The sequence below is a fragment of the Pseudovibrio sp. WM33 genome, from assembly GCF_001623165.1.
Classification (GTDB): domain Bacteria; phylum Pseudomonadota; class Alphaproteobacteria; order Rhizobiales; family Stappiaceae; genus Pseudovibrio.
Genome location: NZ_LMCK01000027.1, coordinates 7506 through 64899 on the forward strand (window position 1 = coordinate 7506; position 57394 = coordinate 64899).

Here is a 57394-nt window from a genome sequence, read left to right on the forward strand (position 1 = left end):
GATACAAACCCGTTATCATCACGATGACGGGTTTTTTGTTGTCTAAATTTTGAAACACGGCAACTCCGGTTACCGCATCCTAGCCTTCATCTTTAAATGACTTGTCGCCATAGATGAAGCGGGGGCCGCGGCCGTAGCTGGAGGCGGCGTCTCCGGCGTTGTAGAGCTCGCATTTGTCCAGAGACAGGCAGCCGCATCCCATACAGCCTTCCAACTGCGCTCTCAGGTTCTCCATGCGTGCAATGCGCTCATTCAGATGTATCTTGAACTGCTGACTCAAGCGTTGCCAGTCGGCTTTGTTTGGAGCACGGCCTGGCGGAAGTGTGCCAAGCTGGGCTGAAATTTCCTTGATGGTGAAGCCAAACTCCTGCGCGACTAATGCAAAGGATAAACGACGGATGTCGGCCCGCATAAAACGGCGCTGACCACCAGAGTTGCGACTGGCGGTAACAATCCCTTTGGTCTCATAGAAACGAATGGCGGAAGTGGTGAGGCCGGTGCGGTCGGCTAACTCACCGATTGTCATGACATCTGAGTGCTGCATAAAATTCTCAAAAATAGTGCTTGACTTAAACTTAACTTGAACTCCTAAACAGGGTGTCATCAGAAGTCAAAAGAAAGGCTATTGCGATGACAAAGAGTTTTTTAGAGCACGTCAACATTACCGTTTCTGACCCAATTGCAACTGCAAGCCGTCTTTCAGATTGGTTTGACTGGCATGTTCGTTGGCAGGGTGCTGCGCGTGCCGGGGGAACTACGGTTCATGTTGGAACGGATGATAGCTATATTGCTGTTTACTCCTTTGGAAACACCAATGCCACGAAAGAAGACACGTACGCCACTCATGGCAGTCTGAACCATGTAGGTGTGGTTGTTGGCGACCTGGATGCCGTTGAGAAGAAAGTTTTGGCGGGTGGGTACAAGACCCGTAATCCTGGTGATTATGAGCCTGGCCGTCGGTTTTACTTTGACGATGATGATGGCATTGAATTTGAGGTGGTCAGCTACGCATAACTGCTCGAACCCCGGTGCAAGAAGACCAAAGCTTCCATGAATGCTTTGGTCTTTCTTTATTTTACCAGTGCTCCAATCCCAGTAGCTTCTTACCAAGTTCCGTCAGGTCGGCTGTCTTGGCATTCTTCTTTTCCCAGTCTCTTGGATCGCCAGGGAAAGATGCTCTTTGAGGTGGTTCCAGATCGCGCCATTGGTGGATGCGGTCCTGCCGGAGGTCTTCATTGGACTGCTCAGACGGGAACATGGAGACATATTGAGCGATGCGCACTTTGTCTTCTGAGTTATTCGGGCGGATGCCATGGGCGAGGAGGGCGTTGAAGATCATCAAATCGCCCGGCTCCATTTCAATGTTTTCGATCTCAAAACCAGAGTAGTCAGGGTGTTTTGGATCACGGTTTTCTGGTTGAGTTTTGACCCAGTCCTCGAACTCTTCAAAGAGCTTTGGAATGCATTGGAAGCCGCCGGTTTCTTCATCTTGTTTGACCAATGAGAGAACGCCCTGAACGCTGATTGGTTGAGGGTGCAGGGATGTGTCTACGTCCCAATGGATGAAGCCGGGTTTACCGTCGCGGTTTTTCCTGGGTGGGTTGAGGTTTGCGCGGTCAATGCTGACCCAGAGGTCCTCTCGGTCCCAGATGTCTACGAAAGCATCGTAGACGCGTTGTTGCATGCGGTTATCCCACAGGTACTGGTGATTATAGATTTCCAGCATACCCGCGTTGTTCAGTTCTTGCATTTTGTGAGCGCGGCGTTGTGGGGTGTACCAAGTTGACGGATCATTGGGGTCTTTCTCATCGAACTCCCATAGTAGATCAACCAGTCTCTTTACATTTTCCTGCGGAACGGCCTGACGCACAATGACGTAGCCGCGGGTGATCCAGTGTTGCCAGTCTTCTTCTGACAAGACCCGAAGTGGCAGGGTCTTCTTGATGTCTTTTAGCTGGGTGTCGGTTGCGGTCGAGCCCCAGTGATTGTCTGCAAGCAGTTCAGCGTCCATTTGGTCCTCCCAGATCCTTCAATGAACTTGTAAGTTTAGCCACTCCGACAAGTGAGAGTTGTTCTAAACTAGCAGATACTGATACTATTCTGGCGTCTTGTTGGTTCAGAGGGTGAAATGCGATCATATCTGGAGAAGGTGCCGGAGTCTGAAGACGGTTCATTCAAGGTAATGAACCGTCGCCTTCATGAGGGCATTCCATTCTCCTGGCATCACCATCCTGAGTATGAGTTGACCCTGACATTGAACTCCGAAGGGCAGCGGTATGTGGGCGATCATGTGGGAGAGTATGGTCATGGGGACCTTGTTCTGCTTGGGCCTAACCTCCCGCATACATGGGCTTCGCAGAGCCGACCTGATGAGGGTAAGCCGCATGTTGCATTGGTTATCTGGTTTGAGCCGGAGTGGATTGAGCGGATTACCAGCGAAATGTCTGAGCTGGCCGGAGTGAAGAAGCTGTTTCGGCGGGCGTTGGCAGGGCTTAGCTTTAGTGATGCCGCGCGGCGGCGCGTGGTGCCCAGGATCAAGAATTTCTTTGAGGAAGATCCACTGGAGCGCTTGTTTATCATCCTCAGGGTTTTAGCTGATCTCTCAGAGGATGAATATGCCATGCAGCTGGCACATGATCCTGTGGTGCTCTCCAGTGCAGATGGTGGCAATGAACGTATCGACAGGGTGTTGACGCTTATCCACTCCGAGTATGCGCGTGTATTGTCGCTGGAAGAGTTAGCCGAGACTGCTGCGCTGAGTGTTTCCGGGGTGCATCGGTTGTTTCAGCGCCATACGGGGCAGACGATCTCGGAGTATCTGAAACGCATTCGAATTGGTGATGCGTGTGCGCAGCTTTCCGGCGGCGATGCACCGGTCTCAATGATTGCTCATAATGTAGGGTACTCGGCACTGGCCAACTTCAACAGGCAGTTTCGCGCGGTGAAAGGTATGACCCCGCGCGAATACCGTACTAGATTCAGAGGGTAGCTGCGCCGTTACATCACCGCACCGATCTGCCATGGGACGAACTCATAGTCGCCTAGCCCCTGGGCTTCTGACTTGCTGTGTTCGCCTGAGGCCACTTTGATCATCAGCTCGAAAAGCTCTGTGCCGACTTCTTCGATGGATCTGCCATCGGAGATGATGGAGCCTGCGTTGAAGTCCATGTCCTCTGGCATATGCTCAAAGAGTGGTGTGTTGCTGGCGACCTTGATTGTAGGCGATGGTTTGCTGCCGAACGCGGAGCCGCGACCCGTGGTGAAGACGATCAGGTTGCAGCCGCTGGCGATCTGGCCTGTGACAGAGGCTGGGTCGTAGCCGGGGCTATCCATGAAGACGAAGCCGTTGGTTTCGATTGGCTCGCCGTATTTGTAAACACCTTCTAGTGCTGTGGTACCACCTTTGGCGACTGCGCCGAGGGATTTCTCGAGGATGGTTGTCAGGCCGCCGCGTTTGTTGCCCGGAGAAGGGTTGTTGTCCATGGTGCCGTTGTTGCGGGCGGTGTAGTCCTCCCACCAGCGGACGCGTTCCACCAGTTTCTCAGCGATCTTCTGGTTGGCGGCGCGGCTGGTGAGCAGGTGTTCAGCGCCGTAGATCTCGGAGGTTTCTGAAAGGACCGAGGTGCCGCCGTATTTGACAAGCAGGTCTGTGGCGTAGCCGAGGGCAGGGTTGGCGGTGACCCCGGACCAGCCATCTGATCCGCCACATTGCAAGCCGACCATGAGTTTGGAGAGTGGTGCCGGTTGACGAGAGGCTTTGTTGACTTCCGGCAGCATGGCTTTGACTTTTTCAATGCCTGCTTCGATGGTTTTGCGCAGGCCGCCCATACCCTGAATGTTCATGAACTGAAATGTTGGTGATTGCTTCAAACCGTAGGCATCCAGCAGGAAGTCGATCTGGTTAACCTCGCAGCCTAAGCCAACCAGCAGAACGCCGCCGACATTTGGGTTTTTGGCGTAACCCCAGAGGACGCGTTGGAGGTTGGCAAAGCCTTCGTTGTCGCCTGCCATGCCGCAGCCTGTGCCGTGAGCGAAGGAGGCGACACCGTCTACATTTTCAAACTGCAACAGGTCTTCATCACTGAAAGCATCTGCGATGCGGTGAGCTGCGGTGGCGGAGCAGTTTACGCTGGTGAGGACTGCGATGTAGTTGCGGGTGCCGACACTGCCATCTTCGCGGTGATAGCCGAGGAAGGTACGCTCTTCCGGGTGCTCGGCATATTGCGTTGGTTTGTAGTCCTTGCAGAAGCTGTGGTGCACGCCGGGGTCAGAGAACTCCATGTTGTGCGAGTGCACATGGGCGCCTGCCTGAATGTCCGTTGTTGCGAAGCCGATGGTCTGACCGAACTTGATCAGCGCTTGTCCCTGCTTGATGTCGTGTTCGGCGATTTTGTGACCTGCGGAGATATTGTCGAGGACCTGAAGATTGCCTGCCTGATCACCCGGCTGCAAAGCTCTTGTGGCGATGATGACGTTGTCCGCTGGCTGAAGTTTGACGCTGGCTGGAATGGGTGCCGACATTTCAGAGAGTTTCCATTGTTTTGGTGAGATAGAACTTTGCAGCGGTGCCACCAAAGATGGCCTCCCAGTCTGCCTGTGGCAGGTCAGCAGTGAGCTGCTCCACCATATCCACCCAGTTTTGATAGGTATTTGCGAGGAGAAGGACTGGCCAGTCGCTGCCAAACATGACGCGCTCCGGTCCAAAGCATTTCAGAATGTGAAAGGCGTAGGGCGCTATGTCTTCGATCTCTGCGTTCTCGGAGGCCTCAGTCAGGAGACCTGAGAGTTTGCAGCAGACCTTGGAGGTGCGTGCGATGTCGCCGACGTGTTGGGACCACGTCTCGATGGCCTTGTTGCGGATATCCGGCTTTGCACCATGGTCGATGACGGCGCGCAGGTCCGGATAGCGGCTGAGGAAGGTTTTTAGATGCGGCAGGTGCCGGGGCTGGACCAGCAGGTCGAGTGTCAGGTTGTTGTCGATGAGAGCCTGAATGGCGGGGCGCAGATTGTCCTGCAGCATCCACTCGTCGTCTTCAATGTCCTGTATCATCGGACGAATGCCGACGAGTTTTGGGTTTTGGGAGAGTTCACTGATGATGTCTGGCGCGTTCGCTGCTTCCATGTCTACCCAGCCAACAACGCCGAGGATCCAGTCGTGTTCTGCGGCCAGCTCCAGCATGAAGTGGGTTTCTTCGACTGTGTCTGCAGCCTGAACGAGGATGGTTCCGTCCATCTTGGCTTGGGTCAGCAGGGGTTGGATGTCACTGGTGAGGAAGTCGCGGTACAGGACGTTCAGCTTTGGCGTGAGCCAGCTGTAGTCGCCGCGGGAAAGCTTCCAGAAATGGTGGTGGGCATCGATCCTAAGCATGCTTCACCTCTTGTTCGAAGAAGAGATTGCCAGACGGGACCGGGGCTTCAGCGGGAAGAAGGTCTCGTTCTTTCAGTCGTGCCCAGAAGGCGTCGGGAATGTCGGCAGCGATCCATTTGAGGATGTCTTCCAGCTCGCTGCGATTGCGCATTCCGGGAATGACGCTGGCTATCGCAGGGTGTGCGAGTGGGAAGTGCAGTGCTGCTGCAGCCAGATCAACGGAGAACTCCTGACAGCATTCCTTCAGGGCTGTTACATGGGCCAAAATTTCAGGCGGTGCGCTTGCGTAGTTCCAGGTGTTGCCGCCAACAAGGATGCCTGAGTTAAACGGGCCGCCGAGAATGATGGAGGTTTGAGCCTTTGTGCAGGCAGGCAGCAAATCCTTGAGAGGGGCTTGCTCCAGCAAGGTGTAACGGCCTGCGAGGAGGAAGGCGTCCCAGTGGGCCTGCTGCATCAGCTCCATGCAAATGGCGGTCTCGTTCACGCCAAGGCCCATTGCTGAAATAGCACCTGAGGACTTGAGCTCTTGAAGAGCCCTGATACCGCCTTGCAGCTTTTTCATATGGCGGCGGTTTTCTTCCAGGCCATGGGTCGCAGTGCCGATATCATGCACCAACAGGATATCAAGTCGGTCGAGACCGGTGCGATGTAGACTGGCCTCGTAGGAGCGCATGATGCCGTCATATGAGTAGTCATAGACCGGATGGAAGGGCAGTGGGTCTGGCCAGCCGAACTGGGCCGGATTGTCTGCCATGCCCGGTTTCAACAAGCGGCCAACCTTGGTGGAGAGGATGTAGTCGTGCTTGCGCACGGCATCTCCAATGACACGCTCTGAACGGCCAAAGCCATAGTAAGGGGCGGTGTCAATGTAGGTGAGACCAACCTCTTTGGCGCGATCCAATGTGCTCATAGACTCCTTGCGAGGAGCTGTTGCGAACAGCCCACCAAATGCTGCGCCGCCGATTCCCAATGTCGGCAGTTGCAGATCTGTTCCCCCCAATTGTCGATGAGCCAGCTTCCCTCCCAAGCCCATAGCAATTTCCTTATGTTGGCACTGTGCCGTAAATGCTGGTGATGTCCTTCGCTACCTGAGCGTAGGCTTGTTGAACGTCTTCAATTCCCGGTGCTTTGAAATCGTCAATGCGCTCCATGAATGGACAGCTGAGTGCTGCGACCGCGTTTCCATCTGGTCCCAGAATTGGGAAGGCCAGATTTGTAACGCCGACGGTGCTGGCAGATGGCATGCGTACGAAACCTTGTTCCTGTACTTCATCCAGAATGGCACGGAATGCATCGAGGCTCATCTCCGGTTCTCCGAGTGCACGCTCATGCTGGTTGTACATGAGCTCTCGGATCTCCGGCTTCTGGAAGGCAGCGATTGCCCGTCCGGTGCCTGTGTTCCAGAGGCCGATGACCGAGCCGGTTTTGAGGACGAAACTCCAGTTGCCCGGCGCTTCCACGCTGGCGACAACAACGATCTCTCCCTGATGCTCCATGCCGATGTGGCTGGACTGGTGAACGTCCTTGGCCGTTTTGCGCATCATGGGCACCGCCGCTTCCAACAACCGTGTGACGGGTGGGTGGCGATGCGACATGGAATACATTTTCAGGCTGAGCTGAAAGCGGTCGCCCTCTATGGAGCGCGATACATACTCGCGGCGCACCAGTGTGGTGAGCATGCGGTAGATCTCATTGGGGGACCGGTCGAGTGCTTTTGCGATCTCTGCCTGAGACAGGCCGGATGCGTACTGGGACAGCAGTTCCAGAATATCCAGTCCCTTCTCCAAAGCAGGGGCGCGGTATTTTTCAGCTTTGTCTTGCGATGTCTGTGTGTCTGCCATGATCAGCTCTGTTTGATGTGAGCATATTTTTTGACGCAAAATTCGACCTTGTCAATTTCTAATTTACATTTGAAAGAAGTTTTTATATTTAAGTTATGCCATTATGTGATTTGGCGAACTGACGGATTTCTGCGGTCTTTGGGAGAGGGCCAACGGGCCACTTGCCTTTTGTTTTGACGATAAGCGGTGCTTCCTCTCTAATAATCCGAGTTTCAGGTCCGTTTGGCCGAGCCTAAATTTTGAGAGATTCAGTCCGGGGGAGGACACATGGGACGATTGACTGGCAAGACAGCCCTTATCACCGCTGCAGGGCAGGGAATTGGCCGTTCTACGGTGGAAGCCTATGCTGCTGAAGGCGCAAAGGTTTTTGCAACAGACATTAACGAAGCTGCGCTTACAGAGTTGAATGCGATTGAGGGTGTGACCGGCCTGAGGCTGGATGTGACCAATGCAGATGATGTGCGTGACACTCTTGAAGTAACGGGGCCGTTGGACATTCTGTTCAACTGTGCGGGCTTCGTACACAGCGGTACGATTCTCGACTGTGATGAAGATGCGTGGGACTTCTCTTTCAATCTGAATGTGAAGGCGATGTACCGCCTTTGCCGTGCTGCGATTCCTGGCATGCTGGAAAATGGTGGTGGTTCCATCATCAACATGTCGTCTGTGGCGTCGTCGTTGAAGGGCGTGCCGAACCGGTTTGTTTATTGCTCCTCCAAAGCAGCAGTGATTGGCCTGACCAAGGCAATTGCCGCGGATTTTGTGACCAAAGGTGTTCGCTGCAATGCGATTTGTCCGGGAACGGTCGACAGTCCGTCCCTGCATGACCGGCTGAAGGCCACAGGCAATTACGAGCAGGCAATGAAAGATTTTATTGCGCGTCAACCTATGGGACGCATTGGCAAGCCAGAAGAGATTGCTGCGCTGGCTGTTTACCTTGGTAGTGATGATAGCGCGTTTACAACAGGTCAGACGCACGCCATTGATGGCGGTTGGTCAGTATAAGAAAATGGGTAGGATATGAAGCTTCTTAGATATGGTGAGCTGAACGTTGAAAAACCGGGTGTTCTGGATGCGGATGGCAACATTCGTGACCTTTCTGGTGTGGTTGGTGACATTGCTGGAGATACACTCAGCGCCGAAGGTCTTGCAAAAATTGCGGCGCTGGACCTGACCAGCCTGCCAGTGGTGGAAGGTAATCCGCGCATTGGTGCCTGTGTCGGCAATGTAGGCAAGTTCATCTGTATTGGCCTTAACTATTCCGACCATGCTGCTGAAGCGGGCATGGAAGTGCCAAAAGAGCCTGTGACCTTCTTCAAGGCGACCTCAGCTATTTGTGGCCCGAACGATGACATTGAAATTCCGCGTGGGTCTGTGAAAACAGACTGGGAAGTGGAGCTGGGTGTGGTGATTGGCAAACACACCAAGTATGTGAGCGAAAAAGGCGCGCTGGATCATGTGGCCGGATATTGCGTGGTCAATGATCTGTCTGAGCGTGATTTCCAGCTGCACCGCAGTGGCCAGTGGGTGAAGGGTAAGTCTGCTGACACCTTTGGTCCAATTGGTCCGTGGCTTGTGACCCGTGATGAGGTGGAAGACCCGCAGAACCTTTCCATGTATCTGGAAGTGAACGGCCATCGCTATCAGAACGGTTCTACCAAAACCATGGTGTTTGATGTGGCGAAGGTAATTTCGCATCTGTCGCAGTTCATGAGCTTACAGCCTGGTGATGTGATCTCCACTGGCACGCCTCCGGGTGTTGGCATGGGGCAGAAGCCAGAGACCTACCTGAAGCCGGGCGACAAGATGGAGCTGGGTATTGAAGGTCTTGGTGTTCAAAAACAGGTTACTTACGCTGCTGATTGAGGAGCGTGAGCTTGCTAAGCTCTGATGCCTTCACTAAGCTTTAAAGAACTCTCCGCTGCTGATCGTGGTGGAGAGTTTTTTCATGCGTTTTCGGGGGAGAGAATGACTATGACCAATGTTTCAGAGCCAATCACATATTGCAGTTATGAAAGCCCGGTTGGGTCTTTGCTGATTGGTGGAGAAGCTGGTGGGTTGGAATTTCTTCATTTTCCTGAAAGTGCACGCAGGCGGTTTGTTGAAGACGGCTGGGTGGAGGATGCCAAGCCGTATGCGGATTTGATTGCGCAGCTTGAAGCTTATTTTGCTGGTGAGCTCAAAGAATTCTCCCTCAATTGGAAGCTGATTGGTACTGACTTTCAGAAGAGCGTTTGGGAGCAATTGGCTGCAATCCCGTTTGGTGAAACGCGCAGCTATGGCGACGTTGCGAAAGCGCTTCGCAATCCGGGTGCAAGCCGTGCTGTGGGGCTGGCGAACAATGCGAATCCATTGCCGATTGTTATTCCATGCCATCGGGTGATTGGGGCGAATGGTGCTCTGGTTGGTTTTGGCGGCGGACTGAATACGAAGATCTGGCTGCTGGATCATGAGGGTATTCCGCATGGAACCAGTGCCAACAAAGACCAGATGGCATTTTCCTTTTAAATGAAAAGGGCGCCCGATTGAACGCCCTCTTTTCGGCGATACGCTGTAGGTCAGGATGGTGTTGTTTCTGCTTCATCAAACTGGATACGGACGATCATGTCTGTTCCGGATTCTCCACCCCATGCTTCGCCTTTACGTCCTGCCATCTGGCGAACGTCGGCGTCTGCTTTGTTGCTTGGGAAGCTGCTAAACTCTTCTGTATCCGGGTCAAAGTGGACGATTGCATCAGCATCGAAGTCTGTAAGCCAGTCCTTATCGTGCTCATCAACATAGACTGAGTAGGGCAGTGGGTCATTGCCGGGGAGACGCCATGCGCGCCATGTGTCTGCCTTTGGGTCGTACTCACTGACCTGACCTGAGAGCCATTCGCTGACCCAGAGTTTGCCTTCTGAGTTGGACCAGACGCGGCGGGCGCCTTGCTCTTTTGTCGGAGGTGTCACGATGCGGGCGCTTCCGTTGGTTCTGTCGATGTTGGCGATATGGCTGCCAGCGAGGGAGGCGTACCAGATGTCACCTTGCGGGGTGACAGTGATGCCATAAGGGCCGGGGCCTTGAGGGCTTGGCCAGACTTCGATTTCTTGGCTGACGGGATCAACACGGCCATAAACGCCGTTTTGTCCGGTGAACCAGTAGATGCCGTCGTGATCGAAGATGCCTGTGTTGAGGTTTGCGTCTGCGAATTCGGCAGGCAGTGGAATGAGGGTGACGGCGTCTGTTGCCGGATCAACGCGGGCGATGGCGTTTTGTCCGCCTTCGGTGACCCACATAGCGTTATCCGGGCCAAGTACCACGCCGTGTGGGGCTGCGTTTTCGCCCAGTGAAACCGGGTGGAGTTCTCCATTGTCAGGATCAAGACGTGTGAGCGTGCCATCTGCCTGTCCGCAATACCAGACCATGCCATCGGAATCGAAGCCAACGTCTCTGGAGCGCGCGCCGGGGCGGGCGTCAAAGTAGGTGACCTTTGCGTTTTTGATGGTGTCTGTTGTTTCCGCTACAGCGAAGACAGGTCCAGCAACGATGCCCATGTAATAGGCGCTGGGAATTGTTAGGGCAGATGCTCCGAGAAACTCTCGTCTGTTCATCCTACCTCTCCCTTATGCCGTCTCCTTAGTGGAGACAATCGATTTGCCTTAGTGCAAGGGAAAGGCGTGTCTATGGCGAAATACCTACACACCCTCAAGCATTTTGAGTGAGGTTAAGGAACGGTCAGCGAAGCGGAGAAAATTATTCGGGTCGTCGTGCTCCAGAATGTAGATCTTGGTACGGCTCTTTTCCTGCAGGGCGGTTAGAATATGTGCCCATGGGACGGTGCCGAAGCCGACATCTGCCCAGCCATCTTCATCCGCGCCTTCGCCTTCGGGGGCTATGTCCTTGATGTGGACCGCTGTAATGCGGGTGCCGTGGGCTTCGATCCAGTCGAGAGGTTCCAGGCCTGCCTTGATGATCCATGCTGCATCGACCTCCCATTCCACGGTTGGGGCCTCCGAGATGATCAACTCCATGGGAATGGTGTCATCGGGGAGAGGTTTGAATTCGAAATCATGGTTGTGCCAGCCAAAGTGGAAGCCTTTGTGCTTGAGTGTGTTGGCCATGTGCTCCAAACGGTGCGCGAAGATCGTCCATTCTCTCTTGGTTGTTGGGCGTTGTTCTGGTGTGAGGTAGGGAGCGAAGATGGTGTGCATGCCGAGGAGGACTGCGATCTTGATGCACTGATCGAGGTTCTCTTCCAGATCTTTGAGGTTGAAGTGGCCGGAGGGCATGTCGAGGTCATATTGATCGAGGAGGTCTCGCACTGTCTGAGCAGCTTCCAGTGTGGGATAGAGCTCCTCAAAGCCTTCTACCTGTGTATAGCCGAGGAGGGCTGTTTCCTGAAACACCTCTTTCCAGGGTTGGAAGTTTCGTGCGCTGTAAAGCTGTAGGCAAAAGTCCATGATACAGTTCCCGCTCCCAGAGCGACCAAAGTTAGCTGCCCAGGTTTTATTGCTCTGCACGACAATAGAGTTGCATCTACCTGGAGGGCAAGAGGACTTGCGAAAGAGGGCAAGGAGAGGGGAGCCTCTCCGAAAGCGGTTGTCAGAATCGATGTTTGAGCAAGGTGGTTTCATGAATTGACCACACCCGGTGGAGAACATCTGAATAGGGAATTTAGGTTCGAATTATTTCGCCGCGAAAATATTAGCTAGCTCATTAAATCAGAGTTTGCGTCAACAGCGCAGTCTTTTCAACGTGTTATTGGTTCAGGCTGACAGATGCAAGAATGACAGATCTTCAACATTTCTGCCGCACTGGGTGCGTTCTCATCCTAATGGATAACAGCTAAGAGTTTCGTTTTGTCAATTTTCGAATTGACGCTTAAGTGGTTTCGCTTATATTTCGAAATTACGCGAATATGCGCGTAATCGACTGTAAACGAAAATTGACGTGTTGGTTAGGACGTAGTTTAATTTTGATCTCTAATGGCACTTTGTAGGGACGGAGCTGCGTAAGAAAGCAGAACTTGAAGGTGTTCGAGGAGGCTCGTGAAAAATTGACAGATGCGTAGCGTTGCTAAAACGGCGCAGTTCTTTAAAAGGCTGGGACCTTTACTAAGAGATTCAGCTCGACCACCGAGTTGTTTTTTGGAATTACAGTCAGGAATATGAAGGTACCGCAGTGCAAGCAGCGCGTATCGCAGGAAGCAGTCGGGTCGCTTTCTGTTCCGGGAGGGCAACATGCTTGAATTAAGGGGCGTCAGCAAGACTGTTGACGGTATGGACCATATTCGCGACGTGTCTTTGCGTCTTGAAAGTGGTTCATTGAACGTATTGTTGGGACCAACACTGTCAGGCAAGACAACGCTTATGCGTTTGATGGCAGGGCTGGACACGCCAACTGCAGGGCAAGTGCTCGTAAATGGACAGGATGTGACCGGTGTTTCCGTGCGCAAGCGCGACGTCGCGATGGTCTATCAGCAGTTCATCAACTACCCGGCTCTCACGGTTTATGAAAACATCGCCAGCCCGCTGCGCGTTGCGGGAGTAAAAGGGGCTGATGTTGACAAGCAAGTGCGCAAAGCTGCGGACTTGATGAAGCTCACACCTTATCTGGACAGAACACCGCTGAACCTTTCTGGTGGTCAGCAGCAGCGTACTGCGATTGCGCGTGCGCTGGTCAAAGGGGCGCATCTGGTGCTGATGGATGAGCCATTGGCGAATCTGGATTACAAACTGCGCGAAGAATTGCGCGACGAGCTGCCGAAGATCTTCTCTGAAAGCGGTGCTGTGTTTGTTTATGCGACAACAGAACCGACAGAAGCTTTGTTGCTGGGCGGGCGTACAGCCACCTTGCATGAGGGGCAGGTTTCGCAGTTTGGTGATACCATTGACGTTTACCGCAATCCTCAGGACATCGTTACCGCGCAGACTTTCTCTGATCCGCCGTTGAACCTGCTGGGCCTGACGAAGAGCGGGGGTGAGTTCCGCACGTCAAATGGCACGGTTATTCCGGCATCAGAAGAAGAGAAGCGTCTTCCTGATGGACATTACAAAGCAGGTTTCCGGCCACATCACCTTTACCTGCAGCGCCCAAGTGAAGATGCTGTTTGTCTTCCTGCGGTTGTTGATGTTTCCGAGATTACCGGTTCTGAGAGCTACATTCATCTGACATGCCTGAACCACCGCTGGGTGGCGCTGGAACATGGCATTCATAACGTAGACGTGGATGCCAAGATCGACGTGTTTGTGGATGCCAAGAACTTCATGATTTTTGATGATGAGGGCCGCTCTGTTGCGTCTCTCATGCATGAACCGGCTTAAGGAGGCGAGCATGGCACGTATTGATCTCGACCACATTCGCCACTCTTATTTGCCGAACCCAACAAGCCCGAGCGATTACGCTTTGAAGGAAGTTAATCTGACCTTTGAAGATGGCGGTGCTTATGCGCTTCTTGGGTCTTCCGGCTGTGGCAAGACAACACTTTTGAACATCATCTCCGGTTTGCTGACACCCTCTGAAGGTGATCTGCTGTTTGATGGTAAGCCGGTGACGGAGCTTTCTACCGAAGCGCGTAACATTGCGCAGGTGTTCCAGTTTCCGGTCGTTTACGACACCATGTCTGTTTACGACAATCTGGCGTTTCCGCTTCGCAACCGCGGTGTTCCGGCAGCTGAAGTTGATCAGAAGGTCAACGAGATTCTACGGATCATTGATCTGGAGAGCAAGGCAAAGCGCAAGGCGCAGGGCCTGACGGCGGATGAGAAGCAGAAGATCTCGCTGGGCCGCGGTCTGGTGCGCTCTGATACCAACGCGATCCTGTTTGACGAACCGCTTACCGTAATTGATCCGCACATGAAGTGGGTTCTGCGCTCGCAGTTGAAGCATCTGCACAAGCAGTTTGGTTTCACCATGGTTTATGTGACCCACGACCAGACCGAGGCTTTGACCTTCGCGGATAAGGTTGTGGTGATGTATGGCGGCGAAGTTGTGCAGATTGGAACGCCGGATGAGCTGTTCCGCAAACCTCAGCACACCTTTGTTGGCTACTTCATCGGGTCTCCGGGCATGAACATTCTGCCGTGCGAGGTGGATGGAACCATGGCGCGTGTTGGTGGACACAGTGTACCGCTGCCATGTGGTCTCGACCCGAAGAAAGTCGCTCAGAAAACCGAGGTTGGTATCCGTCCTGAGTTTGTGAAACTCGGCGGTGCCGGAGAAGGTTTGCCGTTGAAAGTCAACGCTGTTGAAGACATCGGCCGCTACCGCATTCTGCGTGGTGAGATGGAAGGTGTTGCGCTGAACGCCATTGTTGGCGAAGGCATGAGCATTCCGGAAAGTCCGACAGCTCTCTTCGATCCAACACAGACGAACCTTTATGCCGACAGCTGGCTCGTAAGCGAGGGGGCCTGATCCATGGAAAAGACCGTAAACAACAAAGCCTGGTTCATGGTTTTACCGGTTCTTTTGCTGGTGGCCTTTACCGCTGTTATTCCATTGATGACTGTTGTGAACTATGCGTTTCAGGATAGCTTTGGAAACAATCAGTTTTTCTGGGTTGGGATTGAATGGTTTCAGGAACTGCTCAGCTCCGAGCGCTTTCATGATGCCTTGGTCCGCAACCTGATTTTCTCCTTCTCCATTCTTGCAATTGAGATCCCGCTGGGTATCGGTATTGCGCTTTGTATGCCTAAAAAAGGCTGGGGCGTTCCGGTTTGTCTGGTGTTGATGGCGCTGCCATTGCTGGTGCCGTGGAACGTGGTTGGTACCATCTGGCAAGTGTTTGGCCGTGCGGACATTGGTCTGCTGGGTTATTTCCTCAACTCTCTTGGCATCAACTACAACTACACACAGGACCCTGTTGCTGCATGGGCCACCGTGATTGTTATGGATGTGTGGCACTGGACCAGCCTTGTTGTGCTGCTGTGCTATGCGGGGCTTGTTTCTATTCCTGAGGCTTATTATCAGGCCGCGCGTATTGATGGGGCGTCCCGCTGGGCGGTGTTCCGTTACATCCAGCTGCCAAAGATGCACAGTGTCTTGCTGATTGCGGTTCTGCTGCGCTTTATGGACAGCTTCATGATTTACACCGAGCCGTTTGTTGTTACAGGTGGCGGACCGGGTAACTCCACGACCTTCCTGAGTATCGACCTTGTGAAGATGGCGATTGGTCAGTTTGACCTTGGGCCAGCTGCTGCAATGTCACTCGTCTACTTCCTCATCATCCTGCTGTTCTCATGGGTGTTCTACACCGCGATGAACAACATTGGGACTGAGAAGAAACATTACGCAGGCGAGGAGTAAGCACCATGTCGACAACAACTGGAACTGCAGTCATTGATGGTGGTGTTGCTGCTGGTGGACAGGCTCCACGCAGCCGGACCCGCGCAAAGGCACAGAGAACCGGAAGCCGCTATGCTTTCCTCGTTCCAACTTTGTACATCACGTTTTTGATGCTGCCGATCTACTGGCTTTTCAACATGAGCCTGAAGACCAACCAGGAAATTCTGAGCAAGTTTACCTTGTGGCCGGATGAGCCGACGCTCGCCAACTACATGGTGATCTTCACGGACCCAAGCTGGTACAACGGTTACATCAACTCCATCACCTATGTGGCGCTTAATACGGTTATCTCCGTGGCGGTTGCGTTGCCAGCGGCCTATGCGTTTTCGCGTTATAAGTTTCTGGGTGACAAGCATCTGTTCTTCTGGCTGCTGACAAACCGTATGGCTCCGCCAGCGGTGTTTGCGCTGCCTTTCTTCCAGCTCTATTCCGCCTTCGGTCTGATTGACACGCACCTTGCAGTGGCTCTGGCGCACTGTCTGTTCAACGTGCCGCTGGCTGTGTGGATTTTGGAAGGCTTTATGTCTGGTGTTCCAAAAGAGATTGACGAGACTGCTTATATCGATGGCTATTCCTTCCCGAAATTCTTCGGCAAGATCTTCATGCCTTTGATTGCAAGCGGTATCGGTGTGGCAGCGTTCTTCTGCTTTATGTTCTCTTGGGTGGAATTGCTGATTGCCCGTACGCTCACCACAACTGCAGCTAAACCGATTGCGGCCACGATGACCCGTACGGTTTCAGCTTCCGGCATGGATTGGGGTGTACTTGCGGCGGCGGGGATTCTGACAATTATTCCGGGTGCGCTGGTGATCTATTTCGTACGTAACTACATCGCTAAGGGCTTTGCCCTGGGCCGCGTTTAACAGGGAGGCGATTATGGATTTTTCTTGGATGGCCTGGACGTCGCCGACTGCGATTTTCTTCATCACCATTGGCCTGCTGATCTCCAGCATGGCGGTTTGGGAATGGTTTGTGCCGGGGGGGACACCCCGGCATGGGATTTTGAAATTTGAGACGACACGCGGCGACCGCTTGTTTGTTTCGCTGCTGGGCAGTGCGTTTATCTGCCTGTTTTGGCTTGGGTTTGTTAGCGCAAACCTTTGGTGGGCTCTGTTGGTCTGTGTGGCATACGCGTTTTGCGTGTTCCGCTGGGTTTAGGATTGAGCTTTTTTCTCCGCACTGATGTTTAGGGGAACTTTCAGTGCAATAAAATATAGTCGGGAGGAATATATATGAGACGTCAGCTTTTAGCGTCCGTTGGCTTTGCAGCCATGATTTGCGCATCCAGCTCTGCTTTTGCAGACATGGAAGCCGCGAAGAAGTGGGTGAGCGACGAATTCCAGCCTTCTACTCTTTCTCAGGAAGAGCAGATGAAGGAAATGGACTGGTTCATCAAAGCAGCTGAGCCTTTCAAAGGTATGGAAATCAAAGTGGTTTCCGAAACCATTGCGACCCACGAATACGAAGCGAAGGTTCTTGCAAAAGCATTTACCGAAATCACCGGCATTAAAGTTACTCACGACCTGATCGGTGAAGGTGATGTTGTTGAGAAGCTTCAGACCCAGATGCAGTCTGGCGAGAACATCTATGATGCTTACGTCAACGACTCCGACCTGATCGGTACGCACGCTCGCTACAAGCAGGTTCGTAACCTGACTGACTGGATGGCTGGCGAAGGTAAAGCGGTTACGCTGCCAACTCTGGATGTTGAAGACTTCATCGGTCGCTCATTCACAACTGGCCCAGATGGCAAGTTGTATCAGCTTCCAACACAGCAGTTCGCGAACCTTTACTGGTTCCGCTATGACTGGTTCACAAACCCAGACATCAAAGCTCAGTTTAAAGCGAAATACGGCTATGAGTTGGGTGTTCCGGTTAACTGGTCCGCTTATGAGGACATCGCTGAGTTCTTCACCAACGACGTGAAAGAAATCAACGGCGAAAAAGTCTATGGCCACATGGACTACGGTAAGAAAGATCCATCCCTGGGTTGGCGCTTTACCGATGCGTGGCTCTCCATGGCAGGTGCTGGCGACAAGGGTATTCCAAACGGTCTGCCAGTTGACGAGTGGGGCATTCGCGTAAACGGTTGTTCCCCAGCTGGTTCTTCCGTTGAGCGCGGTGGTGCAACCGATGGTCCTGCCGCGGTTTACTCCATCACCAAATACATCGAGTGGCTGAAGAAGTACGCTCCGGCTGAAGCACCAGGCATGGTGTTCTCTGAAGCTGGTCCGGTTCCGGCACAGGGTTCTGTTGCTCAGCAGATCTTCTGGTACACCGCATTCACCGCAGACATGGTGAAAGAGGGTATTCCAGTTGTGAACGCAGACGGCACTCCTAAGTGGCGTATGGCTCCTTCTCCGAAGGGTGCTTACTGGGAAGAGGGCATGAAGCTGGGTTATCAGGACGCTGGTTCCTGGACTCTCATGAAGTCTACCCCGGAAGATCGTGCGAAAGCTGCATGGCTCTACGCTCAGTTCACCGTTGCGAAGACAACTTCTTTGAAGAAGTCTCACGTTGGTCTGACCTTCGTGCGTGACAGTGACGTTCGCGATGCGTCCTTCACAGAGCGTGCACCTAATCTGGGTGGTCTGGTAGAATTCTACCGTTCTCCAGCTCGTGTACAGTGGACCCCAACCGGTACCAACGTTCCTGATTATCCAAAGCTGGCTCAGCTGTGGTGGCAGAACATTGGTGATGCATCCTCAGGCGCGAAAACTCCTCAGGAAGCTATGACTGCTCTTGCTGCTGCTCAGGACAAAGTTCTGAAGCGTCTTGAGCGTGCTGGTGTTCAGGGCGAGTGTGGTCCTAAGCTCAACGAAGTTATGGATCGTGATTTCTGGCTGAACCAGCCAGGCGCACCGAAAGCCAAACTGGCTAACGAAAAACCAACTCCGGTTACCGTTGACTACGACGAGCTGATCAAGAGCTGGGCAGACGCTTCCAAGTAAGCGTCGTTTTCGGGCGTATCTTTGTCCGAAAACCGGTATCCACTTTTCGGGGATACACTTCCAAGACTAAACGAGAAACCCGGTGTCGTAAGGCGCCGGGTTTTTTGTTTTGGGAATGAACATTCTACATATTGGATCACTGATCGAATTGGTATCTTCTTATTGAGAGGGATTCGGTTCTTATCTTTTTAACCAGTTGTAACAGAAAGCAGCTTTTGCATTTTTTTAATTGTTTATGCTAAGCTTTGCGCATGACGAAAAGTAATATTATCAAACGCTCGACCGTAAGTGGACGGATTTCTGTCTCTCCGCTTGGCAAAAAAAAAGCATCAAGGTTTGCGCTTGTTGAAGGTATGACTTTGACTAAGAAATGGGAGAGGACGATTGCCCTTCATGAAAGCGAAGGCTTGAAGGGGGATGCTTTGCGTTCAGCTATTTCTCGCAGTTTTAGCAAGAAATCAAGGTGATGAGCCGTTATAATGCAATAGAAGATCCGCTATGCTATCCAGGTACACATGTTCTTAAAAATAAACTAGATTTGACCGACCAAAGTGAGCTGGATCAGTTCGAGCAGCTTATGTTCCTGACACGCTCTGAGGAACCTTTACCAGCTGGTGAATTGGACTATGAGTACTACAAGGCAATCCATCATCATTTTTTCCAAGACGTTTATGACTGGGCAGGGAAGCCGAGAGAAATTCGGACAGGAAAAGGCGATAGCTGGTTTTGCTATCCTGAGTTTATTGAGCAGGAAATGGTCAAGATTTTTGCTCAACTGGCATCTGAAAATCACCTCACGCTGATTGAGGACCCGATAACATTTGCGAAGCGTGCAGCTTATTATGTTGCAGAAATAAATGCCGTTCATCCCTTTCTAGAGGGAAATGGACGTTGTCAGCTAACCTTACTGAGCATTCTCTTTGAAATTTCAGGTTTTCCGATGGACGTGGAGCAAATTCAAGCTGATCAGTTCATGGCAGCTATGGTTGCTAGTTTTTACGGCAACAATGGACCGCTTATCCAAGCAATTATGGCATTGATGGCGTAGATATATTCTTCTCGCTTCCTGGGAGACACCATACCAGTTTCGTTTTTTAGCGATGTGCTGCGTTTGAATGCTTCCCCCTTAAAATCCAAGCGAGACATGCTGAAAAGGTATGCCGAGATGTCGCTATGAAGGGGGATTGTATTATCTGGAGTACTTGTTTCGTCTTCTGGTTTCGGCATGGTAGGTAGATCTCGCGATGTCTTGGTCAGATTGAAGGGGCTGCTGCTGTGAAGTGTCTAAGGATTTACGCAACGCCGGATGGGGAGTCGCATTTTGGTGAGGTTGAGATACCGACGCAGAAAGTGTCGGTGCATCCCGAAGCAACTCCGTTTGATGTGAGTGCCAGTTATCCGGCTTCGCGCGTCCGTTTCTCTCACATTCCAGCAGGTATGAGACAGGTGGAATGGCATAATGTGCCTGATCGGGTTTTGACTGTGAGGCTTGATGGGTCCGTTGAGTATGAAACCAGTGACGGGGAAGTTCGAACAGTCGGCGCTGGGGAGTTCGTGCTGATTGAGGATACGCATGGCAAGGGTCACCTTTCGCGGCATTCACCTGAGGCTCAGACTGTGCTTTGGATCTCCTTGCCGAATGGGTTGGACGAGCCGTTGTAGATGGTGAGGGTAACCAAGCCTCTCTCTTGTAATTCCGCATATTAGAATTGTATTTTACAACTGGAATTCCTGCCGTGCCCTGCTAAACTACGTGGAATTGCGAGTGATAGTGCGGCGCGGGAGTGCGCTTTGCCTCAGGGAGTTTCGAGTGTCTTCTTCATTTAAGTCATCAGGTCAGGTTTCCTATGAATTGCGCGGTGATGTTGCGGTTATGACCGTGAGCAATGCGCCGGTGAATGCGTTGTCTCTGGCGATCCGGCAGGATCTGGTTAAGCGTATCACGCAGTTTGAAGAAGACGATGCAGCGAAGGCTGCGGTGATTGTTGGCGCTGGCAAGGTGTTCATTGCGGGAGCGGACATTCGTGAGTTTAAGCGCCCGGCCACTGAGCCGCATCTGCCTGATGTGATTGATGGCATTGAAGCCTGCTCGAAGCCTGTGATTGCGGCCATTCATGGTGTTGCACTGGGCGGCGGGCTTGAGGTTGCGCTGGGCTGTCATTTCCGCGTTGGGGTGAAGGGTGCCAAGGTTGGTTTGCCGGAAGTGCATCTGGGTATCATTCCGGGCGCTGGCGGCACGCAGCGCTTGCCGCGTTTGGCGGGCTATGAGGCAGCGCTGGATATGATCCCGAGTGGTGCGCAGCTTGGTGCTGATGCTGCCAAAGCAGCTGGCATTCTGGATGAGGTGAGCGAAGAGATTGATGCGGTTGCAGCAGGCCTCGCGTTTGCGCGGTCTGTGATTGATAACGGAACACTGCTGCGTCGTTGCTCTGAGCTGGTTGCGCCTGCTGTTGATCCGCAGGTGTTTGTTGATGCCAAGGCTGCGGTTGCCAAGCGGGCTCGTGGTCAGAAATCACCGGTGGTGTGTGTTGAGGCCATTGAGGTTGCCAGCCAGACCAGTTTTGCAGATGGTATGGCGAAAGAGCGTGAGATGTTTATGGAGCTGAAGAACTCTGCTCAACACCGCGCTTTGTCACATGCGTTCTTTGCAGATCGAGCCCTTGGTAAGCTTCCTGAAATTGAAGGCATTGCTCCACGCGAGTTGAAGTCTATCGGTGTGATCGGCGGTGGTACTATGGGCGCTGGCATTGCGACCGGTGCGCTGATGAACGGGCTTTCCGTTACCCTGATTGAGCGTGATGATGATGCTCTTGGCCGCGCGAAAGCGACGATTGCCAAGAATACTGGTGGTGCTGTTAAAAAGGGCAAGCTTTCAGCAGAGCAGGAACAGCGGATCTTTGCTGAAGCCCTGTCTTTGAGCACGGATTATGCCTCGCTCTCTGACGTGGATCTGGTTGTTGAGGCGGTGTTTGAAGACATCACTGTGAAGAAGCAGGTGTTCCAGAAGCTGGATGAAGTTTGTAAGGAGGGTGCTGTTCTGGCGACCAACACATCTTATCTGGATGTGAACGCCATTGCTGCAGTGACCAAGCGCCCGCAGGATGTGATTGGGCTGCATTTCTTCTCTCCAGCGCACATCATGAAGCTGCTGGAAGTGGTGGTTGCGGATGAGACGGCTCCAGATGTGATTGCGACTGGTTTCCAGCTTGGCAAGATCATGCGTAAGGTTGCTGTTCGCGCTGGCGTTTGTGATGGCTTCATCGGCAACCGCATTCTTGCGACTTATCGCGCAGCTGCTGATGCCGTTGTGGTGGACGGATCATCGCCGTTTGAGGTGGACGAGGTGATGCTGGAGTTCGGCTTCCCGATGGGGCCGTATGCGGTGGCTGATCTGGCTGGTCTGGATATCGGCTGGGCGACCCGCAAGCGGAAGGCGTCAACCCGCGATCCACGTGAACGCTATTTCACATTTGCAGACCGCATGTGTGAGCAAGGCTGGTTTGGGCAGAAAACCAGCAAGGGCTATTACGTTTATGAGGAAGGTGCGCGGAAAGGCACGCCAAACCCGGCTGTTCTTGAGATTTTGACAGAGGAACGCAAAGAAAAACATATCAACGCACAAAACCTTTCAAAAGAGCAGATCCTTGATCGGTACATGGCAGCCATGGTGAATGAGGCTGCAAAGGTGGTTGAGGAAGGCATTGCCTTGCGGCCGCTGGACGTGGATATGACGCTGATCTACGGCTATGGCTTCCCGCGTTGGCGTGGTGGCCCGATGCAGTATGCGGATGAGATTGGGCTTGAGGAAATCCTCAATAATATCAAGGTGTATGCGCAGGAAGATGCTTACTTCTGGCAGCCTGCGAAGCTGCTTGAGGAGCTGGTTGCCTCTGGCAAAACATTTGCTGACCTGAATGCTGAGCGGGGGAATAACCCGGCAGCGAAAAAGCACGAGAACGCTTGATTCTCTTCAGTTGCATCGCCATCTTCTAGTGGTGTACCCTTTGGGTAGCTCTAAAACAGCGCACATAGCAACGGTGCTGTTTTGGATGTTTATTTGCGTATCCTGAACCGAAAACCGGCGCCGGTTTTGGAAGATATGCCCGTTGGAGATGGTGATGCTGAATTTTCTGGAATATATAACCGGGCGGGTGATTGCGATTTTGTTCGCGATGGCTTTACTGGCATTTATCCTCCTCATTATCGGATTTGCCTCCGGCCTGATGCTGGCCGTTATTGCCATCACTATCCCCATTGTGATCCTGAAGATCCTGTTCGGCAAGAACAAGCCCAAGATCACCTATCACTATGAGCGCAAGGATTAAGAGATCGGGAAGTTTTTGACCTCGTTCTCGCCCCAGGTTTCCATTGCCTGAAGGACCGGCTGCAGGGATCTGCCCTTTTCTGAAAGGGAGTATTCCACATGCGGCGGTACAACTTCCATAACTTTACGGTCGACAATTCCATCCTCTTCCAGAGAACGGAGTTGTGCTGTCAATAAGCGTTGAGAAACACCGGGCAGTCTGCGTTTCAGCTCGTTGATTTAGCTTTTGAATTTTCATTAAGGAATACGCTTGTGAAGCTGCAAGAAGGAACAATAAATCTTCCCGGTGATCGCGCCCTTGCATGGAGTGAATGGGGTGATGCTGATGGGCGGCCTGTGATTTTGTGTCAAGGTGCAGGAATGGCCTTTGCCATTCCGTTTGGAGAGCAAACCGCAAAGGATCTGGGGCTGCGTGTTCTCTCAGTTGATCGTCCGGGATTGGGTAAGTCCGGGCTAGATCCTGAGAAAAGCTTTGAAAGCTGGGCAGAGGATATCAAAAAACTGCTTGATTTTGTGGAGGCTGATCAGGCGTTTGCGATTGGCTTTTCGCAGGGGGCGCCTTTTGCATTGGCACTGGCAGCTTCTAGTCTTGTTGATGGGGTTGCGATTGTGTCCGGTCAGGATGAGCTAGCTTCTCCCGGTATGTTTGCCAAGCTTCCTGAAGAGTTGAAAGGCATGGTTTCTTTGGCTTGCGATGCTCCGGACCGTCTTGAGGCTGACATTGCAGGCATGGCGACAGCAGACTGGCTGTGGCAGATGATTGAGGGGATGAGCGGGGAAGAGGACCGCGCGTTTTATGCCTCAGCATCGTTTGCTCCTCTTTATCGTGATGCGCTCGCCTCGGGCTTCGCTCAGGGAGCAGCCGGCTATGCCCGTGATACGCGGTTTGCGATGGGGCGCTGGTCATTCAACGTTGAGAACATCAAGCAGGACGTGCAGTTATGGTATGGCCTCAAGGATACGAGCCCGGTGCATTCGCCTGACTTTGGCAGCACCCTTGCCACGCGCCTGAGCTGTTCTGAGCTGCATCAGATTGCAGAGGAGGGGAGTGCGATCCTCTGGACACATGCTGACGCTATCCTGAGCAGGCTGGCAAAATGTAAAGGCTAAGCAATAAGCCCGGCCAAGAGTTCTGCTGGGCTTTATGCACTTAGGCTGATCGCTTCTGGAAAGCTGTAGGTTCAGACCGGAATAAATATCTGCCGCACATCAGAGCTTCTGGCCACTGGTGCATCGTCTGTGTGGAGTGTCTGGTATCTATGGGCATCTTCTGAGTAGGCTTTTCCCGCGCCGTGGTAACCGGCAACTTCCGGGCTTTCAAAGCCTGCACTCTTGAGTTCATTCGCTAAGGACTGCGCAAAAGGGAAAACTTTGGTCCCGTCGAGTTCTGGATCCTCTGGTGCATCTATGAAGCCAGGTTCGGAGGAAAGTTTCAGTTCTTCCGGATCAAATGACTCTGGCGCGGTTGCATCTGCGCTGTAGCAGCTTTCGACGCGTATATCGGTGAATGATTTATCCAGACCGCCTTTTGAGAGTTGCTCAGCCAGCCCTTTTGAGGAAACTGTTTCATAGCCTTCCTCACTGGCGCTTCGTTTGCTGGAGATTTCGTTAGAGCTGTTAGCGCCGTGGCCGAGTACGTAGATTTTGTTCTCACCGTTTTTCAGCGTGCCCAGAATGCCGGTTTTCTCATTGCTGATAATGTTTGCCTGCTGCAGAACATCTGCTTCAAAGGAATAGTTTTGTGCCAGCTTCAGCATGTCTGTGTAGGCATCTGATGATACAAAGTCCAGAAGCTCAAATCCCTCAAGGTTCAGCTCCGAGATGACTGCATTTGCCTTTTCGCGAATGTCACTGGCTTGTGCCTGGTTCTTTTCTACCAGCTGCAGCTTGAGCGTTTCCAGTTCGGTTTTAGCAGCATCATTTGCCACGATAATATGGCGTGGTTCCTTGCCAGCGGTGTTGCGGGCTTGATTGGTGCCTGCTGCGAAAACTAAGACATCCTCAGATGCGAAGGGTGCCTAGTAGAAGCCTGTTTTGTGTTCCGGTTCTGCCTTTAAGGCGGAATCATTCGAGCTCGAGGATTGTGTGCTTTTAGTATTAACTTGCGTGAGGCTTGCGTTGTTTTCAATTTGAACAGTTGTTTGTGTTGTATTTACATTAGATATGGGCATAAGGCCACCGTGTTTATTTAGAATCAATATTAACTGGGGGTTGTATTGTTGTGATTTTGTTTGGTTGATGGTTGTATTGTTTGATACAGCACGTATAGATTGTTTGTAGGTAGTAATATCTACTGGTTCTGAGTTGCTTCGTAGGGTCGTCGGCTTTGCGCTGTTGCCTTGAGACAGCACGAAGCCCGGCAGATTGCTCGACCGGGCTTTGTTGTCTCTTAAATCTCAATCGGCTAGTTCAGCTGAGTTGCATCACCCATGGAGAAGAAGAGGGTTTCGCCGTTTGCATCGTCCACGCCATCATTGTCGGTGGAGATGAGGATGCGACCATCTTTGGTGATTGCCAGACCTTCAACCTTGTCCGGTGTCCGGCCGTTGGTTGCGGACATGGCTGGGAGAAGATCGAGAGTAACCTTCTTGGTCAGCACTGGCAGCTCAACGCCATGCGGGGCAGGGGTGACACCTTCCAGAGAGATCAAAGTAACCTGCTTGATGGCTGCTTCCTTGCCGCCTTTGTTGTCGCGCTCTAGAACCGCGAATTTGCCGTGGCCCAGAGATGTGATTTCGGAAAGGCCGACCCAACCACCAGCTGCACTGCGCGGTGCGTCCAGCGGGTAGTGTACGAAACCCCAACTTTCATCAGCAGGATTGTAGATGCCGATCTTGGTCATGCCCTTTGGATCGTCGTTCCACTCACGCTGTACAGCAACTGCAACGAGGTTTTTGCCGTTCATCTCGAACTCGGTCACACCTTCCAGAGAGAAGCGTTTTGCTTGAGTGATGAGACTCTCTGGTAGTTTGATCTCTTTTTCGATGACACCATTTGCAGATGCCTGAAGCAGGAGGTGCTCCATTTCCTTCTTTGCGTTGCCTTCAGATGCCAACCAGAAACCGCCGTCTTTGCGCAGGGCGATGCCTTCGAGGTCGTACCTCTTGGCGGTGCCGCCGGTCAGATCCATATGGCCTGTGATTTCAACTGGCTGTTTGGAAACGTCCAGTGTGAAGATACGGGCGTTGTCGTAGAAGCTGTCGGAGACGGCATAGAGTTTGTTGGCGTCGGTTTTGTCTGCCACCATGCCAGAGATTGCGCCCCAGCCGATTGGTGCGTTGGTTTCCGGATCGATGTTGGAGATCAGCTGCGGGTATTCTGCATAGGTCGCGCCAAACTCATAGAGGCCGACATGGGCACGGACTTTGTCCTTTACGTTGTCCTTCTCGTTAGCAACAACGAAGAGGTTCCGGGAAGAGATTGCCAGCAGGCCTTCTGGGCCGATGTGCGTTGGCAGGAACTGGATGAACTCAGGTTCGGTGCCGGTGTCGCGGTACACTGCTACGAAGTTTCCGCGCTCGGAGTTTACGAAGATCAGGGTCTCGCCGCCGAACTTACCAACGGTTACGCCCTCTGGCTCAGTGCCCTTCTTGTGCGCACGCTTGGCCGGGTAATGCCCGTGCGACATGCCCAGATGTTCCATCTGGTTGCCACTGTCAAACTCGATGGCGCCGTCCTTGTTCCAGATGGTGAACCCACGAGACCCGCCTTTGTAATCCCCCTCATTTGCCGTCACAAAGCGATTATCATCAATCCAGGCCACAGCATCTGGTTCACGGGGAATATCTATCTTTGATCCAGACGCATCAGAGGCGCGAGCTTTCCTGACCGGCACGTTTTGTGCTGTCGCGGTACCAGCAGAGAAGTGATTGGTGATCTTGCCAGAAGCGAGGTCAACGATTGCGAGGTGGTTGTTTTCCTGAAGTGTAACAACGGCTTGGTTGTTGCCGTTGATGGAAACAAACTCTGGTTCCGGATCATCTCCGCCTTCAGCTGCAAGGCCTGTCATTTCCACGATACGCACGGCATCGCAGTTTTTCGGCATGCCGTTTTGGTCCAGATCGAAGATTGTGAGGAAACCTGCGGGCATCTGCGGCAAAGCGCCATCGTTCAGGTCTTCGTCACGCTCATTTTCAATGGCGATTGCGAGAAACTTGCCGTCTTTGGACACAGCAACGGAGTCTGGCTGGCCTTTGACATCGCACTTCGCAACAATCTGTTTTGTTGCTGTGTCGATGACAGTGACATAGCCAGACGGTTCGGTGTAGCTCTTAGAGGTATTGACGCCTGCGAACGTGTAATTGCCTGAAATTGCAACAGAAGTCGGCTCGCCACCTAGCGCTGTGCGGCCTGCTGGCTTTGGCTGTGCAGGATTGGTTGCATCAAGAAAGACGATTGCTTCCTGTGGTCCATCGGTGAACGCAAGGGTCTTGCCGTCTTCAGATGCAGCAATGATTTCAGCCACGGTTTCGGATTTGCGGTCTACGCCTTCCGCCAGAGTTTCATAAACTGGCATGGTCGCGATGCGTTTAAAGAACTTTGCTTCAGATGCATTTGCAGCAGAAAGGCCAGCTGCCCACATAGCAACGGAAATGCCGCCCAAGAGTGAAGTGCGAAGAACGCGCATGAAAAATCCCCTGTCAGAATAGTTTTGCGGTTAAGTGCTTTCTGGTTAGGGGCACCGCATGGCAGGCCTATGAATGTTTGTTGAAGCTTTGATGACTAGATGCGAAAGCCCTTAAGGCGTTGTTGGTTCTATGCCGTCGATGGCGTCTATGAAGGGTTGTTTGGGTTTTTGTGTGAAGCTTTTGTCGTGCATTTGGGCGGATTTTATGCGGTCTAAACGGAAGGTGCGGACGGCATCGCGAAGGTGGTCCCAGGCCATGATGTACCAAACAGGGTAGCTCAGGAAGAGGTAGTGCGGCTCGATGGTTCGGTGGGATAGCTTGCCGTTCTGATCGCTGTACGCGATGTCGATGTACTTGCTCATCAAGAAGGCTTCGTTGACCGGACTTATTGCTTCGCTGTCAAATTCCTCAAAAGATCCAAAGACATAAAGGGAGGCTGTTTCGCCAATCCAGATGCGGGACTTCAATGTATCGACGCGAGAGCGCAGCTCTGGAGAGAAGGAGGCTATCAACTTACGGCGGATCGGCTTCAGGCTGGCGAGCAGGAGAGGGGAGCGCATGTTTTCTGCGATGGCGAGGCTGATAAGGAGGTCTATCGCCTCTTTGTATTCCAACTTGAGCCGACCGATACCCCAGCGGGATTGAAGTCGGATGCCGCCTCCGCGACCTTTATCCGCCTCAATGGGCAAACCACGCTCGCGGAGCAGTTCCAGATCCCGGAACAGAGTTCTCTGAGAGATCCCGAGTTCATTTGCCAGATCATGCGTTGTCGGGCACTCATCAGATTTGAGCAGCGCTTCAATCTGCTCAAGCCTATCAAGGCGTTTTAGGGCTGTTGCTCTGGTTGCTCGGCTTCTTTCATTGCTCATAAAAGAAATATGACGTTAAATGACATATATGCCCATACAAGCAGGTCATCCGAATTTTTAAGGAAAATAATGATGACCAACCAAGTGATTGAGTTTGCGCCTTTTCATCTTGCTGAGGGCAAGAGTGAAAGTGATCTTGTTGCTGCTTCTGAGCGGTTTCAGACTGAGTTTTTGAATGAGCACAAAGGATTTGTGCGCCGTTCTTTGGTGAAGCATGAGGATGGTGCCTATGCTGATATTGTTGTTTGGGCAGACAGCAGTGCCAGTGAGAAAGCTTTTGCTGCTGCTGGCCAACATGAAGCCGGGCAGGCGTATTTTTCTTTGATTGATATGAGCCGTGAGCATCAGCCGCGCAAAGCTGGTGCAATGGAATTCTTTATTCTGGTGGGTACTTATGGCTGAGCCTTTTAAAGAGGTCTTCAATCAAGCATCAATTGAACGGATGGCCTCTGCTTTGGCAGAGGTTCATCCCTCATTTATTGCTTCTCGTTTCACAGTTGAAGCCATGGATGGATTGAGTGAGTTGGAGCTGAAAGAGCGCTCGCTCCATCTGGCGCGTTGCTTGCGTCGTTATCTTCCTGAGGATTATAGCGAAGCGCTGCGGGTTATGATGGCGACGCTCTCCGCTCCATTGGCTATGGAGGATGAGCCAGTCTGGGAGAATGATGGAAGCGGGCTTTCCGGCTTCGTCACAATGCCATTCTCCGATTATGTGTTGCTTTATGGCCTAGAGAAATTTGAGCTCTCTATGGCTGCTATGAAAGAGATGACGCGTCGCTTTTCAGCTGAGTTTGCTATTCGTCCGTTTATTGAACGCTATGAAGAGGAGGTGATGACGCTTCTTGCAGAGTGGGCTGAGGATGAATGTGCGCATGTGCGGCGGCTTGTTTCTGAAGGAACACGACCAAGGTTGCCATGGGGACAGCGATTAAAGGGCTTTATCGAGACCCCTGATAAGTGCCTGCCATTGTTAGAGAAGCTTAAAGATGATGAGACTGAGTATGTGCGCCGGTCTGTTGCCAATCATCTGAACGACATTTCCAAGGATCACCCTGATTTAACTGCTGAGGTTTGCGGGCGCTGGCTCGAGCAATCAACCGAGCGCAGATTGCGGCTGGTAAGGCATGCGTTGCGAAGCAATGTGAAGGCGGCTCATCTGCCGAGCCTCGCTGTGCTGGGGTATGATGCAGAGCATACGCGTGTGGTGCGCAGTGCCTTGGATACTGATCAGGTGGTCTATGGATCAGGGCTGACCTTTTCTGCGGAGATAAGCAATGCCTCTGAGAAGGCAGTTCCGTTTGTGCTCGACTTTGTCATCTACCATCGCAAAGCGAATGGGGCACTGGCCCCAAAGGTGTTCAAATGGCGGAGAGGCGAGTTGAGCGCTGGGCAGACGCTTCGTGCTTCAGGCAAACATAGCATTCGGCCAATCACAACACGTCGGTATTATGAGGGAGAACATCGGCTGGCAGTGTTGCTGAACGGAGTTGAGACGCCGATTGGCTCCTTTGAATTGGTTGGTGTTGAAGAGGTGGTTGCTTAACTGCCGAATGAGCAGGCCTTGACACAGTGTGATAATAGATTATCTAAAATGACAATTTATTATTTGTGTGTTGAGGGCATCATGCGTTTAGAAGGACATCTTGGACTTTCTACCCTTGTGAAGACATTTCCCTATCGGATTTGTCTTACATGGGCGGGTGTTCTTGCAGAGAATTTCTTGATGGCACTGATCCCGTTGCTCATCGGGTTTGCCATTGATGGCCTGCTTCAAGGGGCATTCGACCATGTCATTGTAATGGGTGGTGTTCTTGTTGGGCTGACGGTGATCGCGGTAGCGCGCCGGATTTACGATACCCGCGCCTATGGCACAATCCGACTCCACTTGGGGGCGGAGCTGGATCAGAGGCACCAGACTAAGCCGGTTTCGAAACGAGCGGCGCGGTTGAATATGAGCAGAGAGCTGGTGGACTATCTGGAGGAGGAAGTACCTGAAGTGCTTTCAGCTGTTATCCAGATTATTGTCGCTCTCGTGGTGCTTGCAGGGTTCCATTTGTGGCTGTCAACGTCGGCGTTTACTGTCGTCGTTCTGATGCTGCTTACTTACTCGGCATTTAACAGTCGGTTTTATTTACTCAATTCCGCCCTGAATGCAGAGACAGAGAACCAGGTGCATGTGCTTGAGAGAGGGAGTCGGCGTGGTGTCTGGAGACATCTGCGTGCGCTAAGAATGCATGAAGTTCGTCTTTCTGACACGGAAGCCATCGTTTATGGTGTGATTTTCCTGTTTCAGATTGCGTTTATTGTGTCCAATTTGATCCTGGCGGCTGGATTGCCTGACATGAGTACAGGCATGATATTTTCCATCGTGGCTTACTCATGGGAGTTCGTGGAGGCGGCCATTATGCTGCCCATGACGATGCAAAGCCTGACACGCCTGAATGAGATCACTGCGCGTATAAATAATGTAGAAGAAGAGTAAGTAGGGTGGGAAGAGCTGGCGTTGTGACCAGCTCTTAAAGTCGCGCGATCAGATCAGCGATGGTTTGACAGGCGCGGCCGTGCTCCATTGGCGATTTTACGCAGGCCTTTGAAGTCCAGAACGGCAATCTTGTGCTTGCCAATGAGCTTGACTGCGCCTTCCTTCTCCAAACTCTTCAGAACACGGCTTACGGTCTCAGCACGCAGGCCGAGATAGTCAGCAATGGATTGTCGGGAGATTGGCAGAGTGAACTCTTCCACAAAGCGTGGAATGCTCATGCGGTTGCGGAGCTCAAAGATAAAGGAAGCCATGCGCTCTGTTGGGGTTTTCTTGCCCAGATCAGAGGAATGGTCGAACTGCTGGTGCATGATATCAGTCGCGCGGCGCCAGTAGATGCGGCGCAGGTTGGAGTCCAGCAACAGCAATTCTTCGAAGACATTGCGTGGAACCAGCTTCACTGAAGTTGGCGCAAGAGCGACGACTTCACCAGATGCGTGACGGTCTGCACGGTTCATGTCCAGATACTCACCTGGGAAGCGAAGTGTGAGTAGGGAGCGGCGTCCATCACTTAAGTGGCTCTCAACAGCGATCACGCCATTGAGAACTGCGAATACAACAGGTTCCGGAAAGTCTTCTGGCGCCAGTTGATCACCCTCGTTCAGCTCGATGGTTCTGGCGGCACGTAATTCTGCTTTTTCGAAATGATGATGCATCGGACGACAAAGGCATTCCTCGCCCTTAAAACCGCAGGATTCCTGAACACATTCAAACGAAAGATGGTCAAGTGATGACGCTATCTTTGGAGGGGTTGTCCCCGACATGCGTTAAGCTCCCCGCTTATTACGTGATTTGGCGTAAAGTCCCCTGCAGTCAAGGACATTGATATAAATCAATATTCCAAGGATTACTTTTATTCAACATTTTGTTACCGGATGAGCGTGAAAAAATATCATTCTTTAGAACTCCTAAATCTGACTTCTGATTGCAATCAATGAAAGTACTTCACCTCCATGCAGAAATAATGCGTATTCGGGGATCGATGCTGCCTGACAACGAATCTTGTTAGTATCATCCCAGCCAAACTGGGGGTAACAATGCGCCTTCTCGTCAGTATGTCGATTGCTTTGATGACAAGCACTACGGCATTCGCAACAGATTTAGGGCCTGTTGCAAAGATAGAGCAGAAACCTGCTCTTGTAGAACTGGGAAAACGCTTATTTTATGATAGCCGTTTGTCTGGTGACACCAACCTTAGCTGTTCAACATGTCATGATCCAGCTAAGGGGTTCACAGACGGCGAAAAGCTTTCTACTGCATATACAGGTACAGAAGGTTTCCGTAATACGCCAACACTGGCGAATGTCGGACACCGGGCAGCCTGGATGCATGATGGCCGTTTAGGTACAAACCTGAACGATGTCTCTCGTGGTATGATCACAGAGACCTACATCATGAACATGGATATGCGCATCATGCAGGAACGCATGAAGCAAGATCCTGTTTACGTTGAAATGTTTAAAGCTGCGGGTAAGGGCGAACCATCTAACGGTGGTGCTCGTGGTGCTTTAGAAGCATTCCTTAAATCCATTACATCTCAAGGTTCCGCGTTTGACCGTGGTGAGCTGACCGTGGCTGAGAGACGCGGTTATGAACTCTTCATGGGCAAAGCAGGATGTTCTTCCTGTCACTCCGGCAACCGCTTCACAGATGATCAGCCACACAATATCGGTGTTCCTAACAACCCTGATATCTGGTCTGATCCTCTGCGTCACATCACCTATGTGACCTACGCGAAGTTCATGGGCGTTAACAACTACATGAACCTGCGTGAAGATCAGGGTGCATTCATCCGGGATCATAAAGAAGAGAACAAGCGTTCCTTCCTGACCCCAACTCTTCGTGAGCTGACTTATACCGCGCCTTACATGCACAACGGCATGCTGGCGACACTTGAAGACGTTGTAGATTTCTACAACCAGGGTGGCGGTGATGATGTCAACAAAGACTCACGTCTGAAGCCTCTCAATCTGAAGAACAGCGAAAAGGCTAATCTGGTCGCGTTCCTGAAGACTTTGTCTGGCGACAGCTTCGATACTCCTGAATATGTTTGGACAGCCGACGACTACTCTTACGAGTTGATCGAAGACTGGAAAAACAAGAAGAACTAGGGGGCTGCTAAAATGACAACATTCAAAAAAACCATTAGTGTGATTGCACTTGCTGGTGTTTCCATTGTTGCAGTTGCAGCTGGTGTTCAAGCGGCTGAAAAACGCCCGGCAGAACTGGCTCCTTTGGGTGAGCCTCCTTCTCCACCAGATAACCCAATGACACCTGAAAAGGTTGAGCTGGGCAAGCTCCTGTTCTTCGATCCACGTCTGTCCGGTAACGGTGCGATGCCATGTTCGGCATGTCACTTGCCAGAGCTTGGCTGGGATTTCCCTGGCAAGATCTCTCTTGGCTATCCGGGTACAGTTCACTGGCGTAACTCACCAACAATCGTGAATACTGCGTATTACGGTAACCTGTTCTGGACTGGTGTTTCCAAATCTTTGGAAGCAGAAGCCCGTACAGCTGCTCGTGGTGGTGTTGCCGGTAACGGTGAAGACGACATGATGGAAGCGCGCCTTGCGTTTATTCCTGAGTATCGTGAGCGCTTCAACGATGTGTTCGGTACCGAATACCCTCTGATGCGTGACGCTTATATGGCGATTGCTGCATTTGAGCGGTCAATCGTTCAGCGTGATACTCCGTTTGATCTGTACATGCTCGGCGATGATGATGCTCTGAGTGATAAGCAGAAGCGCGGTATGGAACTGTTCACCGGTAAGGCTGGTTGTTCTACCTGTCATGATGGTGCTCTGATCTCCAACCAGAAGTACTACAACCTCGGCGTTCCAGCTTATGACGGTTGGGAAGACGATGAACTTGCGCAAATCACCTTCCGCTTCGAGCTTTTTGCAAAAGGCTCCACGGAAGAGAAATACCGCAAGTGGAAGGACGATCCGGGCCTTTACTTCGTGACCAAGCAGAATGCTGATCTCGGCAAGTTCCGTGTGCCTTCTCTGCGTTACACCAAGTACACCGCTCCTTACATGCACAACGGCATGCTGGAAACTCTGGAAGACGTCGTAGAATTCTACAACCAGGGTGGTGGCACTAACGACTGGGCTGCAACGAAAACCGACTTGATTAAGCCTCTCGGTCTGACCGACAAAGAGAAAGCTGATCTGGTGGCCTTCGTAGAAAGCTTCACTGGCGAGCGTCTTCTCATGGAAACACCTGATCTTCCTGAGTATGAACCGCTTCCGGCTGTAACGAATTAAGAGGAGATGGAGATGACACATCAACCTAAGTCCGTCTCTCCTGAGATGATTGAGGTCGTGAACGGCCCTGAGGAAATTGCAAAAACTGGCAAGCGTTGTGTGATGACACGCCGTCAGTTCCTGCTGACTTCCGGTATTTCTACCTTCACCGTTATGGTGGCTCTCAAGTCTGGTCCTTCCTCTGCGAAGGTGCCTGCGATGGTCTCCACTTATGAGCGCAAGTTCATTTGTAAGCTTTCTGAGCTGAAAGAAGACGAACCGCTCGACTTTAACTATCCGGACGAAGGCGCTTATTGCGAGTCCATGATTGTTAAGTTGGGCAAGGAAGCTGGTGGCGGTATTGGCTCTGACAAGGACATTGTAGCGTTCAACTACACCTGTACTCACCAGGGTGGTCCGCTGCAGGGTACCTATCAGAAAGGTGATAAGGCTCTGGGTCCATGCCCACTGCATTTGACCACCTTTGACCTAACCCGTCACGGTATCTTCATCTCCGGCCAGGCTTACCAGAGCTTGCCTCAGGTTCTTCTCGAGCTGGACGGCGACGATGTTTACGCTGTTGGTATGTTCGGGCTGATCTATGGCCGCTACGACAATCTCAAAGGGTGAGGAGTAAATCATGTCAACTCCCTACTACATTCCTGGAACAAACATTCCGCTGCCTCCGGTAGATGCTGATGTTCTTTCCACTGCTTGTGATTATTGCATCGTAGCGTGTGGTTATAAGATCTATCGCTGGCCTGTTAAGGCCGGAAAAGTAGGTGGTGAAAAAGCCGCTGAAAACGCCTTTGGCGTCGATTTCCCGGTTGATCCGCTAGGCCCATGGGTTGCTCCGAACCAGTACAACGTTGTGCTGCACAAGGGCGAACCTCACCATGTGATCATCATTCCGGATAAAGATACCAAGCATGTAAACATCAATGGTAACTCTTCCATCCGTGGTGGTGCGCTGGCGAAGAAGGTTTACAACCCTCAGACCCCAACTCGTGATCGTCTGAAGTCTCCTATGATCCGCATGTTCGGCACTTTGATGCCGGTCACCTGGGATCTGGCGTTGGAAATTGCAGCGGAAGTTGGTAAGCACACTATCAAGAAGCACGGCGAGAACGCTTTCTGCGTGAAAACATTCTCCTACGGCTACATGGAAAACACCTACGCGATTTCCAAGTATGCTCTTCGCTCTGTTAGCACTGCGAACTTCACATTCCACGACACTCCATCTGATGTGACGTCCACTCCGGGCTTCCGTGATGCTGGTTTCGACAACTTTGGTCCTTCTTATCAGGACTGGAAAGATGCCGAGACTTTGATGATCTGCGGTACCGATCCATACGAGTCCAAGACCATTCTGTTCACTGACTGGATTATGCCAGCCATCCAGAACGGTCAAAAGACAATCTTCATGATTCCGCGCCGTACTGCTGGTGTGGCTTATGCGGAGAAGAATGGTGGTCTGTGGCTAGACATCCAGCCGGGTACTGACCTTCTCGTTGTGAACGCGATTGCTCGTGTGATCATCGAAAATGGTTGGCAGGACGCTGAATGGATCCGCGATTGGGTCAACAACAAGTGGGAGAGCTCCTCAGGCTTCGGTCAGGGTACTCGTAACACTCCATGGCAGTGGCGTACGACCTGGGGCAAATTCCAGACCAAAGGTTACGACGACTTTGTTAAGTGGCTGATGGCTCAGGATGAGTTTGAGCCAACCGCAGCTGCTGAAACTGCTCAGATCGATGTAGAGAAAATCTACAAGGCTGCTGAGTGGATGGCTAAACCTCGTGATGATGGCTCCCGTCCTAAGACGTCCATTATGATCGAAAAGGGCTTCTACTGGTCCAACAACACCGGTAACACCAATGCGATTTCGTCTCTTGGTATTATCACGGGTTGTGGCGGTCGTCCGGGGCAGGTCATTGGCCGTGCTGGTGGTCACCAGCGTGGTGGCTTGAAGGGTGGGTCTTACCCACGCAACAAGTCTCCTGAGAAGCTGCCAGGCCGTCGTCGTCGCGCAATGGATACCGACCGGTATCTGATGAGTGGTCACACCCGCTTTGCTCACGTGATTGGTAACACCTGGATTCAGTCCATGTGTGGTTCCCAGTCTCTTGCTGCAAAGTTTGAAGAGCTGACCGTTCAGAACCCAAATCAGGTGCGTTCTTACGACAAGCAAACCATCATCGACACTCTGAAAAAGCGTGTAGATAGCGGTGGTATGGTTGTGGTGAACCAGGACATCTACCTCGTAGATCCAATTGGTGCACGTTTCGCAGATATCGTCTTCCCAGCTGCTGGTTGGGGCGAAGATACATTCACCCGTGCAAACGGTGAGCGTCGTCTGCGTCTGTATCCAAAATTCTACGATGCACCGGGTGAAGCGAAACCTGACTGGTGGATTGTTGCGAACCTCGCGAAGAAAATGGGCTTCAAAGGGTACGATTGGAAAGACTCCAACGAGGTACTTGAAGAAGCAGCCCGCTTCTCCCGTGGCAGCCGTAAAGACTTCTTTATGCTGAAGGTTGCTGCTCAGAAGGAAGGCAAAACTCTTCACGAGAAGTTTGCTGAGTTCGGTACTGACGGTATTCAGGGCCCAGTTGTTATGCTCGAAGACGGAACCCTTCAGGGTACCCAGCGCTTGCATGACACAACCCGTGAACTGTCAGCGACTGGTCCAACCGGTTCCAACCGCTACAACAAGAAGCTTACTCACTTCAACTCTCAAACTGGTAAGTGCAACATCCAGAAGAGCCCATGGAGCCTGTTCTCCGATTACTGGGCATGGATGAAGCCTAAGGATGATGAGCTTTGGGTGACTTCCGGTCGTATCAACGAGCGTTGGCAGTCTGGTTATGATGACCGCCGTCGTCCTTACATCGTGCAGCGCTGGCCTGAAAACTGGGTTGAAATCCACCCAGATGATGCGAAAGAGCGCGGTATCGAGAATGGTGACTATGTGATGCTCTTCTCTGACCGTATTCCGGTTCAGACAGACACCACAGTGGGCATCGAAGGCGATGACTTCACCTTTACCAAACTGATGGATGAAGGCCATATCGAGCTGACTGAAGGCGCTATTACTGCGGTAGCAATTGTTACCCCGGCGCTGAAGAAGGGCATGCTTTACATGGACTTCCTGCACACTGCACAGCCAGCAAATGCTCTGTCTGGCCGCGTGGTGGACTGGATCAGCGGTAACTACAACTACAAGATGGGTGTTGGTCGCATCAAAAAGATCGGCACAAGCCCATACAAGGATAGTTTCCGGTCTATGTCTTTCGCACGTCGCGATATTGCATAGGAAATCAGGAGCTGGCGGGGCTACCCCGCCAGTTCTTTTCCGCTTGTGCAAAGGGGCTTGCGAGCTTGAGCCGTTTTGCAGAAGTGGGCCTTAAATCAGCTTGTTTTCAACCTGCTTTAAGTTTTTGTTTTGCGTATTCTTGCCCGAAAACCGGAGTCCACTACTCGGGAATACGCTTGAGGAGAAAAGCCAATCATGACGGTTTCCATCAGGCATTTAGATCAGGATTTTGCAGTGGAGCAGAGTGAAGCTACTGAAAAGCTCGTAAAAATCCTGTGTGAGTTGCTTGCAAACGGCGAAGAGCGCGAAAAGTGTTTGTCCGCTCAAATTCTTGGGAAATTTGGCACTTCGACTGCTCAGGCAGCACTTGCAGAAGCTCTGCGGGATGAAGATGAAGACGTTCGCAGTGATGCGGTTGAAGCTCTTATCAGTGCAGGCAAGGGCCTGGATGCTGATGTTCTGCTGTGGAGTTTGCAGAACGATCCAGTGCTGGAAGTGAAGCTTTCTGCCATTGACGGACTTGCAATTGTTGGCGGGACAGTTGCGGAAGACTGGCTGACGAAGCTGGCTAAAGACCGTTGCGAAGATGATGTTGCATGGGACGGTTACGGCGCTGAATGGGATGACTGGCTGGATGTGCAGCGAAAATCCATTCTGGCGCTTGGTACGTTGAAATGTGAAGCATCTGCTGCGGCTTTGTTGGAAGCTGCACGCGATCCATTTGGTCAGGAAGTCTGGCCGGAAGTGACCATGGCGCTTTCTGAAATGGGGGTTGCTGGACTGCTTGAACTGGCATCCCTGGCGACGGACGCGTCTGCGCGTGTGCGTGAACATACGGCTCGGGCGCTTTCCTCAGCGAAGGATGAGCGGGTTGGTGAGATCCTACGCGTTTTGTTCGCAGATGCTGATCCCGATGTGCGTGTTGCTGCAGCTGAAGTGCTGATGGCCCGTGGTGAGGAAGCTGACCTGGCTGTGTTGTTGGCTGATAGTGAACCGCAAATGCGTCGCTTGGCGCTGAAGGCATCTGGCAAACTTTCCTATTCAAAGCTTGAAACGGTTGCTTTTGAAGACGAGGAAGAAACCCTGCGTATTATGGCGCTTGGGCGGATGGCTTCTTCTGATATCACCAAACCGGATGCGCTGATTGAGCGGATTGAACGCTCTTTGCGCAGTGCGAGTGATGCGTTTGTTGCTGCGCTGGTGCCTGTGCTTGCGAAAGTTGAGACTGAAGCTGCGACAGCTTTGTTGAGCGAGATTGCTGTCCACCGTCAAGAAGAGGCGGTGTTGAAGGCGTTTATTGTGCTTCACGGTGAGAAGCCGAGTGTTGATGGTTTAGCCGTTTTGCAGGAGCAGGTGACAAGTGCAGAACAGGAAATCCGTCTTGCTGCTTTGAACTCTCTGGCCAAGCTGGCTGAAGGTGAGGGCGATATTGCGGACAATGCTGCTGTACAACTGGTTTGGGCAGTTTCTGGCAAGCTGATGCCAGAAGCGCATGATCAGGATATTCTCGATAGCGCAAAAGAGAAGGATCCGTCCGATCTCGGTAGCAATGGCAAGGGTGACGGCAAGCAGCCGCGCATTCAGATCGACCGCGAAGGCAATGTGATTGAGCCTCAGGCGCCGAATGAAGTTGTGGCTGAGGAAGATGTTGTAGCCGAAGAGCCTTCTGCTGAAGAGCTGGTTGCCAAGGTCACTGCTGGTGTTGATCCAGTTGTTGCTGAAGACGTGCCAGAGGGCGCTATTGAGAATGTTGAAGATCTGCCTGACAATGTTGTTGCCTTCCCGGGTTCAACACTTGGTGCGATCCTGAACACTGAGGACGAGATTGAGAAGTTGGCTGAAGAGCCCGTCGATCTTGGCAAGAAGGACATGCACTTCCTTGAGTTGGCAAATGAGCTGATTGAGAAGAAGCGCGTTGTACCGGGGCGTCCGGATGATCCTGCTTTGGACATCCGTCTGCTGGCTCTGCGCATTTGTGGTGATGCTAAGCGTCCAGAACTGATTGATGCGCTGGTGTCTGCTTTGTCTGATCGTCAGATGCAGGTTCGGTTTGCTGCAAGTCAGAGCCTCGTTCATCTGGTTGAAAACGGGCTTGAGCTTTCTGAGGACGCGATCGAGCGTATCCTTGCTTTGCCGCCAGAGAATGATGTTGCTGTGCGTGCAATGCGTGTTGAGCTGCTTGGCACCTCCTCAAATCCAGAAGCTGAGAAGGTTGTGACGGCAGCGCTGAAGGACAAGACCGACGCTGTCTCTGCCTCCGCACTAAAGGTTTTGGCCGGAAAACCTGATGCTAACATTGATGTGCGTAGCTATCTTAAGAGCCCGCGCCGTCGCTTGCGTGTGACTGCTCTGGAGCTTGTGAGTGCAAACTCAGATGTTAGTAATCTGGACGAGATCTTTGAGGCTGCGCAGATGGAAAATGGCGTTCTCATTCCCGGAGCAGCAACGTGTTTGCGTTGTTATGCTCAGGAGAATGTTCTTGGCGCTATGGAGCAATGGCTGGATGGGGATCTTTCCCGCAAGTTGGCAGCTCTTGAAGTGCTGAGCAAATACGTGGCTTGAGGTTTCGGCTCTCAAATGAAGCGAAACCAAATCTCGTGATGTGCATCGGTATTTATCTGGTGCTGAATACGTTGTAAGGAAACCTGCTGGCGTTTGCTGGCAGGTTTTCTTTTTTGAGGGGGCATCATGCGATCCAAGACACTTTCTACCGGTTACAAGATGCCAATGCTGGGCCTTGGTACGGTGAACTTTGGAGAGGGTAAGACTTATCCTGCACTTCGTGCGGCATTGAAGGCTGGGTATCGTCACATCGATTGTGCGATGATGTACGACAATGAAGCTGAGATTGGGCAGGCGATTGCTGATGCCATGAAGGAAGAGGGCATCAAGCGCAGCGAACTCTTCATCACCTCCAAGCTATGGAACAGCTTTCATAAGCCTGAAGATGTGAGAGGCGCGCTGGAAAAGACGCTTGCGGATCTTCAGATGGAGTATCTCGATCTTTACCTCATGCACTGGCCTGTGGCGCTGAAGACGGGCGTGAAGAAGCCTACCAGCTCAGCAGATTATTACTCGCTTGAGGACGTGCCGCTGATGGATACATGGCGGGCGTTGGAAGAGTGCTTTGATGATGGTTTGGCGAACACAATCGGTGTTTCAAACTTCAGCACGCATAAGCTGGAAGACCTGATCATGGAAGCACGGGTTGTTCCGGCTGTTAATCAGGTGGAGTTGCATCCTTTCCTACAGCAGAATGATCTTCGCTCTTACTGCCTGCACAACAATATTGCGCTGACCGCTTATTCTCCGCTTGGGCGTGGTGTTCCTGCGGATCTGACGGACGCGCAGAAGCAGGATGTTGTTCTCGCCCACCCAGTGATTGAAGAGGTTGCCGGGAAGCATGGCGCGACGACATCTCAGGTGGTGCTGAAATGGGCGATCCAGAACGGCGTTATCGTTGTACCAAAGTCAGGCAACCCTGAGCGTTTGGCGCAGAACCTTGCGGCGTTGGAGTGCGATCTTGATGAGCACGACATGTCCCGCATCGCGCATATTGATAAGAACCATCGCTTTATTCCAGGCGATGAGTACTTCTTGTCCGGCAGCCCGTACACCTGGGAAACCCTTTGGGACGAGCCGCGTCCTGAATAAGGACTCTTAAATCCTGAAGCTGGAAGAGCCGCGTACCAACAAATGCGGCTCTACCCGTTCTGTGGTGGTTGGGGTTGGTTCTCCGTCAAGGCGTTTGATGAGCAAGTTGGCAACGTCTTTGCCGATGGTGCGCGGGTAGCTTTCTACTGAGGTGAGTGCAGGTGTCCACGCTTCGCCCTCTGGCAGGTTGTCGAAGCCGACGACGGCCAAGTCTTCGCCTATGTTCCTGCCTGCTTTCTTGAGTTCTGCAGCCGCGCCCACTGAGACAAGGTCATTGTGGCAGAGCAGGGCAGTGAACTCAGTCTTGTTTGAGAGGAGCTGCTGCGCTTTTATGCGTCCACATTCGCGGTCAAAGCCGCATACTTCTACATGGATGTCAGATTCAGGAATGCCTGCTGCTTTTAAGGCGTCATGGAAGCCGCGTTTGCGTTCTCGGCCCGGCATGGTTTCCTGTAGGCCTGCAATCATCGCGAATTTACGGTGGCCTTGCTCAAGCAGATGTTTTGTGGCCAGTTGAGCAGCCTGATAGTTGTTGGACCCAATGTAGTCCATCGCCAGACCTTCAATTTCCCGGCAGAAGGTGACAACGGGAATTCTGCGTGTGTTGGCGATCTCGAAGTCACTTCTTTTCGTGCCTGCGCTTGGGCTGATTGCAATGCCTGCAACGCCATGGCCGATGACTTCCTCAAGCATAGTTTGCTGGCGCTTGGTGTCTTCGCCAACATTTGCGATGACCGGCAGATAGCCGTGTTCTGAGAGAGCTGCTTCTAACGACGTGCAGAACTCAGCGTAAAAGGGAATTGAAATATCTGGTACGAGAACACCGACAAGGCGGGAACGGCCAGACCGGAGTTTGGCGGCGTTGTAATCTCTTACAAAGCCCAGCTCTTGCATAGCTTTCTTTACGCGAGCTTTGGTTTCTTCCGTCATGCGACCTGTGTCATTTATGGTATTCGACACAGTCGCAACTGACACGCCCGCCGCTTTCGCAATATCGGACACAGTAACTCTGGATTTTTTTAAAGGCATGAATTTGCTTTATTTATAAAGTAAGTGGAACTCACAGGTAACAATAACACCTGTAGCGAGTGTGTGTGAGCTATATTTTTGTTTTTTCTATGTAAATATTTTTGTGTCTACATCAAAATTAGAAAATTAGCCGGTTAAATACTTCTCCATTTTTCCTGTAAGATGAAATATTTTCAATTACTTGACGCCCCATCTCTACTCTGGTTTCGCGTGTAGCACTTGCGAGGTGAGGGGTCAGAGTTGTGTATGGTGAGTTGATCAGCTCATTGGGAACGTTGGGTTCATCCAGAAATACGTCCAATGCTGCTGCGCCCAGTTTTCTACTCTCAAGTGCAGTGATCAAATGTTGAGTGTTTACTAATGAACCACGGGCAATGTTTATCAGCAGGCCGTTTGGTCCAAGGGCTTCTAATATATTAATATCTATAATATTTTTTGTGTCAGGACTGCCAGATGCGGCAATAACAAGCACGTCGGATTCACTTGCCAACTCCAGTGGAGAGGATCGGCACTGCCTGTCTTGTTTTGGGTCTGCGCTGCGGTCACAGTACAAAACCTGCATACCAAATGTGCCGCCCAATATTTCGGCGGTTTTTCTGCCAATGCGGCCGTATCCAAAAATGCCGAGTGTCTTGCCTCGCAGGCTGTAGCCTATGCCCAATTTGCCGTTGAGCCAGTCGCCGTTGCGGATAAAGCGATCTCCTTCCGCAATTCGACGTGAGGATGCCAGAGCAAGAGCCACGACGTGGTCAGCCACGGCTTCGGTCAAGGCGTCAGGTGTGGTTGTGATGATAATGTTGCGATCGCGGGCCTGTTTCAGATCAATTTTATCGTAACCTGCGCCATACACCACGATGAGTTCAAGACTTGGCAGTTCTGCCATTAGCTCACCGGAGAGGCCGACATCGCCTTTGGTTGCGACGATGCGGATATTCGGCAAGGTTTGAGCTCTCAGCTCTTCGTTTTGTTGAAGGTCCCAATAGCGAGCAAGCGAGGTGCATTTTTCCAGCTCCTCGTTGATTTCATTGGGTGCATAAGGGCTTAGTTGAAGAACATCGATCATAGAACAATCATCTGAAGATTACTTGAGCATCAAAGTCAAGAATGCATCAAGTTGCAGACGTTCGCCAGTAGGGAGTACTGACTGCCCCACAGATGCCTGCATTGCAACGTGTTAGAAACTCGCTGATCTCATGTGAATGTGAAAATCAGATAGAGAACGCCTACAAGAACACTTGTTACAGCGACGGTGCCACAGAAGTCAGTTGCCGCACACTGAATAGTCTTAAAAGGAAGTCGACGCATAATAACACCCCCAACCTTGGAGAGGCCCCACAATCCCTCTCAGATATATTAGGAAGATGCGCTGTAAATAAGTAGACTACATAATGTCGCAGTCTGGTTAGAGAACATGGTTGTTCGCTTATGACGTAGCCTTTAGAATCCTTCTATCTAACTGATTTTTCTATTTACTTCATTTGGTTTGAGAGGCTTGCCGTCAAAGGGCCGGGTTTAGGGTGGCAAGCTTGTTAGCTTAGGGCGGCTGTTGTAAATTAATAAACTTCCAAGGCTGCAAGTAGCTTAAAAAACAAGAATAATTGGAGTGTGAGTGGTGGCCCGTCCAGCAAACCTCTCGAATGCGGTTTACGACAAGATGAAAGATGCTGTCGACTCCGGAGAATTTCCGGAAGGTCTTAAGCTTCCGACAGAAAATGCGCTTTGCGAGCGTTATGGAGTCTCTCGTCCCGTTGTGCGCGGTGCGATGGAACGCCTGCGTAAAGAGGGCTACATCAAGACTGTGCGTGGCTCTGGCAGCTTTGTCATCAGGGAGCACGTTACTCCAACGCCTTTTGCGCCCACACTGGGAGAGTTTGCGATTTCCGGCATTGGTGATGTCATTCAATGCCAAGAAACTCGTATGGCCTTTGAGGGCGAGATGGCGGCGTTGGCTGCTGAGCGCTGGACAGATGAAGAGATGGCTGAGTTGGATGCTGCGCTGGCGCAGATTCACAGTGACGGACTGGACTCTGTTGGCACCATTGATGGCGATATGCGGTTTCATGCTGCGGTCGTGAAGGCTGCCAAGAATGAGTATGCAGCGGCTGTTTACGAAGTCATGAAGCCGCAGATCCTTGTTGGTATGAATATGAGCAAGGGACTGTATCCGTTGCTGCCTGAGTTTGCACGTCGGCATGGGATTGAAGAGCACAAGGCCATTCTGGATGCGATCAGAGCCCGCGATGTTGAAGGTGCACGTCGTGAGATGCGAAATCACATTGGCTTCTTTGGGGATCAGTTCAAATAGAAAAGGCTCGCTTCATTTGTTGCGAGCCCTCTCACAATTTCGCTATCAAATACTGCGGTCTTGCATGAAGGCTTCGACTTGATCGCGTCTCGGGATTGGCGCGACTGCTCCATAGCCTTGCGTTGTGAGTGCTGCTGCTGCGTTGGCGTATTTGAGACTGTCTTCCAGTGACTTGCCGGCCACAACGTTGGTGAAGAAAGAACCGGAGAAGCAGTCACCAGCGCCGGTGGCATCAATGGCTTCTACCGGGTTGCCTGCAACGCGCTTTCTCTCAGAGACCGTCGCGTACATCGCGCCCTCTTTGCCCAGCTTCAAAATGACATTCTTTGAACCCAGTTTGAGGTAGAAGTCGCAGATCTTGTCTGGATCTGAGAGGCCAGTCAGTACTTCAGCTTCATCGACACTTGGCATGATGAAGTCAACAAGACGGGCGGTTTCGTGGATGATGCCGCGGGCGCGGTTCAAATCCCAGAGCTTCAGGCGCAGGTTGGTGTCAAAGGAGGTGAGGGTGCCACCTTCTTTAGCGATCTCAATGCTTTTGAAAACACTGTCGCATGAGCTGGTGGAAATGGCCTGCGTAATGGCTGTGACATGGAAGAGTTTGGCCGCACGAATGGCATCTGCTGGCAGTTGATCTGGTGTGATCTGTGAGGCAGCAGAGCCTTTGCGTGCGAAGCTGAAATGATGGCCTTGCTCATCGTGAGAAATAAAGTAGATGCCAGTTGGCGCAATCGGATTACGCTCGACAAGATGCGTCTTGACACCTTCTTTTTCCCAAAGATCGATGAATTTGTTGCCGAATACATCATCGCCCAGATGGGTCAGGATAGCGACGTTTGCTCCCTGACGAGCTGCGCAACATGCGAAATTGGAGGCATCTCCCCCAAAGCCTGACAGGTAGTCTGGGCCTTCTCCGCTGTATTCCTTGACCTGATTGAACTCGAACAATGGCTCCCCAAAGCTGATGATTTCTGCGGTCATTTTGTCCTCATTGTTCAAAGTGTATCAGGCAGCATGCGTCACTTTTGGCCAGTCCTTTCAGTTCCCTGCAAGAGGAGCGGTTGCTATGATGCAGGAAAGATTCTGATGCTGGGAGTTTTGTGGCAGCTAATTGGTAGACCATTTTCCGATATTTTAGGGTATTTTGCAATTAGCTGCTTACACTTATTTTCGTTGATTTTATTGAAATTCTTGATGAACTAAATATGGGAAATTATTCAATTTACAAAGAGGCGCCGCTTTGATGATTAAATTGGTCGGCCAATATCGCCGCAGACCTTCTCTGTAATGAGCTGGTAAATCTTTTAGTGGCGTTGTTTGCTTTTTAACTATGAAATAGGACTGGTATCATCTGAGTGGAATACTATTTGTGCCAGAGGTTGGAATGTTTCAGAAAATCAATATTGGGTCTTTGCCAAAGGGGCAGCGGAATACAATTTGTGATGTTCCGGGTGTCAAAGTCGGGCATGTGACACTGACTGATGGTGATTGTCAGACTGGCGTGACCGCGATTACCACTCATAATGAGAATGCCTTTAATCTGAGAACGCGTGCGGCTTCTCATGTGTTTAATGGTTTTGGCAAGAGTGTTGGGTTGGTGCAGGTTGAAGAGCTGGGAGAGCTGGAAACACCAATCCTTTTGACGAACACGCTAAGCGTTGGTGCGGTGAGTGAAGGTTTGATCCAGCATACACTGGCAGAAACGCCGGATATTGACTTCGTGATGGGTACGATCAATCCAGTGGTGTTTGAATGTAATGATGCTTTCCTGAACAAGATCAGTGCGTTGTATGTACGCCCACAGCATGCTCTGGACGCGATTGGAGCGGTCTCTGAAGAGTTTGAGCAAGGTGCGGTTGGTGCGGGGCGTGGGATGTCCTGTTACGGCCTGAAGGGGGGCATCGGAAGTGCTTCTCGTCAGGTGAAGCTTGGCAACAAAGAGTACCATCTGGGTGCTCTGGTGCTTTCCAATATGGGGCGGATGCCAGACTTTACATTGGCTGGACAACATATTGGCCCGCAGATTGAAGAGAAGCTGGCACGTGATGAAAGCGGACCTGAAAAAGGGTCTATCATCATGATCATCGGAACGGATCTTCCGCTTAGCGAGCGTCAACTGAAGCGGGTTGCCAAGAGAACTTCTGTAGGACTTGCACGAACTGGTTCATTTCTTGGTCATGGAAGTGGCGATATAGCTTTAGCATTCACAACTGCGGATCCAGTGGACACAAAGAGCAGAAAACGCACGCATTCGGTGGAACAAGTGGATGAGCGGCGAATTGACAGGGTGTTTAGAGCGACTGCAGAAGTTACAGAGGAAGCTATCGTCAATTCAATGTTGAATGCAGAACGAGTAACGGGTCGTGATGGCAATACGCGCTATGCATTGGGAGATTTTGGCGAGTTAATGGGGGAAGCAAATGAATAAGCAGGAAATCAAGCTCCTTGATGAAGCTTTTGCCTTGCCAGAAAATACCAGGTGGTCCTCATTTGGAGAGGGCCATGCCAATGAAACCTGGTTGGGAGAAATAGACGGGGAGGAGCCTGTTGTTCTTCGTCGTCACAATCCAAATAGAACTGAAGAGCAGATCCTTTCAGAATTCAAATGTCTGGATTTGCTGCACGATATAATCGGATATGAGGTTCCGAAGGCGCTTTATGGCGTTAATCAGGAGCGTTTGACCGAGGTTGAGGGTGCTTACTACTCAGTCTTTGAGTTGATCGAAGGTGAGACGCCGCCACTGGATAAGGTAGAGACCTGCAGTCAAAGTGGTCAGGCCTTGGCAAATCTGCACATCAAGCTTTGGGAGGAGCGAGATGCGTTTCGATTTGCGGAACAAGAACGTCCGGGTGTTAGCAAAGAGACGTTGAAATCAGGAGCTGCCTTGTTGGCCGCGCTTTCTGAGTTGGAAGCTTCCAAGAACATCGATGCCAAGTATCTGAGCTCTGCTTATTGGGCAGATATGGAGACGGGGCTTGATGAAGCGCTGGGTAAACTTGGAAACCTGAATGAGACAAAGCACCTGATCCATGGTGATTTTGGACCGCCCAACACGCTCATCAGCGAGAATTCTGGCGAGTTGGTCGGTGTGCTTGACTGGGATGAATGCCGGTGGGACCTGCCAGTATATGATGTTGCTGGCGTTTATCCATTCCTGTGCGAGATCGATAAATCTCTTGGTGAGGCGTTTGTTGATGCTTATTTCACAGGATTGAAAGGCTCATCTCATCCGCTTGCAAGGCGCGAAAGCGAAATACGGGCGCTTATGGCAGCTGTACAATATGTGGCTACTTACAAAGAGTTTGAGCTGATGGTTGAGAACCATCTGGATGAACCTGAGTATCTGGCGCAGCTGCTTGAGCAGCTGGCCTGATCTTTAGGCGGTTTCTCTCACGGTGATATGCTCTACCCGTGAGAGAAGCTTGGCCCTGCCTCTGACCATTTAATGTTATTTTTGTCCAGATAGTTCAGTGCCTTACGGATATCCAGAAAGAGTTGGTCGACTGCGTCATGAGAGACGCCATGGCGTACCATGATGCGCTGGACGACTGTATCGTGCATGTCTGCCGGTAGCGGGTAGGAGGCGATTTGCCATCCGCTCATGCGCACCCGTTCTGAAAGATCGTAGAGCGAGTAGTGGGCCTTTTCCGGGTGTTTGAGGCGATAGCACACACAGGGCAGGGCGCCATTGCCGTCATATAGAATGTCGAGCTCCGGTAGCCCCGCCAGCTTTTCGGCGAGATACTGAGCGTTCTCAGCGCAAGCTGACTGGATGCCTCTGTAACCTACCCAGCCTAGTCTCATGAAGTTGTAATACTGGATGACGATCTGACCACCGGGGCGTGAGAAGTTCAGTGCGAAGGTGGGCATGTTGCCACCCAGATAATCAACGTTGAACACCAGATCAGACGGCAGCTCTTTCTGATCGCGCCAGATCACCCAGCCAACGCCAAGCGGTGCGAGACCGAACTTGTGGCCTGAGGCGTTGATGGACTTCACGCGATCGAGGCGGAAATCCCACAGCAGCTCCGGATGTAGGAAGGGAGCGACGAAGCCGCCGGAAGCGGCGTCTACGTGAACCGGAATGTCCAGACCTGTCTGGTCCTGGATCTTGTCCAACTCTTTGCAAATTTCGCTTACTGGTTCATAGACACCGGTGAAGGTGACACCAAGGGTTGGAACGACGCAGATGGTGTTTTCGTCCACGTAGTCCTTCAACTGTTCAGACCTCATATGGAGAGACCCTTCGCTGAGGGGGATCTGGCGGAGCTCCACGTCAAAGTACTTGGCAAACTTGTGCCAGCAGACCTGAACCGGACCACACACTATGTTGGGTTTGTCGTAGGATTTGCCTTCTTTCTTGCAGCGATCTCTCCATGCCCATTTGAGGGCGAGGCCGCCCAGCATGGCGGCTTCAGAGGAGCCTGTGGTTGAGCAACCGATTGTTTCTTCCGCTTCCGGGGAGTTCCAGAGGCTGGCGATGATATGAACACAGCGGGCTTCAACCTCTGCAGTTTGCGGATACTCATCCTTGTCGATCATGTTCTTGTCGATGCAATCGGCCATGAGTTTGTGGACTTCGTCTTCCACCCATGTGGTGCAGAAAGTGGCGAGGTTTTGCCGTGCATTACCGTCCAGATAGAGCTCGTCGCGGACAAGGTTGTAGGCCTCTTCCGGGCTCATTCCTGTTTCTGGAATGCGCTCTTTAGCAAGTCCTTCAACTGCGCGGGCCGTGGCGTAAATGTCTGGACTTTCGCTGGCACTTGTCTTCCACAATGGCATGAGGTTGCTCCGAAAATGATTTGCTGATGCAACCCTAGCGTCAGTGACTGAAGGCGACGTAAGTTTCACAGGTTCAATTTGGAGTGTCCTGTTGACCTTTTTCAGAAAACGAGGGCGTTTCAGGTCAGCTTCGTTTATTACTCATTCTGGTTTGAGAAAGTTATTACAGGTGGTCTGGAATGGATTGGTCTCCGCAACAAGATGATGCACTTACTGAAGTGGCGCGCTGGTCCCGTTCGCACGGGCCCCAGGTGTTTCGCTTGTTCGGGTATGCCGGTACCGGCAAGACCACTTTGGCTCGCCATCTGGCTGAAGGGCTTGATGGAGAGGTGGCCTTTGGTGCTTTCACCGGTAAGGCCGCGCATGTGCTGCGCCAGAAGGGGTGTGAAGATGCTTCCACCATTCACTCCCTGATTTATCGCCCCAAGGGTACCAAAAAGGACGATGACGATGAGGATGAGAGCCCTCAGTTCGCCATCAACCGCGACAGCCCTGCTGCTAAAGTGGACCTGATCATCATTGATGAGTGTTCCATGGTGGATGAGGAGCTCGGGCGCGATCTGCTCTCTTTTGGCAAAAAAGTGCTGGTGCTGGGTGATCCGGCGCAGCTGCCGCCTGTGCGTGGTGGTGGCTACTTCACCGAGGTGGAGCCAGATATCATGCTCACCGAGGTTCATCGTCAGGCGAAAGACAACCCGATTGTGCGCATGTCCATGGATATTCGCGATGGGCAAGAGCTGGACTTTGGCCAGTATGGCGACAGTTCTGTGATTTCGCGCCGGAATATCGACAAGGAGCGGATTCTTGGCTCCGATCAGGTGCTGGTGGGCACCAACAAGACGCGCAGGCTGTATAACGGCCGGATTCGAGACCTTAAGGGTATCACGACACAGATGCCGTCCGTTGGTGACAAACTGGTGTGCCTGCGTAACGACAAGACCAAAGGTTTGCTGAATGGTGGCCTCTGGGAAGTCTCCCGCCTGCGTCCGCCACGCGGTAACACGCTGCGCTTTGACGTTACATCAGAGGATGACATCTCCAAGAAGGCGATTAGGGTGAAGGTGCTGCCTGCGATGTTCGAGGAAGGCAGCGAACAGCTCCCCTACGCCATCCGCCGCCGTGCCGACGAGTTCGACTACGGCTACGCCCTGACCGTGCACAAATCGCAGGGTTCTCAGTGGGATGATGTGGTGTTGTTTGACGAGAGCTGGGCGTTTCGTGAGCACAAAACGCGCTGGCTGTATACGGCAGTGACCCGTGCGGCGCAGAAGATTACGGTGGTGCGGTAACCACCCTTTGCCGTCAAAGTGCCTTGCTAAACGGGAAAGCTATTTCATGACAACCAACAAACGCATCGTTCTTTCAAGCGACCACTCAGGCATTCAGCTTCGGCAAGTTGCGGCGGCTCATATCGCTGCGAAGGGGTGGGAAGTTGTCGATATTGGGCCGACAACGCCTGAAAGCACGCCTTATCCAAAGCATGGTGAAGCGGCTGCACAACTTGTTGCTTCTGGTGATTGCAGGTTCGGGATTGTGTTGTGCGGTACCGGCCAAGGGATCATGATGGCGGCGAATAAGGTTAAAGGCATCCGGTGCGGGGTTTGTAGCGACACATTCTCTGCTCGCATGATCCGCGAGCACAACAATGCCAACATGCTTTCTATGGGTGTCCGCGTGATTGGCGAAGGAGTTGCACTCGATATCGTGGATGCATTCCTTTCCGCTCAGTTTGAGGGTGGGCGACATGCGATGCGAGTGGAGATGATTGAAGCGTTGGAAGTTTAGCGCTGATTGAGTGACCGAAGAGAGGGACGTCAATTTAAATAAAACTACATCTCCTTTCCCTGTGCGTATTCGTCTCTCGTACCTAGTTTTGCCCGCATTGGGGACCTAGGGTGGGCATCTGTTTTTAATAAGCCTGCGAGATTTGAATGTCTGATCTGACGTCTGTTGCTTCTTCCTCTCCTGCTAAAGCGGGTAAGCTTTCTGCTGATATTGCTTTGCGGATTTCTCAGCGTATTTCGGGTGAAATTGGCTGTGCGCCGGGGCAGGTGAATTCTGCGGTGCAGTTGTTGGATGAAGGGTCTACGGTTCCGTTTATTGCGCGTTACCGGAAAGAGGCGACAGGTGGATTGGATGATACGCAGCTGCGTACGTTGGAAGAGCGCCTGATTTATATGCGTGAGATGGAAGATCGCCGCAAAGCGATTGTGAAATCCATCGAAGAGCAGGGCAAGCTCACCGACGAGCTGGCAAAGCAAATTGCTGGTGCAGACAACAAAGCCACTCTGGAAGACCTTTACCTCCCTTACAAAAAGAAACGCCGCACCAAAGCGCAGATCGCCCGTGAGGCTGGCATTGAGCCGCTGGCAGATTTGCTGCTGAGTGATCCGAGCAAGACCCCTGAGAGCGAAGCAGGCAGCTTTGTTGATGCAGAGAAGGGCTTTGCGGACACCAAGGCGGTGCTGGATGGCGCGCGTCAGATCCTGATGGAGCGTTTTTCTGAGAACGCTCAGTTGGTTGGTAAACTGCGTAACTACGTGGCGCGTCAAGGCGCTGTGAAGGCAGAAGTTGTTGCAGGCAAAGAACAGGAAGGCGCGAAGTTTTCGGACTACTTTGGTTACTTTGAGAATTGGAAGAGTATTCCGAGCCACCGGGCACTGGCGCTTTTGCGTGGTCGCAATGAGGGCATTCTGGCGCTGGATTTGAAGGTGGATGAGGATGATGTTTCCGCTGTGAAGCCCGTGGAGCAGATGATTGCTGATGCGGCGGGCATCGTGACCAACGGTCGCCCTGCTGATAAGTGGCTTTCTGATGTGTGTCGCTGGACGTGGAAGGTGAAGATTGGCCTTCATGTTGAGCTGGACCTGATGAGCGAACTTCGTGACAAAGCAGAAGAAGAAGCGATCAAGGTTTTTGCCCGTAACCTGAAAGACTTGTTATTGGCAGCGCCCGCTGGGCCGCGTGCGACGCTGGGGCTTGATCCGGGTATTCGGACTGGCGTGAAGGTGGCTGTTGTTGATGCGACTGGCAAGCTGATTGATACCGCCACGATCTACCCGTTCCAGCCACGCAATGACATTCAGGGGTCACTTGCCACCTTGCGGGCATTGGTTGCCAAGCATGGCGTGAGCCTGATTGCAATTGGTAACGGGACTGCCAGCCGCGAGACGGATCGTTTAGCGGCAGATTTGTTAAAGGATATTCCGGCAGAACATCGCCCAACCAAGGTGATGGTGAACGAGGCAGGGGCCTCGGTTTATTCCGCCTCGGCTTTGGCTGCTAAGGAAATGCCGGATGTGGATGTGTCTTTGCGCGGAGCGGCTTCTATTGGTCGCCGTTTGCAGGACCCGCTTGCGGAACTAGTGAAGATTGAGCCGAAGTCCATTGGTGTCGGGCAGTATCAGCATGACGTGAACCAGACCAAGCTGGCCCGTTCGCTGGATGGCGTGGTTGAGGATGCGGTGAACGCGGTTGGGGTTGACCTCAACACGGCGTCTGCACCGCTACTGGCACATATCTCCGGCTTGACAGAGGGCCTTGCGAAAGCGGTGGTTGAGTATCGTGATACGGTTGGCACCTTTAAGAACCGCAGGCAGTTGTTGAAGGTTGCGCGGCTTGGGCCAAAGGCGTTTGAGCAGTGTGCGGGCTTCCTGCGGATTGCAGATGGCGAGAACCCGCTGGATGCGTCCTCTGTTCACCCAGAAGCGTACCCACTTGCGCAGAAGATCATCAAAGCATGTGGTCGAGATATTCGTGAGATCATGGGCTCCAACCTGCTGAGCAATCTGGACCCAAAAGAGTTTACGGACGAGAAGTTTGGTCTGCCGACTGTAAAGGACATTTTTGCAGAGCTGGAAAAGCCGGGGCGTGATCCGCGTCCTGAGTTTAAGACCGCCTCCTTCCAGGATGGTGTTGAGACCATGCAGGATCTCAAGCCGGGCATGATGCTGGAAGGCACGGTTACCAACGTGACCAACTTTGGTGCCTTTGTTGATGTTGGCGTGCATCAGGATGGGTTGGTGCATGTGTCTCAGCTGGCGGACCGGTTCGTGGATGATCCGCATACGGTTGTGAAAGCGGGTGATATCGTAAAGGTGCGTGTTGTCGAGGTGGATATTGCCCGCAAACGCATCGGCCTGACCATGCGCAAGGACAGTGCGGATGCACGTGAGAATGTGCGGGAACGGCAGGCTGACCGGGGTGGAAACCGCAACCAGGGTGGAGGTCGTCCGGGCGGCGGTAATCGTCCGAATGGCGGCAACCGTGGTGGAGGACTGCGCGGGGGTGATCGTGGTGGCAATAAGCCAGCTGATACGAGCGGCGGTAGCAACAATGCCATGGCAGCGGCTTTGGCAGCGGCGTTTAACAAGCCTAAACGGTAAGTCTGCTTCCAATCAGTTTTGCAGGGAGTCCGCTGGTTCTGCTGGCGGGCTCTTTTTTGTTAGGAGTTCTATATTTTAAATAATTTTTATTTTTATGCCTGATCGATCAGAGGTGTAGAATTGACAAAGCTTTTTAAAATCATGATGTTGTAGTATTTATATTTTTCCTCTTGGTGTCTCTTCAAGTTAATGTAATCGATCTCTGTGCTGAATCTCACAGTTAGAATTTCTCTCATTGTTACTGTTGATCTTGAGTTGTGTGTTCTATCTTAGGTTGTGTAACGGGAAAGTTTAGTGCCGTCCTTTGCCTCGCTTGTTCATTGTCTTCGTTCAAATACTACTGAGACGCCTGATGCTGTTAACTTCACAACTGTAAAGAAAGCGCAGAAGTATCTAGGGGATTTTCAGGGGAAGGAGGTTCGCGTTTCCGCGCAGACCTTTGAGGACCTGAAGGTTGCACAAAAAGTTATCTGGCAGACCAAGCAGTTGCTTCCATTTGGTGCAGGTAATTTGACGCCGGAGGTGTTTGCTTCGCGTGGTGAGAGTTATCTGCGAGCCAATTATGGGCTGGCGAAAGCCCCGCAGCATGGTGGGTTGGCCGAAAGCTCGGTCCGTGTGCAGGCCGGCAACTGTTCCGGGCATGCCGAGGTTAGTTACAAGCTTCTGGCGGCATCAGAAACAGACCGCCCAGTGGCTCGTGTTTCCTCTTCAATGGTTGATCATGCGTTTTGCATGATTGGTGATCCCAGAGACCCTACGCAAGAGGCTGTTGTTGTTGATGCATGGCCGACGTTTCCGGGGGCCTTTCGTCTTGAGGACGGGAAACAGAGTATCATGGGTGAAGCGCCAACCGTGGTGTCGTGGACGCGTGCCGGACCAAAGCCTGCTCTATCTCTGGATATTGAGGGGTTAAAGCCTGTGCCCTTTGAGGAAATTCAGGGCTTCTTTAAGTCGCTGGACGTTCCCAGTGCGCCGGGTAAGAAACTTGAGCGTTTTATTGTTGAGCAGAATTCCAGGTCTCAATTTATGTTTTCAAGCCTCAGTACCACGGAAAATCCTGCGACTACCTACGTGACTGATTGTACTACAGAGACTGTTCAAGCGGATGAAATTCCCGCGAAATACTTCCATGAGAAGTTCGAGGGGCTGAAGGCTGGGAAAAAGCATGGCTTCTAACAATGTGAACTTCCACCACCTGATGAAAGACCTCATGAGGCAGTATCTGATCAACGAGTATGATGAGAATGAGGTCTATCAGGTGGATGTTGATGGTGCGCGCAGCATGTACTTTGTGGGCAATGAGCCAGACTATATTAAGCTGCTGGTGCGGGTTGAGCGTGAGGCCATTCATGAGGGGCTGAGTGAAAGCAGCATGCTGAAACTGAACCTGCCTGACCCTTCGGGCCATCCGATTATCGTCGGGCAAGGGGATGATGACTCTGTGGTGCTGTGGTCACGTATTGCGCTGAGTGGATTGTCTTTGCCAGATTTGCTGGAGAGTGTTGAGGCGCTTGGTTCTGCTGCTTCATCCCTCACTGCCCAGAACTAAAGCAGTTCGCATTTGTGTTGAAGCATCTGAACTGCTTTAGCCTTTGTTTTTGCGTATCTTTGTCCGAAAACCGGTTCCCACTTTTCGGCGATACACTGTAGTTTTGCTGCGCTTCGCAGTGGCAGATTAATAGACTGGTATCTCTTTTGTTTGGAGATGATTGAACTGATGAGGAAAACAGGCCACAACCATCAAAGTGCGATAAATATGCATGCGTGATGAGTGGAGATAACTTGTCGACAGATCCTCGTATACATTTCAGAGCGGTAGATGTAGCGCGCCGATATATTGATCGGGCAATGGACCTGCCTGATGGATGTGTAGAACGTGTGTTTCTGGAGTTTGATGCAGAGAGAATTATGCGCGCTGCTGAAGCTGCGGATCAGCGGCAGAAAGAAGCGCATGACTCGTTGCCTTTGCATGGCGTGGCTGTTTCTCTCAAAGACCTGTTTGATGAAACTGGCATTGTCACCAGTGCTGGCTCGCCGTTCCTGCGCAAGCGGGCTCCGGCTTGTGAAGATGCCAAGGTGGTGTCTGCCCTGAAAGCTGCAGGGGCGTTTACCTGTGGCCGTACCAATATGAGTGAGTTGGGTTTTACGGGGCTTGGACTCAATCCCTGTTTTGGATCCCCTGCAAATGTGATTGATCCTGCACGGATTCCCGGTGGTTCATCCTCGGGGGCTGTTGCAAGTGTGGGGCTGGGGCTGTGTGATGCGGCTCTGGGAACCGATACTGGCGGGTCTGTGCGAATTCCGGCAGCGCTTAATGGGCTTTACGGGTTTAAGCCGACGCGAGCGGCGATTTCGACCAAGGGTCTTTTCTCTGTTTGTCCATCCTTTGATACGGTTGGCTTTATTGCGCGATCAATACATATGTGCACCCGTTTGCATGCTGTGCTTTCGGGGCAATGTCTTGCTCCGCGCAGGATAAAGAGCCTTGATGGATTGCATGTGGGGCTTGTTGCTTCGCCGTTGGCTGAGGGATTGGATACGCAGGTAAGTGCTGATTTTGATCGCTCGATGCAGGCGATCCGGGATGCGGGTGCTATCATTGCGCCGGTTTCAGAGCCTGTCTTGTGTCATAGCGCGACTTTTCTTGGGACGATCTGCAGTTACGAGACCACTGCTTTGGTTGGCGTGTATTTGGAAGGTCTCAAAGAGACTGGAGATCCTTATGTGGTTCAGCGGATTCTCAAGTCGACTGAAGTGACGAGCAAAGAGATGGAAGAGGCGCGCTCGAAGCGTGTGGAAGCTATCCGTGCCTTTAAAGAGATGGCGGGCAAGTTTGATATTTTGATTGCGCCGACGGTGCCGATTGTTGCACCGCTGCTTGAGGATGTTGACAGCAATCCGGAAAAATTTGGCAGTCAGCTTTCGCAAAATACGCGTGCTGTGAACTGGGTTGACGGGTGTGCTGCGACTATTCCCATGAACCCGCATGGCATGCCGGGGACGGGTTTGATGTTGATTGAGCGGGCTGGACGTGATTGGCATGTGCTTGAAATGGCAAGTTTGATTGACAAAGTGATCGCTCCTGCGCGACTAAAGGGCTGATTTGAGCGTGTTCCTCTCCGAAAACCGGAACCACTTTTTGGGAATACGCTGCGATGCAGGAGAAGAGCTGCTGTGACCAGCGCTAAAAAGATACTTATTTATATTGATGCGGATGCATGCCCCGTCAAAGACGAGATTTACAAGGTTGCTGACCGGTATCGTCTGAAGGTGTTTGTTGTTGCCAACAGTTTCATCAACACGCCTCGTGACATGGACGTGGAACGGGTGATCGTGCCTGATGGGCCTGATGTTGCGGATGACTGGATTGCTGAGCGGGCCGTTCCGGGTGATATTGTTGTGACGCAGGATATTCCGCTGGCTGACCGTGTGGTGAAAGCTGGTGCGCTTGCGCTTTCCCCAAAAGGAAAAGTGTTTGATGAAGCTTCCATTGGCATGGCGCTGGCAACACGTAACCTGATGGAAGATCTGCGCAGTTTTGGGGAGCAGACAGGCGGGCCGCGCCCGTTCTCGCCGAAAGACCGATCTCAGTTTTTGCAAAAGATCGATCAGATTATTCAGCAGCTGAAGCGTCAGGGGTTTTCGGTATAGCGGGGTGCTGTTTGCCATTAAGCTCTGTGAAAACTGGCGATGATGTGCTGTAGGCCTCTTTGTCGACAAAGTTGAGCGCTTTTCTGGGGCTCTACTCTCGATAGACGTCAGGTCGTTTCCCTATGCCAGTTATCAGCGTGCGCAAATCAGTTGCCTTAGGCCTTGTTGCGCTTTTTTCGTTTTC

The 57394-nt window shown here is 52.0% G+C and carries 54 protein-coding genes (1 of these 54 running past the window's edge); 37 read left to right on the top strand and 17 right to left on the bottom strand.

What is annotated here, in order from left to right; all coding sequences use genetic code 11:
* Positions 1-79: 79 nt before the first annotated feature.
* Positions 80-544 carry a redox-sensitive transcriptional activator SoxR gene (gene soxR / locus PsWM33_RS06965; protein WP_063298758.1) on the bottom strand — a complete coding sequence of 155 codons (465 nt, stop codon included), beginning with the start codon at positions 542-544 and terminating at the stop codon, positions 80-82.
* A gap of 86 nt (positions 545-630) precedes the next feature.
* Here soxR and PsWM33_RS06970 point away from each other — a divergent pair, with 86 nt between their 5' ends.
* Positions 631-1014 (top strand): VOC family protein, encoded by a 384-nt coding sequence (locus tag PsWM33_RS06970; protein ID WP_063298757.1) that lies wholly within the window; start codon positions 631-633, stop codon positions 1012-1014.
* 61 nt (positions 1015-1075) lie between these two features.
* Here PsWM33_RS06970 and PsWM33_RS06975 read toward each other — a convergent pair whose 3' ends face one another.
* Positions 1076-2011, bottom strand: a complete 936-nt coding sequence (locus tag PsWM33_RS06975) for a phytanoyl-CoA dioxygenase family protein (RefSeq protein WP_063298756.1) — start codon at positions 2009-2011, stop codon at positions 1076-1078.
* Between the two features lie 117 nt (positions 2012-2128).
* On the opposite strand from PsWM33_RS06975, the gene PsWM33_RS06980 reads away from it, so the two are divergent.
* A complete protein-coding gene (locus PsWM33_RS06980) occupies positions 2129-2989 on the top strand; it encodes a helix-turn-helix domain-containing protein (protein WP_063299683.1) in 861 nt (286 codons plus the stop codon).
* 8 nt (positions 2990-2997) lie between these two features.
* Here PsWM33_RS06980 and PsWM33_RS06985 read toward each other — a convergent pair whose 3' ends face one another.
* Genes PsWM33_RS06985 through PsWM33_RS07000 form a run of 4 tightly spaced genes read right to left on the bottom strand, consistent with a single transcriptional unit; the run spans position 2998 to position 7209 of the window.
* Positions 2998-4521, bottom strand: coding sequence for a UxaA family hydrolase (locus tag PsWM33_RS06985; protein ID WP_063299684.1), 1524 nt, complete (start codon positions 4519-4521; stop codon positions 2998-3000).
* Between the two features lies 1 nt (position 4522).
* The gene (locus PsWM33_RS06990; protein ID WP_063299685.1) at positions 4523-5368 is read right to left on the bottom strand and encodes an amidohydrolase family protein; all 846 of its coding nucleotides are present in this window, start codon (positions 5366-5368) and stop codon (positions 4523-4525) included.
* Entirely contained in the window at positions 5361-6401 is a 1041-nt protein-coding gene (locus PsWM33_RS06995) for an aldo/keto reductase (protein ID WP_063299686.1), read from the bottom strand. Before PsWM33_RS06995 ends, PsWM33_RS06990 begins: the two co-directional genes overlap by 8 nt.
* Before the next feature lie 10 nt (positions 6402-6411).
* Complete coding sequence (locus PsWM33_RS07000; RefSeq protein WP_063299687.1) at positions 6412-7209, bottom strand: IclR family transcriptional regulator; 798 nt, start codon at positions 7207-7209, stop codon at positions 6412-6414.
* A gap of 267 nt (positions 7210-7476) precedes the next feature.
* Between PsWM33_RS07000 and PsWM33_RS07005 the strand changes: the two genes are divergently transcribed.
* The 3 genes from PsWM33_RS07005 to PsWM33_RS07015 all read left to right on the top strand — a co-directional run bounded on the left by PsWM33_RS07005 (position 7477) and on the right by PsWM33_RS07015 (position 9717).
* Positions 7477-8214, top strand: coding sequence for an SDR family oxidoreductase (locus PsWM33_RS07005; protein WP_063299688.1), 738 nt, complete (start codon positions 7477-7479; stop codon positions 8212-8214).
* 15 nt (positions 8215-8229) lie between these two features.
* Positions 8230-9075 carry a fumarylacetoacetate hydrolase family protein gene (locus PsWM33_RS07010; RefSeq protein WP_063299689.1) on the top strand — a complete coding sequence of 282 codons (846 nt, stop codon included), beginning with the start codon at positions 8230-8232 and terminating at the stop codon, positions 9073-9075.
* 108 nt (positions 9076-9183) lie between these two features.
* On the top strand, positions 9184-9717 hold the full coding sequence (locus tag PsWM33_RS07015; protein ID WP_063299720.1) for a methylated-DNA--[protein]-cysteine S-methyltransferase: 534 nt from the start codon (positions 9184-9186) through the stop codon (positions 9715-9717).
* Between the two features lie 50 nt (positions 9718-9767).
* Here PsWM33_RS07015 and PsWM33_RS07020 read toward each other — a convergent pair whose 3' ends face one another.
* Together PsWM33_RS07020 and PsWM33_RS07025 are read right to left on the bottom strand one after the other, a co-directional pair.
* Entirely contained in the window at positions 9768-10799 is a 1032-nt protein-coding gene (locus tag PsWM33_RS07020; RefSeq protein WP_063299690.1) for a Vgb family protein, read from the bottom strand.
* A gap of 84 nt (positions 10800-10883) precedes the next feature.
* A complete protein-coding gene (locus tag PsWM33_RS07025) occupies positions 10884-11648 on the bottom strand; it encodes a sugar phosphate isomerase/epimerase family protein (RefSeq protein ID WP_063299691.1) in 765 nt (254 codons plus the stop codon).
* A gap of 780 nt (positions 11649-12428) precedes the next feature.
* Here PsWM33_RS07025 and PsWM33_RS07035 point away from each other — a divergent pair.
* From PsWM33_RS07035 to PsWM33_RS07080, 11 genes are all read left to right on the top strand, one after another.
* Positions 12429-13511, top strand: coding sequence for an ABC transporter ATP-binding protein (locus PsWM33_RS07035; protein WP_063298744.1), 1083 nt, complete (start codon positions 12429-12431; stop codon positions 13509-13511).
* A 10-nt stretch (positions 13512-13521) separates the two neighbouring features.
* Entirely contained in the window at positions 13522-14601 is a 1080-nt protein-coding gene (locus PsWM33_RS07040) for an ABC transporter ATP-binding protein (protein ID WP_063299721.1), read from the top strand.
* 3 nt (positions 14602-14604) lie between these two features.
* Complete coding sequence (locus PsWM33_RS07045) at positions 14605-15492, top strand: carbohydrate ABC transporter permease (protein ID WP_057465481.1); 888 nt, start codon at positions 14605-14607, stop codon at positions 15490-15492.
* A 5-nt stretch (positions 15493-15497) separates the two neighbouring features.
* Positions 15498-16394 carry a carbohydrate ABC transporter permease gene (locus tag PsWM33_RS07050; RefSeq protein WP_063291454.1) on the top strand — a complete coding sequence of 299 codons (897 nt, stop codon included), beginning with the start codon at positions 15498-15500 and terminating at the stop codon, positions 16392-16394.
* A 13-nt stretch (positions 16395-16407) separates the two neighbouring features.
* Positions 16408-16689 (top strand): DUF2160 domain-containing protein, encoded by a 282-nt coding sequence (locus tag PsWM33_RS07055; RefSeq protein WP_057465479.1) that lies wholly within the window; start codon positions 16408-16410, stop codon positions 16687-16689.
* Between the two features lie 74 nt (positions 16690-16763).
* Positions 16764-18482 (top strand): ABC transporter substrate-binding protein, encoded by a 1719-nt coding sequence (locus PsWM33_RS07060; RefSeq protein WP_063298742.1) that lies wholly within the window; start codon positions 16764-16766, stop codon positions 18480-18482.
* A gap of 251 nt (positions 18483-18733) precedes the next feature.
* Positions 18734-18949, top strand: coding sequence for a hypothetical protein (locus tag PsWM33_RS27090; protein WP_152986836.1), 216 nt, complete (start codon positions 18734-18736; stop codon positions 18947-18949).
* Positions 18949-19530, top strand: coding sequence for a Fic/DOC family protein (locus PsWM33_RS07065; RefSeq protein WP_063299693.1), 582 nt, complete (start codon positions 18949-18951; stop codon positions 19528-19530). The genes PsWM33_RS27090 and PsWM33_RS07065 overlap by 1 nt, the downstream gene beginning before the upstream one ends.
* A gap of 227 nt (positions 19531-19757) precedes the next feature.
* A complete protein-coding gene (locus PsWM33_RS07070; protein ID WP_063299694.1) occupies positions 19758-20144 on the top strand; it encodes a hypothetical protein in 387 nt (128 codons plus the stop codon).
* Positions 20145-20292: 148 nt separating this feature from the next.
* Positions 20293-22446 carry a 3-hydroxyacyl-CoA dehydrogenase NAD-binding domain-containing protein gene (locus tag PsWM33_RS07075; RefSeq protein WP_063299695.1) on the top strand — a complete coding sequence of 718 codons (2154 nt, stop codon included), beginning with the start codon at positions 20293-20295 and terminating at the stop codon, positions 22444-22446.
* A 154-nt stretch (positions 22447-22600) separates the two neighbouring features.
* A complete protein-coding gene (locus PsWM33_RS07080) occupies positions 22601-22807 on the top strand; it encodes a hypothetical protein (RefSeq protein ID WP_152986835.1) in 207 nt (68 codons plus the stop codon).
* Here the strand turns inward: PsWM33_RS07080 and PsWM33_RS07085 are convergent.
* Positions 22804-23025: a winged helix-turn-helix transcriptional regulator gene (locus tag PsWM33_RS07085; protein ID WP_208994436.1), complete on the bottom strand. Its 222-nt coding sequence runs from the start codon at positions 23023-23025 to the stop codon at positions 22804-22806. The two genes, PsWM33_RS07080 and PsWM33_RS07085, sit on opposite strands and share 4 nt — an antisense overlap.
* A gap of 33 nt (positions 23026-23058) precedes the next feature.
* Between PsWM33_RS07085 and PsWM33_RS07090 the strand changes: the two genes are divergently transcribed.
* Positions 23059-23916, top strand: a complete 858-nt coding sequence (locus tag PsWM33_RS07090; protein WP_063299696.1) for an alpha/beta fold hydrolase — start codon at positions 23059-23061, stop codon at positions 23914-23916.
* A gap of 71 nt (positions 23917-23987) precedes the next feature.
* Here the strand turns inward: PsWM33_RS07090 and PsWM33_RS07095 are convergent, their stop codons facing one another.
* From PsWM33_RS07095 to PsWM33_RS07105, 3 genes are all read right to left on the bottom strand, one after another.
* Positions 23988-24734 (bottom strand): hypothetical protein, encoded by a 747-nt coding sequence (locus PsWM33_RS07095; protein WP_208994432.1) that lies wholly within the window; start codon positions 24732-24734, stop codon positions 23988-23990.
* Between the two features lie 476 nt (positions 24735-25210).
* Positions 25211-27388 carry an esterase-like activity of phytase family protein gene (locus PsWM33_RS07100; RefSeq protein WP_446737441.1) on the bottom strand — a complete coding sequence of 726 codons (2178 nt, stop codon included), beginning with the start codon at positions 27386-27388 and terminating at the stop codon, positions 25211-25213.
* A 156-nt stretch (positions 27389-27544) separates the two neighbouring features.
* Positions 27545-28303, bottom strand: coding sequence for a helix-turn-helix transcriptional regulator (locus PsWM33_RS07105; RefSeq protein ID WP_063299698.1), 759 nt, complete (start codon positions 28301-28303; stop codon positions 27545-27547).
* 72 nt (positions 28304-28375) lie between these two features.
* On the opposite strand from PsWM33_RS07105, the gene PsWM33_RS07110 reads away from it, so the two are divergent.
* From PsWM33_RS07110 to PsWM33_RS07120, 3 genes are all read left to right on the top strand, one after another.
* Complete coding sequence (locus PsWM33_RS07110; protein WP_063299699.1) at positions 28376-28705, top strand: hypothetical protein; 330 nt, start codon at positions 28376-28378, stop codon at positions 28703-28705.
* Positions 28698-29846, top strand: coding sequence for a DNA alkylation repair protein (locus PsWM33_RS07115; protein ID WP_063299700.1), 1149 nt, complete (start codon positions 28698-28700; stop codon positions 29844-29846). The genes PsWM33_RS07110 and PsWM33_RS07115 overlap by 8 nt, the downstream gene beginning before the upstream one ends.
* A gap of 81 nt (positions 29847-29927) precedes the next feature.
* Positions 29928-30785 carry an ABC transporter six-transmembrane domain-containing protein gene (locus PsWM33_RS07120; protein WP_063299701.1) on the top strand — a complete coding sequence of 286 codons (858 nt, stop codon included), beginning with the start codon at positions 29928-29930 and terminating at the stop codon, positions 30783-30785.
* A 53-nt stretch (positions 30786-30838) separates the two neighbouring features.
* On the opposite strand, the gene PsWM33_RS07125 is transcribed toward PsWM33_RS07120, so the two are convergent.
* Positions 30839-31606, bottom strand: a complete 768-nt coding sequence (locus PsWM33_RS07125) for a Crp/Fnr family transcriptional regulator (protein ID WP_208985920.1) — start codon at positions 31604-31606, stop codon at positions 30839-30841.
* Between the two features lie 273 nt (positions 31607-31879).
* On the opposite strand from PsWM33_RS07125, the gene PsWM33_RS07130 reads away from it, so the two are divergent.
* From PsWM33_RS07130 to PsWM33_RS07155, 6 genes are all read left to right on the top strand, one after another.
* Positions 31880-32953 (top strand): cytochrome-c peroxidase, encoded by a 1074-nt coding sequence (locus PsWM33_RS07130; protein WP_063299702.1) that lies wholly within the window; start codon positions 31880-31882, stop codon positions 32951-32953.
* Positions 32954-32965: 12 nt separating this feature from the next.
* Positions 32966-34108, top strand: coding sequence for a cytochrome-c peroxidase (locus tag PsWM33_RS07135; protein ID WP_063299703.1), 1143 nt, complete (start codon positions 32966-32968; stop codon positions 34106-34108).
* A 12-nt stretch (positions 34109-34120) separates the two neighbouring features.
* Entirely contained in the window at positions 34121-34717 is a 597-nt protein-coding gene (locus tag PsWM33_RS07140) for an arsenate reductase (azurin) small subunit (RefSeq protein WP_193757822.1), read from the top strand.
* 10 nt (positions 34718-34727) lie between these two features.
* On the top strand, positions 34728-37403 hold the full coding sequence (locus PsWM33_RS07145; RefSeq protein ID WP_063299704.1) for an arsenate reductase (azurin) large subunit: 2676 nt from the start codon (positions 34728-34730) through the stop codon (positions 37401-37403).
* A 195-nt stretch (positions 37404-37598) separates the two neighbouring features.
* Positions 37599-39965, top strand: coding sequence for a HEAT repeat domain-containing protein (locus PsWM33_RS07150; RefSeq protein WP_063299705.1), 2367 nt, complete (start codon positions 37599-37601; stop codon positions 39963-39965).
* A 126-nt stretch (positions 39966-40091) separates the two neighbouring features.
* The gene (locus tag PsWM33_RS07155; RefSeq protein WP_063299706.1) at positions 40092-41057 is read left to right on the top strand and encodes an aldo/keto reductase; all 966 of its coding nucleotides are present in this window, start codon (positions 40092-40094) and stop codon (positions 41055-41057) included.
* A gap of 6 nt (positions 41058-41063) precedes the next feature.
* On the opposite strand, the gene PsWM33_RS07160 is transcribed toward PsWM33_RS07155, so the two are convergent.
* Both PsWM33_RS07160 and PsWM33_RS07165 read right to left on the bottom strand, forming a co-directional pair.
* Positions 41064-42059 carry a LacI family DNA-binding transcriptional regulator gene (locus tag PsWM33_RS07160; protein ID WP_208994433.1) on the bottom strand — a complete coding sequence of 332 codons (996 nt, stop codon included), beginning with the start codon at positions 42057-42059 and terminating at the stop codon, positions 41064-41066.
* A gap of 145 nt (positions 42060-42204) precedes the next feature.
* Complete coding sequence (locus tag PsWM33_RS07165; protein WP_063299708.1) at positions 42205-43149, bottom strand: 2-hydroxyacid dehydrogenase; 945 nt, start codon at positions 43147-43149, stop codon at positions 42205-42207.
* A gap of 549 nt (positions 43150-43698) precedes the next feature.
* Here PsWM33_RS07165 and PsWM33_RS07170 point away from each other — a divergent pair.
* Entirely contained in the window at positions 43699-44391 is a 693-nt protein-coding gene (locus PsWM33_RS07170; RefSeq protein ID WP_063299709.1) for a FadR/GntR family transcriptional regulator, read from the top strand.
* A gap of 45 nt (positions 44392-44436) precedes the next feature.
* On the opposite strand, the gene PsWM33_RS07175 is transcribed toward PsWM33_RS07170, so the two are convergent.
* Positions 44437-45372 (bottom strand): sugar kinase, encoded by a 936-nt coding sequence (locus tag PsWM33_RS07175; protein WP_063299710.1) that lies wholly within the window; start codon positions 45370-45372, stop codon positions 44437-44439.
* Positions 45373-45775: 403 nt separating this feature from the next.
* Here PsWM33_RS07175 and PsWM33_RS07180 point away from each other — a divergent pair, with 403 nt between their 5' ends.
* Together PsWM33_RS07180 and PsWM33_RS07185 are read left to right on the top strand one after the other, a co-directional pair.
* On the top strand, positions 45776-46819 hold the full coding sequence (locus PsWM33_RS07180; protein ID WP_063299711.1) for a DmpA family aminopeptidase: 1044 nt from the start codon (positions 45776-45778) through the stop codon (positions 46817-46819).
* Complete coding sequence (locus PsWM33_RS07185) at positions 46812-47765, top strand: phosphotransferase enzyme family protein (RefSeq protein WP_063298724.1); 954 nt, start codon at positions 46812-46814, stop codon at positions 47763-47765. The genes PsWM33_RS07180 and PsWM33_RS07185 overlap by 8 nt, the downstream gene beginning before the upstream one ends.
* Before the next feature lie 32 nt (positions 47766-47797).
* On the opposite strand, the gene PsWM33_RS07190 is transcribed toward PsWM33_RS07185, so the two are convergent.
* Positions 47798-49174 carry a glutamate decarboxylase gene (locus PsWM33_RS07190; protein WP_063299712.1) on the bottom strand — a complete coding sequence of 459 codons (1377 nt, stop codon included), beginning with the start codon at positions 49172-49174 and terminating at the stop codon, positions 47798-47800.
* A gap of 179 nt (positions 49175-49353) precedes the next feature.
* On the opposite strand from PsWM33_RS07190, the gene PsWM33_RS07195 reads away from it, so the two are divergent.
* The 8 genes from PsWM33_RS07195 to PsWM33_RS07230 all read left to right on the top strand — a co-directional run.
* Positions 49354-50463, top strand: coding sequence for an ATP-dependent DNA helicase (locus PsWM33_RS07195; RefSeq protein ID WP_063299713.1), 1110 nt, complete (start codon positions 49354-49356; stop codon positions 50461-50463).
* Positions 50464-50509: 46 nt separating this feature from the next.
* Positions 50510-50959 (top strand): ribose 5-phosphate isomerase B, encoded by a 450-nt coding sequence (rpiB, locus tag PsWM33_RS07200; RefSeq protein ID WP_063299714.1) that lies wholly within the window; start codon positions 50510-50512, stop codon positions 50957-50959.
* 146 nt (positions 50960-51105) lie between these two features.
* A complete protein-coding gene (locus tag PsWM33_RS07205; RefSeq protein WP_063299715.1) occupies positions 51106-53559 on the top strand; it encodes a Tex family protein in 2454 nt (817 codons plus the stop codon).
* A gap of 294 nt (positions 53560-53853) precedes the next feature.
* Positions 53854-54735 carry a hypothetical protein gene (locus PsWM33_RS07210; RefSeq protein ID WP_063299716.1) on the top strand — a complete coding sequence of 294 codons (882 nt, stop codon included), beginning with the start codon at positions 53854-53856 and terminating at the stop codon, positions 54733-54735.
* On the top strand, positions 54725-55108 hold the full coding sequence (locus PsWM33_RS07215; RefSeq protein ID WP_063299717.1) for a CesT family type III secretion system chaperone: 384 nt from the start codon (positions 54725-54727) through the stop codon (positions 55106-55108). The genes PsWM33_RS07210 and PsWM33_RS07215 overlap by 11 nt, the downstream gene beginning before the upstream one ends.
* A 233-nt stretch (positions 55109-55341) precedes the next feature.
* Positions 55342-56661, top strand: a complete 1320-nt coding sequence (locus PsWM33_RS07220; RefSeq protein ID WP_208994434.1) for an amidase — start codon at positions 55342-55344, stop codon at positions 56659-56661.
* Positions 56662-56733: 72 nt separating this feature from the next.
* Positions 56734-57210, top strand: a complete 477-nt coding sequence (locus PsWM33_RS07225) for a YaiI/YqxD family protein (protein ID WP_057465450.1) — start codon at positions 56734-56736, stop codon at positions 57208-57210.
* 122 nt (positions 57211-57332) lie between these two features.
* Positions 57333-57394, top strand: the 5' end (the start) of a protein-coding gene (locus PsWM33_RS07230; RefSeq protein WP_063299719.1) for a hypothetical protein. The gene runs 1006 nt beyond the window's last position; 62 of the gene's 1068 nt are visible here — the first part of the coding sequence; the start codon lies at positions 57333-57335; its stop codon lies beyond the right edge, outside the window.

Coding starts and splice junctions, on each gene's coding strand:
- soxR (WP_063298758.1), bottom strand. CDS start 544: ATGCAGCACTCAGATGTCATGACAATCGGTGAGTTAGCCGACCGCACC.
- PsWM33_RS06970 (WP_063298757.1), top strand. CDS start 631: ATGACAAAGAGTTTTTTAGAGCACGTCAACATTACCGTTTCTGACCCA.
- PsWM33_RS06975 (WP_063298756.1), bottom strand. CDS start 2,011: ATGGACGCTGAACTGCTTGCAGACAATCACTGGGGCTCGACCGCAACC.
- PsWM33_RS06980 (WP_063299683.1), top strand. CDS start 2,129: ATGCGATCATATCTGGAGAAGGTGCCGGAGTCTGAAGACGGTTCATTC.
- PsWM33_RS06985 (WP_063299684.1), bottom strand. CDS start 4,521: ATGTCGGCACCCATTCCAGCCAGCGTCAAACTTCAGCCAGCGGACAAC.
- PsWM33_RS06990 (WP_063299685.1), bottom strand. CDS start 5,368: ATGCTTAGGATCGATGCCCACCACCATTTCTGGAAGCTTTCCCGCGGC.
- PsWM33_RS06995 (WP_063299686.1), bottom strand. CDS start 6,401: ATGGGCTTGGGAGGGAAGCTGGCTCATCGACAATTGGGGGGAACAGAT.
- PsWM33_RS07000 (WP_063299687.1), bottom strand. CDS start 7,209: ATGGCAGACACACAGACATCGCAAGACAAAGCTGAAAAATACCGCGCC.
- PsWM33_RS07005 (WP_063299688.1), top strand. CDS start 7,477: ATGGGACGATTGACTGGCAAGACAGCCCTTATCACCGCTGCAGGGCAG.
- PsWM33_RS07010 (WP_063299689.1), top strand. CDS start 8,230: ATGAAGCTTCTTAGATATGGTGAGCTGAACGTTGAAAAACCGGGTGTT.
- PsWM33_RS07015 (WP_063299720.1), top strand. CDS start 9,184: ATGACCAATGTTTCAGAGCCAATCACATATTGCAGTTATGAAAGCCCG.
- PsWM33_RS07020 (WP_063299690.1), bottom strand. CDS start 10,799: ATGAACAGACGAGAGTTTCTCGGAGCATCTGCCCTAACAATTCCCAGC.
- PsWM33_RS07025 (WP_063299691.1), bottom strand. CDS start 11,648: ATGGACTTTTGCCTACAGCTTTACAGCGCACGAAACTTCCAACCCTGG.
- PsWM33_RS07035 (WP_063298744.1), top strand. CDS start 12,429: ATGCTTGAATTAAGGGGCGTCAGCAAGACTGTTGACGGTATGGACCAT.
- PsWM33_RS07040 (WP_063299721.1), top strand. CDS start 13,522: ATGGCACGTATTGATCTCGACCACATTCGCCACTCTTATTTGCCGAAC.
- PsWM33_RS07045 (WP_057465481.1), top strand. CDS start 14,605: ATGGAAAAGACCGTAAACAACAAAGCCTGGTTCATGGTTTTACCGGTT.
- PsWM33_RS07050 (WP_063291454.1), top strand. CDS start 15,498: ATGTCGACAACAACTGGAACTGCAGTCATTGATGGTGGTGTTGCTGCT.
- PsWM33_RS07055 (WP_057465479.1), top strand. CDS start 16,408: ATGGATTTTTCTTGGATGGCCTGGACGTCGCCGACTGCGATTTTCTTC.
- PsWM33_RS07060 (WP_063298742.1), top strand. CDS start 16,764: ATGAGACGTCAGCTTTTAGCGTCCGTTGGCTTTGCAGCCATGATTTGC.
- PsWM33_RS27090 (WP_152986836.1), top strand. CDS start 18,734: ATGACGAAAAGTAATATTATCAAACGCTCGACCGTAAGTGGACGGATT.
- PsWM33_RS07065 (WP_063299693.1), top strand. CDS start 18,949: ATGAGCCGTTATAATGCAATAGAAGATCCGCTATGCTATCCAGGTACA.
- PsWM33_RS07080 (WP_152986835.1), top strand. CDS start 22,601: ATGCTGAATTTTCTGGAATATATAACCGGGCGGGTGATTGCGATTTTG.
- PsWM33_RS07100 (WP_446737441.1), bottom strand. CDS start 27,388: ATGTGGGCAGCTGGCCTTTCTGCTGCAAATGCATCTGAAGCAAAGTTC.
- PsWM33_RS07105 (WP_063299698.1), bottom strand. CDS start 28,303: ATGAGCAATGAAAGAAGCCGAGCAACCAGAGCAACAGCCCTAAAACGC.
- PsWM33_RS07110 (WP_063299699.1), top strand. CDS start 28,376: ATGACCAACCAAGTGATTGAGTTTGCGCCTTTTCATCTTGCTGAGGGC.
- PsWM33_RS07115 (WP_063299700.1), top strand. CDS start 28,698: ATGGCTGAGCCTTTTAAAGAGGTCTTCAATCAAGCATCAATTGAACGG.
- PsWM33_RS07120 (WP_063299701.1), top strand. CDS start 29,928: ATGCGTTTAGAAGGACATCTTGGACTTTCTACCCTTGTGAAGACATTT.
- PsWM33_RS07125 (WP_208985920.1), bottom strand. CDS start 31,606: ATGTCGGGGACAACCCCTCCAAAGATAGCGTCATCACTTGACCATCTT.
- PsWM33_RS07130 (WP_063299702.1), top strand. CDS start 31,880: ATGCGCCTTCTCGTCAGTATGTCGATTGCTTTGATGACAAGCACTACG.
- PsWM33_RS07135 (WP_063299703.1), top strand. CDS start 32,966: ATGACAACATTCAAAAAAACCATTAGTGTGATTGCACTTGCTGGTGTT.
- PsWM33_RS07140 (WP_193757822.1), top strand. CDS start 34,121: ATGACACATCAACCTAAGTCCGTCTCTCCTGAGATGATTGAGGTCGTG.
- PsWM33_RS07145 (WP_063299704.1), top strand. CDS start 34,728: ATGTCAACTCCCTACTACATTCCTGGAACAAACATTCCGCTGCCTCCG.
- PsWM33_RS07150 (WP_063299705.1), top strand. CDS start 37,599: ATGACGGTTTCCATCAGGCATTTAGATCAGGATTTTGCAGTGGAGCAG.
- PsWM33_RS07155 (WP_063299706.1), top strand. CDS start 40,092: ATGCGATCCAAGACACTTTCTACCGGTTACAAGATGCCAATGCTGGGC.
- PsWM33_RS07165 (WP_063299708.1), bottom strand. CDS start 43,149: ATGATCGATGTTCTTCAACTAAGCCCTTATGCACCCAATGAAATCAAC.
- PsWM33_RS07175 (WP_063299710.1), bottom strand. CDS start 45,372: ATGACCGCAGAAATCATCAGCTTTGGGGAGCCATTGTTCGAGTTCAAT.
- PsWM33_RS07180 (WP_063299711.1), top strand. CDS start 45,776: ATGTTTCAGAAAATCAATATTGGGTCTTTGCCAAAGGGGCAGCGGAAT.
- PsWM33_RS07185 (WP_063298724.1), top strand. CDS start 46,812: ATGAATAAGCAGGAAATCAAGCTCCTTGATGAAGCTTTTGCCTTGCCA.
- PsWM33_RS07190 (WP_063299712.1), bottom strand. CDS start 49,174: ATGCCATTGTGGAAGACAAGTGCCAGCGAAAGTCCAGACATTTACGCC.
- PsWM33_RS07195 (WP_063299713.1), top strand. CDS start 49,354: ATGGATTGGTCTCCGCAACAAGATGATGCACTTACTGAAGTGGCGCGC.
- rpiB (WP_063299714.1), top strand. CDS start 50,510: ATGACAACCAACAAACGCATCGTTCTTTCAAGCGACCACTCAGGCATT.
- PsWM33_RS07205 (WP_063299715.1), top strand. CDS start 51,106: ATGTCTGATCTGACGTCTGTTGCTTCTTCCTCTCCTGCTAAAGCGGGT.
- PsWM33_RS07215 (WP_063299717.1), top strand. CDS start 54,725: ATGGCTTCTAACAATGTGAACTTCCACCACCTGATGAAAGACCTCATG.